The 57,671-nt window shown below is 34.6% G+C and carries 32 protein-coding genes (2 of these 32 cut by a window edge); 5 read left to right on the forward strand and 27 right to left on the reverse strand.

All coding sequences use genetic code 11. The features are described 5' to 3' along the window. Positions 1-779 carry the beginning of a zinc-dependent metalloprotease gene (locus PQ462_RS22925; RefSeq protein ID WP_274251728.1) on the reverse strand. 1,909 nt of this gene lie to the left of the window's left edge, so 779 of the gene's 2,688 nt are visible here — the first part of the coding sequence; the start codon lies at positions 777-779; its stop codon lies off the left edge, out of view. 200 nt (positions 780-979) lie between these two features. On the opposite strand from PQ462_RS22925, the gene PQ462_RS22930 reads away from it, so the two are divergent. From PQ462_RS22930 to PQ462_RS22945, 4 genes are all read left to right on the forward strand, one after another. Next, complete coding sequence (locus PQ462_RS22930) at positions 980-1,912, forward strand: bifunctional riboflavin kinase/FAD synthetase (protein WP_274251729.1); 933 nt, start codon at positions 980-982, stop codon at positions 1,910-1,912. Positions 1,913-2,026: 114 nt separating this feature from the next. Further along, positions 2,027-2,464, forward strand: a complete 438-nt coding sequence (locus PQ462_RS22935; RefSeq protein WP_012022888.1) for a hypothetical protein — start codon at positions 2,027-2,029, stop codon at positions 2,462-2,464. Positions 2,465-2,635: 171 nt separating this feature from the next. Then, the gene (bioB, locus tag PQ462_RS22940; RefSeq protein ID WP_274251730.1) at positions 2,636-3,727 is read left to right on the forward strand and encodes a biotin synthase BioB; all 1,092 of its coding nucleotides are present in this window, start codon (positions 2,636-2,638) and stop codon (positions 3,725-3,727) included. A gap of 80 nt (positions 3,728-3,807) precedes the next feature. Further along, complete coding sequence (locus PQ462_RS22945; RefSeq protein WP_274251731.1) at positions 3,808-4,674, forward strand: cupin-like domain-containing protein; 867 nt, start codon at positions 3,808-3,810, stop codon at positions 4,672-4,674. Between the two features lie 71 nt (positions 4,675-4,745). Here the strand turns inward: PQ462_RS22945 and PQ462_RS22950 are convergent, their stop codons facing one another. The 5 genes from PQ462_RS22950 to PQ462_RS22970 form a co-directional block, all read right to left on the reverse strand. Further along, a complete protein-coding gene (locus PQ462_RS22950) occupies positions 4,746-11,666 on the reverse strand; it encodes a T9SS sorting signal type C domain-containing protein (protein WP_274251732.1) in 6,921 nt (2,306 codons plus the stop codon). A gap of 480 nt (positions 11,667-12,146) precedes the next feature. Continuing rightward, positions 12,147-15,977 (reverse strand): T9SS sorting signal type C domain-containing protein, encoded by a 3,831-nt coding sequence (locus PQ462_RS22955; RefSeq protein WP_274251733.1) that lies wholly within the window; start codon positions 15,975-15,977, stop codon positions 12,147-12,149. A 176-nt stretch (positions 15,978-16,153) separates the two neighbouring features. Next, positions 16,154-19,210 carry a DUF7507 domain-containing protein gene (locus PQ462_RS22960; protein ID WP_274251734.1) on the reverse strand — a complete coding sequence of 1,019 codons (3,057 nt, stop codon included), beginning with the start codon at positions 19,208-19,210 and terminating at the stop codon, positions 16,154-16,156. Positions 19,211-19,351: 141 nt separating this feature from the next. Next, positions 19,352-23,899 carry a T9SS sorting signal type C domain-containing protein gene (locus PQ462_RS22965; protein ID WP_274251735.1) on the reverse strand — a complete coding sequence of 1,516 codons (4,548 nt, stop codon included), beginning with the start codon at positions 23,897-23,899 and terminating at the stop codon, positions 19,352-19,354. A gap of 391 nt (positions 23,900-24,290) precedes the next feature. Then, positions 24,291-24,776, reverse strand: coding sequence for a regulatory protein RecX (locus tag PQ462_RS22970; RefSeq protein WP_274251736.1), 486 nt, complete (start codon positions 24,774-24,776; stop codon positions 24,291-24,293). Positions 24,777-25,071: 295 nt separating this feature from the next. Here PQ462_RS22970 and PQ462_RS22975 point away from each other — a divergent pair, with 295 nt between their 5' ends. Next, a complete protein-coding gene (locus tag PQ462_RS22975; RefSeq protein ID WP_274251737.1) occupies positions 25,072-29,310 on the forward strand; it encodes a T9SS sorting signal type C domain-containing protein in 4,239 nt (1,412 codons plus the stop codon). 74 nt (positions 29,311-29,384) lie between these two features. Here the strand turns inward: PQ462_RS22975 and PQ462_RS22980 are convergent, their stop codons facing one another. The 21 genes from PQ462_RS22980 to glmS form a co-directional block, all read right to left on the reverse strand. Beyond that, positions 29,385-30,554, reverse strand: coding sequence for a beta-ketoacyl synthase N-terminal-like domain-containing protein (locus PQ462_RS22980; protein WP_274251738.1), 1,170 nt, complete (start codon positions 30,552-30,554; stop codon positions 29,385-29,387). Between the two features lie 117 nt (positions 30,555-30,671). Next, positions 30,672-31,943: an adenosylmethionine--8-amino-7-oxononanoate transaminase gene (gene bioA, locus PQ462_RS22985; RefSeq protein ID WP_274251739.1), complete on the reverse strand. Its 1,272-nt coding sequence runs from the start codon at positions 31,941-31,943 to the stop codon at positions 30,672-30,674. Between the two features lie 26 nt (positions 31,944-31,969). Further along, entirely contained in the window at positions 31,970-32,602 is a 633-nt protein-coding gene (gene bioD, locus PQ462_RS22990; RefSeq protein ID WP_274251740.1) for a dethiobiotin synthase, read from the reverse strand. A 191-nt stretch (positions 32,603-32,793) separates the two neighbouring features. Beyond that, positions 32,794-33,654: a TraB/GumN family protein gene (locus PQ462_RS22995; protein ID WP_274251741.1), complete on the reverse strand. Its 861-nt coding sequence runs from the start codon at positions 33,652-33,654 to the stop codon at positions 32,794-32,796. Positions 33,655-33,707: 53 nt separating this feature from the next. Next, the gene (locus PQ462_RS23000; RefSeq protein ID WP_274251742.1) at positions 33,708-34,118 is read right to left on the reverse strand and encodes a GxxExxY protein; all 411 of its coding nucleotides are present in this window, start codon (positions 34,116-34,118) and stop codon (positions 33,708-33,710) included. A gap of 43 nt (positions 34,119-34,161) precedes the next feature. Beyond that, a complete protein-coding gene (locus PQ462_RS23005) occupies positions 34,162-35,298 on the reverse strand; it encodes an aminotransferase class I/II-fold pyridoxal phosphate-dependent enzyme (protein WP_274251743.1) in 1,137 nt (378 codons plus the stop codon). A 76-nt stretch (positions 35,299-35,374) separates the two neighbouring features. After that, positions 35,375-36,013 carry an NAD(P)-dependent oxidoreductase gene (locus PQ462_RS23010; protein ID WP_274251744.1) on the reverse strand — a complete coding sequence of 213 codons (639 nt, stop codon included), beginning with the start codon at positions 36,011-36,013 and terminating at the stop codon, positions 35,375-35,377. A gap of 215 nt (positions 36,014-36,228) precedes the next feature. After that, the gene (locus PQ462_RS23015) at positions 36,229-36,510 is read right to left on the reverse strand and encodes a F0F1 ATP synthase subunit epsilon (protein WP_012022906.1); all 282 of its coding nucleotides are present in this window, start codon (positions 36,508-36,510) and stop codon (positions 36,229-36,231) included. 82 nt (positions 36,511-36,592) lie between these two features. Next, positions 36,593-38,104: a F0F1 ATP synthase subunit beta gene (gene atpD / locus PQ462_RS23020; RefSeq protein WP_012022907.1), complete on the reverse strand. Its 1,512-nt coding sequence runs from the start codon at positions 38,102-38,104 to the stop codon at positions 36,593-36,595. Between the two features lie 236 nt (positions 38,105-38,340). Then, entirely contained in the window at positions 38,341-39,915 is a 1,575-nt protein-coding gene (locus tag PQ462_RS23025; protein ID WP_274251745.1) for an SGNH/GDSL hydrolase family protein, read from the reverse strand. An 86-nt stretch (positions 39,916-40,001) separates the two neighbouring features. Next, complete coding sequence (locus PQ462_RS23030) at positions 40,002-42,791, reverse strand: TonB-dependent receptor domain-containing protein (protein ID WP_274251746.1); 2,790 nt, start codon at positions 42,789-42,791, stop codon at positions 40,002-40,004. A gap of 313 nt (positions 42,792-43,104) precedes the next feature. Continuing rightward, positions 43,105-44,202, reverse strand: coding sequence for a tail fiber protein (locus PQ462_RS23035; protein WP_274251747.1), 1,098 nt, complete (start codon positions 44,200-44,202; stop codon positions 43,105-43,107). Next, positions 44,199-45,164: a hypothetical protein gene (locus tag PQ462_RS23040; RefSeq protein ID WP_274251748.1), complete on the reverse strand. Its 966-nt coding sequence runs from the start codon at positions 45,162-45,164 to the stop codon at positions 44,199-44,201. Before PQ462_RS23040 ends, PQ462_RS23035 begins: the two co-directional genes overlap by 4 nt. A 6-nt stretch (positions 45,165-45,170) precedes the next feature. Then, positions 45,171-46,103 (reverse strand): tail fiber protein, encoded by a 933-nt coding sequence (locus tag PQ462_RS23045; protein WP_274251749.1) that lies wholly within the window; start codon positions 46,101-46,103, stop codon positions 45,171-45,173. Between the two features lie 1,658 nt (positions 46,104-47,761). Further along, positions 47,762-48,007 carry a LemA family protein gene (locus PQ462_RS24050; protein ID WP_443135213.1) on the reverse strand — a complete coding sequence of 82 codons (246 nt, stop codon included), beginning with the start codon at positions 48,005-48,007 and terminating at the stop codon, positions 47,762-47,764. Continuing rightward, a complete protein-coding gene (locus PQ462_RS23050; protein WP_274251750.1) occupies positions 48,004-48,360 on the reverse strand; it encodes a hypothetical protein in 357 nt (118 codons plus the stop codon). Before PQ462_RS23050 ends, PQ462_RS24050 begins: the two co-directional genes overlap by 4 nt. A gap of 36 nt (positions 48,361-48,396) precedes the next feature. After that, positions 48,397-48,900 (reverse strand): hypothetical protein, encoded by a 504-nt coding sequence (locus PQ462_RS23055; RefSeq protein ID WP_274251751.1) that lies wholly within the window; start codon positions 48,898-48,900, stop codon positions 48,397-48,399. Positions 48,901-48,914: 14 nt separating this feature from the next. Beyond that, positions 48,915-51,068: an RHS repeat domain-containing protein gene (locus PQ462_RS23060; RefSeq protein ID WP_274251752.1), complete on the reverse strand. Its 2,154-nt coding sequence runs from the start codon at positions 51,066-51,068 to the stop codon at positions 48,915-48,917. Further along, positions 51,065-55,249, reverse strand: a complete 4,185-nt coding sequence (locus PQ462_RS23065; RefSeq protein WP_274251753.1) for an FG-GAP-like repeat-containing protein — start codon at positions 55,247-55,249, stop codon at positions 51,065-51,067. The genes PQ462_RS23060 and PQ462_RS23065 overlap by 4 nt, the downstream gene beginning before the upstream one ends. Positions 55,250-55,254: 5 nt before the next feature. Continuing rightward, entirely contained in the window at positions 55,255-55,734 is a 480-nt protein-coding gene (locus PQ462_RS23070; RefSeq protein ID WP_274251754.1) for a T9SS type A sorting domain-containing protein, read from the reverse strand. A gap of 105 nt (positions 55,735-55,839) precedes the next feature. After that, a protein-coding gene (gene glmS, locus PQ462_RS23075) for a glutamine--fructose-6-phosphate transaminase (isomerizing) (RefSeq protein WP_073410147.1) crosses the window boundary here: on the reverse strand, positions 55,840-57,671 show its 3' portion. 19 nt of this gene lie beyond the right edge of the window; the window shows 1,832 of its 1,851 coding nt (coding positions 20-1,851); its start codon lies off the right edge, out of view — the gene reads right to left on this strand; the stop codon is at positions 55,840-55,842.

The following is a 57,671-nucleotide window of genomic DNA, read 5'->3' on the forward strand; positions in this document are numbered from 1 at the left end:
TATGGATCTGTAGATGCATCTGTATAAATCAAAGCATCGTTATTTGCAATTAAAATCAACTGCACTGCTAAATCTCTATTTAAAATTCCGTTTACCCTTGTTAATGTAGCATTCATTCCTGCTAATGCCCCGGCTTTTGTTCCTCCAAAAAATGCGGTGTATTCTCCTGTACAAGACAATGCTAAACGCATCGTTTTAAATACTTTATTGTTTGAAGTCGTTTTTGCTGTCTTTGATATATTAGCATTTTGCGAAACTAAATCTGCTGTTTTACAAGACAATTTGGCTTTTGAGGTTTCACTTTTAGAAGAAAACAAAACATATTCTGTTTTATTATCTGGATTTTCTTCTATAAATTCAGTTCCTTTATGTGTGCGAAAAACCATTGTTTGTAAACCATTCGGCGAAAAACTAAAATGTATTTTTGCCGATTTATCATCTAAACCGCTTCCTTCATACGATCTAATTTCCGGATATTTTGCCTGAAGTTCAGGATCAAAATTTGAAGATTCCCAAACTTGAAATCTTTCTAAAACACCTTCAGCATTAGGAATTGTAATTTCAGTACGATTACTTTTTGACTGTTTTGATGTGGTAGGTGAAAGTTTTGCTTTTAGAAAATCTGTATTTAATCGATAATACAATTTATCAGAATCTTTAGACCCTGTCTGTTTTTTTACGGCTGAAGCAGAACCTGATCTTTGCCATAAATCATCACTTTGAGCATGAAGTTCTACACAACAAAATATAAACATTAAAAAAAGTAGTTGTTTTTTCATACTTAAAAGAGGCTTTTATATATATCAAAATTAATAGATTTAAATCAAATTCTTACATGTAAACGATAATAAACGTTTTTTAGTCGACGAATCGATTCTTTTTTCGGCAAAAGAAAGCGAATCTTCTTAAAAAATCAATTCGATGAAGCACAAAATTTAAAATAGATAGTATAAATTTGCAGCATCTTAAATAATTTGTTTTGAAGCTCTTTCATTCTATAAACGATTTCCATACGACCAAGAAAACAATTTTAACTCTTGGAACTTTTGACGGCGTACATATTGGTCATAAAAAAATTCTGGAAAGAATTACTGAAAATACCGAAAATGGAAAGTATGAAAGTTTAGTGCTTACTTTTTTTCCGCATCCAAGAATGGTTCTACAGGAAAAATCAGAAATAAAACTTCTAAATACAATTTCTGAAAAAACAAAACTTTTAGAAGCAACCGGAATTGAAAATCTGGTTATACATCCGTTCAACGAAAGTTTTTCAAGACTTACTGCCGAAGAATTTGTGCACTCCATTTTAGTAGATCAATTCCATATTCAAAAAATAATTATTGGACACGATCATCGTTTTGGAAGAAACAGAACAGCAAATATTGACAATTTAATTGCTTTTGGGATTGAATACGGTTTTGAAGTCGAACAAATATCAGCCGAGGAAATTCAGGATGTTTCGGTAAGTTCTACTAAAATTAGAAAAGCTCTTACTGAAGGAAATATGATTTTGGCCAATGAATATCTGGGATATGACTATTTCTTAACCGGCGAAGTTGTTCAAGGAAAACAATTAGGAAGAACGATTGGTTTTCCTACTGCTAACATACAAATTGAAGAAGAATACAAATTGATTCCTAAAAACGGAGTTTATGTAGTTCGCGCTTTAATTGATGAAAAGGAAGTTTTTGGAATGATGAATATTGGTTTTAACCCAACTGTTCACGGACAAAAACAAACCATAGAAGTCAATCTTTTTGATTTCGATACTGATATTTATGGTAAAAAAATCGAAGTTTCGTTACTTCAATATCTTCGTGACGAACAAAAATTCGGTTCTATTGATTTATTAAAAGCCCAATTAAATCAAGACAAACAAAATGCTTTGTTCTTTGTGAGTAAACTTCAATAAAATTTCAAAAAACACTTTTAACTCTTTTTAGATCATCGTAGTTATTTTTTTAGTAAATTTGATATAGAACTGTTTTTCAAATATTTACTATTAACTTCTTTAAAAATAACCACTATGAAATTACCTAAAGAAATAACAAACGGTTTTTTAATATTCCTCGGAATTGGGATTTATTTTTTATTAATGAATCTATTAGGTTTGGCAGATTTATTCTACCTGCGTACTCTTAACGTATTCTTTATATTTTATGGCGTAAACAGGACAATGCAGATGAATCTTCATGAAGGGGAAACAAATTTTGTATCCAATGCGGTTTCTGCAATGGCAACTTCTGTTGTTGGTGTGGCTCTAAGCGTTTTTGGATTATTAGTTTATAGTTATGCACGAGGCGGCGACGCTTATGTCGAAACTTTGTCTAAAACTTTTATGTTTGGAGGAAATCCTTCTGTTCCAACCTATTGCATCTGCCTGCTTTTTGAAGGACTTGCTTCTTCGGTTATTGTTACTTTAATGATGATGCTGTATTGGAACAATAAATATGCTGCCGATTAATTAATCAAAATAAAAACCATTATTTAAGCACTTTAAAATCATAAAAATTAATAATTATATGATTTTAAAGTGCTTTTTTTATGAAATTATTTAACAAATATTGATTTACAACACGCAATGTTGTTGATTCAAAAATTTAATTACATTTGAAGCTTCAAAAACAATTTATCCATGAGCATGACTACAAAACACAATTGGACAAAAGACGAAATTATTGCAATCTACAACAAGCCATTAATGGATTTGCTGTATGAGGCAGCGACGATTCACAGACAACAACATGATCCAAACGTGGTTCAGGTATCTACTCTGCTTTCTATAAAAACCGGCGGATGCCCGGAAGATTGCGGATACTGCCCACAAGCAGCAAGATATAATACAGGAGTTGAAGGAAATGATTTAATGACTGTAAGTCAGGTAAAAGCACAGGCGTTAAGAGCAAAATCAAACGGATCATCCCGTGTATGTATGGGAGCTGCCTGGAGAAATGTTAAAGACGGTGAAGAATTTGATCAGGTTTTAGAAATGGTACGAACCATTAATAAACTTGATATGGAAGTCTGCTGCACTTTAGGAATGCTCACTGAAAATCAGGCACAGCGTTTAGCCGAAGCCGGTTTGTATGCTTACAACCATAATTTAGATACTTCTGAGGAATATTATAAAGATGTAATTTCAACACGCGGTTTTGAAGACCGTTTGCAAACTATAGAAAATGTTCGTAAAACGAATGTAACAGTTTGCAGCGGGGGTATTATTGGAATGGGAGAAAGTATTGAAGACAGAGCCGGAATGCTTGTTGCACTATCAACTTTAAATCCACAGCCGGAATCAGTTCCTATTAATGCCTTAGTTGCAGTTGAAGGAACTCCAATGGAAGAGGAAAAACCAGTTGAGATCTGGGAGATGATTCGTATGGTAGCCACTACCCGAATTGTAATGCCGGAAACTCAGGTTCGCTTGTCTGCAGGAAGAACCAATATGTCACGCGAAGGTCAGGCAATGTGCTTTTTTGCCGGAGCGAATTCAATTTTTGCCGGAGATAAACTACTTACTACACCAAATCCTGATGTTAACGAAGACATGAAGATGTTTGAGACTTTAGGCATGGTGTCTCAAAAACCATTTATTAAAATAATGCAGCCTAAAACAGTTGAAGCTGCTGATTCTCAATTTGCTCCATTGGGAGAGAAACCAAAATGGTCTAGACCCGGACATACAATTGAAAGAAACATTGAAGCATCGATCAAATCAAAAATTTAATTAAAAGAGCTCAAAAATCTCGATAAATATTTTTAAATTGCTTATGACACAGAGTTATAAGCAATTTTTTATTTGTACTAATGAAATTAAAACAAATCGAGAGGGTTAAAAAAATCTCTAAAGATGATTTTGTTTCCCAATATGTAAAAAAACAAATTCCCGTTGTTGTCGAAGAATTAACCGAAGATTGGCCAGCTTATGAAAGGTGGAGATTATCCTATATTAATAAAATCGCCGGTGATATTACTGTTCCTTTGTACGATGACAGACCTGTAAACCATGAAGAGGGTTTTAACGAAGCTCATACAAAAATGAAAATGAGCGATTATATTAGTTTATTAGAATCAAAACCTACCAACTATCGCATTTTTCTTTATAATTTGATGAAAGAAGTCCCAGTATTGAAAAACGACTTTTTATGGCCGGATATTGGCTTAAAATTAGTTAAACAATTACCAATGCTTTTTTTTGGCGGAGAAAATGCCCGAGTTTTTATGCATTATGATATTGACTATTCGAATATACTGCATTTTCATTTTCATGGTGAAAAACAGTGTATGCTTTTTGCACCGAATCAGTCAAAATATATGTATAAGGTGCCGCATGCTTTAATTTCGAGGGAAGATATTGATTTTGATAATCCGGATTATGATAAATTTCCTGCTCTTCAAAATGCAGAAGGTTATATCACAAATCTTAAACATGGGGAAATGTTGTATATGCCAGAAGGATATTGGCATTATATGAAATACCTCACTCCCGGATTTTCTATGAGTCTTCGTGCTTTTCCAAAAAATATTTCCAATTTATCAAAAGCCGCGTACAACATCTTTATCATGCGTTATTTTGACATCATGATGCGAAAAGTAAAAGGTCAGAAATGGATTGATTATAAAAACGAAAAAGCTATTCAGAATACCAATCAAAATATCCGAAAGAGTGCTTGAGCATAATTTTGAAAACAAAAAAACCAGCTGCAATTTTAACTGCAGCTGGTTTTTTTTATTTCTGTCATTTCTTAATTAAAAACAATTTTCTTAGTTATAATATTTCCATTTTCTAAAGTTACTTTCACAATTAAAACCTGATTTCCGGATTGGAAATTTGAAATTTGAAACTCTGTGTTTTCTACTTTTTTGTTATTATAAAGCAGCTTGCCTGAAATATCAAAAATCGAAACTTCCCGCATTACATCTCCAGTCGAATTTAATTTTATTGTTTTATCTTTTACAGAAGCATAAAAGGCGTTGTTCGGATCATCGAAATCATCAATCCCTAAAGAAGCATTTCTGTATTTTAAAATAAATCTTTCTGGAAAGGTCCCTATAGCAGTTGTAAAATTGTAATTACTGGTTTGAAGATTATGAATGGTATTGGTTACTTTATCTTCAAGATAAATAGACTGATTGCTTAAAACACCATCTGTATGATCAATAGATATTGTAAATTCTCCTTGTATAGCCGATCTATAACCCAGCGGAATTACATCTGATTCATTAAAAGGCAGTGCTCTTCCCTGAATTACCAATTTCTGCCCTTCATTTATACTATAAAAATCTACATAAGGATTACCATTGAAAGAAATTGCATCGTAATTCTGATCCCAGGAATTAGTTGCTCCTTCGATATAACCAATCAATAGCTGTTTAAATGCTCCTTCTGTATTAGTAAGATTAAGCCACACTCGATGTCTTTCTAAATTAGTCTTATTAATGTTATTGGTTTTATAAAACTGACTATTGCTTCCCGGAACCCTCATTGTATTAGTAAAAATAGCTGAAGAAGTTGTTTTAGATTTCACGAAGAAAGACTGGCCGGCAGCAATATAACCCAACGGAGCCGTTTGGTTCCCCGGACTTCCGGCACCTTGACCTGAAAGATTTCCTACTGAGGTACTTCCTGAAATATTATAAATGGCATAATCAGCAGAATTATATTTGTATTTACCAGAACCATCACCTGCAGGAGGCGAATTATGAGTCCAGAAGTACAAAGTTCCATATAAATTAGCCGCGTTATCAAAAATAAACTGATCTGCATATACCGCTGATGGATATGGATTTCCTATTAAATGAAATCGCTCTGCCGCGACCAAAGGAACTGAAATTGTACCATTATTAGGTACTCCTATAAATGACACTTCTTGAATTTCTGGTGTTACAATATCAAAATTTTGAGGACCTCTAATACTGTATCCCTGACCCGGAATCATTTCAAGAACACCTCCATAACTAATTACCCAGCTCGCATTAGGATTATAGCTTGTATATTTATCAGACAAAGTATTAGGAGATAAATCATGCAAAGTATAAGCTGGTGTTCGAACAATTGGTGATGACCAATAAGTATAATCATATCTACGCGTTGAAGTATTTCTCTTATAAATAATATTTCCTGTATTTATTGCATTAGCTGTCTGCAATAAACTTGAATTATTTTCGAAAGTTAATATTCCGCCATCATTTGTAACTGCATTTGTAATTGTTAATGTATGATTAGAGTTTACTGTAACATTTACTCCTGAATCTATCATACAAGAACATCCGCTTAAATTACCGGTTGTTGAATAATCACCTGAAAATCTAATAGCATCTGTTATTACAGGTTCGCTTCCCTTCGACCAAGATGTGCCATTCCAGACATTTGTAGAAGGGGCTGCAATTTCAATACCTGCTGTAGGTGATGAAGGACAAATAGGGTTTTCATATATCGTAAAGGTATAAATACCCGGAAGCAAATTAGTAACCGTAAAACTAGGTCCTGAACCTGTGTATGTCTGCGATAATGTTCCATTACTTTGAGTTATAGTCCAATTTCCCGATGTAAGCAAACCGTTTAATGTTATACTTCCCACAGAATTCACACAAGTTGGCTGTACAACCGTTCCTGGTACAGGAGCTGCTGGTTTTGGTTCAACATCAATTCTGGTTTCAATTGAACCCTCTTCAGGACATGTTCCATTTTGTATCACAGCTCTATAACTTGTACTTGTAGTTAAAATACCTGGCTGGTACGTATCTGCGGTATGACTTATTGGCTGCCAAACATAGGGTATAGCTTCTGCATATTCCCATCTAACAATTGTCCCAGCATAATCATTTAAAGTTAACAAAGGACTTGGACTCCCTGCACAAATATGAGTTCCTCCATGTACTACTCCTCTTTCAGTTTTTACAACCGTTGTTGTACTGCTTGCATTTATTGCAGATGTACATCCATTTGAAGAGTACCCAACAGTAACAGTTTTACTGCCAATTGTATGCCAATGTAGTGTTACCGTATTACTAGCCAGTGATAGGCTGCCTGAAATTATATCGTAATCTGTCCCTTGAGTTCCTGGAACTGTCCAAATATAATTTGTTTGTCCAGATTGCGTAGTATAGGTTACATTCGTCTCTACACATACAGAAGCCGCTGGTGAAACAGTAAAGGAAGGTGCAGGAATAGGGTTAACGGTAATAATAGCTGAGTTTGCAGTAAACCCAGAACTTCTTATACAAGAATTAGCATCGGTAACCGAAACTAATGCATAAGTTGTAGTTGCTGTAACCGGTGTAGTAAAAGGTGTAAAAGCAGTTCCGCTCACAACTCCCGTTGCGGTTCGGTTTGCTCCGCCGTTTTCTGTATAAACAATTGTAAAAGGGCCTGTTCCTGCAGTAGAGGTAAAGGTCAGCTGGCCGGCACCCGATCCGCACAGCGGACTGACCGCACTTAAAGTTCCCTGAGGTAAAGGGTTGACCGTAATTGCTGCCGATCCTCCCGTAAAGCCAGAACTTCTTATACAAGAATTAGCATCGGTAACCGAAACTAATGCATAAGTTGTAGTTGCTGTAACCGGTGTGGTAAAAGGCGTAAAAGCAGTTCCGCTCACAACTCCTGCTGCAGTTCGGTTTGCACCGCCGTTTTCTGTATAAACAATTGTAAAAGGACCTATGCCTGCAGTAGAGGTAAAGGTCAGCTGGCCGGCACCCGATCCGCACAGCGGACTAACTGCACTTAAACTCCCCTGTGGTAAAGGATTAACTGTAATTCCTGCCGATGCTCCCGTAAAGCCAGTATTTCTTATACAGGAGTTAGCATCGGTAACCGAAACTAATGCATAAGTTGTAGTTGCTGTAACCGGTGTGGTAAAAGGCGTAAAAGCAGTTCCGCTCACAACTCCCGTTGCGGTTCGGTTTGCGCCGCCGTTTTCTGTATAAACAACTGTAAAAGGACCTGTACCTGCAGTAGAGGTAAAGGTCAGCTGGCCGGCACCCGATCCGCACAGCGGACTGACCGCACTTAAAGTTCCCTGAGGTAAAGGGTTGACCGTAATTGCTGCCGATCCTCCCGTAAAGCCAGAACTTCTTACGCAACTATTCGATCCTGTAACTGAAACTAATGCATAAGTTGTAGTTGACGTAACTGGTGTGGTAAAAGGCGTAAAAGCAGTTCCGCTCACAACTCCTGCTGCTGTTCGGTTTCCGCCGCCGTTTTCTGTATAAACAACTGTAAAAGGGCCTGTTCCTGCAGTAGAGGTAAAGGTCAGCTGGCCGGCACCCGATCCGCACAGCGGACTAACTGCACTTAAAGTTCCCTGAGGTAAAGGGTTGACCGTAATTGCTGCCGATCCTGCCGTAAAGCCAGTATTTCTTATACAGGAGTTAGCATCGGTAACCGAAACTAATGCATAAGTTGTAGTTGCCGTAACCGGTGTGGTAAAAGGAGTAAAAGCAGTTCCGTTCACAACTCCCGTTGCGGTTCGGTTTGCGCCGCCGTTTTCTGTATAAACAACTGTAAAAGGACCTGTTCCTGCAGTAGAGGTAAAGGTCAGCTGGCCGGCACCCGATCCGCACAGCGGACTAACTGCACTTAAAGATCCCTGTGGTAAAGGATTGATTGTAATTCCTGCAGATGCTCCCGTAAAGCCAGAACTTCTTATACAAGAATTAGCATCGGTAACCGAAACTAATGCATAAGTTGTAGTTACTGTAACCGGTGTAGTAAAAGGTGTAAAAGCAGTTCCGCTCACAACTCCAGTTGCAGTTCGGTTTGTTCCGCCGTTTTCTGTATAAACAACTGTAAAAGGGCCTGTACCTGCAGTTGATGTAAAGGTCAGCTGGCCGGCGCCTGATCCGCACAGCGGACTGACCGCACTTAAAGTTCCCTGAGGTAAAGGGTTGACCGTAATTGCTGCCGATCCTCCCGTAAAGCCAGAACTTCTTACGCAACTATTCGATCCTGTAACTGAAACTAATGCATAAGTTGTAGTTGACGTAACTGGTGTGGTAAAAGGCGTAAAAGCAGTTCCGCTCACAACTCCTGCTGCAGTTCGGTTTGCACCGCCGTTTTCTGTATAAACAATTGTAAAAGGGCCTGTTCCTGCAGTAGAGGTAAAGGTCAGCTGGCCGGCACCCGATCCGCACAGCGGACTGACCGCACTTAAAGTTCCCTGAGGTAAAGGGTTGACCGTAATTGCTGCAGATGCTCCCGTAAAGCCAGTATTTCTTATACAGGAGTTAGCATCGGTAACCGAAACTAATGCATAAGTTGTAGTTGCCGTAACCGGTGTGGTAAAAGGCGTAAAAGCAGTTCCGCTCACAACTCCCGTTGCGGTTCGGTTTGCGCCGCCGTTTTCTGTATAAACAACTGTAAAAGGACCTGTACCTGCAGTAGAGGTAAAGGTCAGCTGGCCGGCACCCGATCCGCACAGCGGACTAACTGCACTTAAACTCCCCTGTGGTAAAGGATTAACTGTAATTCCTGCCGATGCTCCCGTAAAGCCAGTATTTCTTATACAGGAGTTAGCATCGGTAACCGAAACTAATGCATAAGTTGTAGTTGCTGTAACCGGTGTGGTAAAAGGCGTAAAAGCAGTTCCGCTCACAACTCCCGTTGCGGTTCGGTTTGCGCCGCCGTTTTCTGTATAAACAACTGTAAAAGGACCTGTACCTGCAGTTGATGTAAAGGTCAGCTGGCCGGCGCCTGATCCGCACAGCGGACTAACGGCGCTTAAACTTCCCTGTGGTAATGGGTTTACGATAATTGCTGCCGATGCTCCGGTGAAGCCCGTACTTCTTATACAACTATTTGCTCCTGTAACTGAAACTAAAGTATAAGTTGTAGTTGCTGCAACTGGTGTAGTAAAAGGTATAAAAGCAGTTCCGCTCACAACTCCAGTTGCTGTTCGGTTTGTTCCACCGTTTTCTGTATAAACAACTGTAAAAGGGCCTGTACCTGCAGTTGATGTAAAGGTCAGCTGACCCGCACCTGATCCGCACAGTGGACTAACGGCGCTTAAACTTCCCTGTGGTAATGGGTTTACGGTAATTACCGCTGATGATCCAGTGAAGCCCGTACTTCTTATACAGGAGTTAGCATCGGTAACTGAAACTAATGCATAAGTCGTAGTTGCTGTAACTGGTGTAGTAAAAGGTGTAAAAGCAGTTCCGCTCACAACTCCTGTTGCTGTTCGGTTTGTTCCGCCATTTTCTGTATATACAATTGTAAAAGGACCTGTTCCCGCAGTTGATGTAAAGGTCAGCTGGCCAGCACCTGTGGCACAAAATGGACCATTTGCTGTTAAACTTCCCTGCGGCAAAGGATTAACGGTAACCGTTGTTGCGCTTGAATTTACAGCTGAACATGTTCCACTTTGAATTACAGCTCTAAATTGAGTTGTTTGAGTAAGTGCCCCTGAAGTGTAAGATGTAGTTGTATTAGTAATAGGTGTCCAAGTTGAAAATGGAGATACTGAAGATTCCCAACGAAGAACAGAACCCACATTTCCTGTTAAAGATAATGCCGCACTTGTTGCTCCAGAACAAATTGTTGTTCCTCCACTTACTGCACCACCAACTGTTGCTGGTGAAACTGTTATAGCTGCACTATTGTTTGTTGATATATTAGAAGAACATACCGCTGATGTTAAATTAGTTACTGTTATAGTACTAGTTCCTGGCGTGGTTAAACCTGTAGCAGTAAAATTTAGTGTACCTGCCGTCCCTACTGTAATTGTGGCTGTCAGTCCCGTTTGAGTAGGATTTGTTGTATTGTAAGTTACTATATAAGGCCCAACAGGCAGCCCAGCTGCAGTTGAAGAAAGAGTGACAGAAGATGTCCCTGTTGTTACACAAGCATTCAGTGCTGTAGTAGGATTCGCAAGACTGTAGGTAGGACACGTAAAAACAACATTAACCTGACCACGGGCACCTGCTCCTCCATTTTGAGAATTTGAAGCACTAACAGCGCCACCTCCGCCTCCGCCCAATTCACCTCCAGCATTCCCAGCCAAAGTTGTTAGTAATACTGTAGGATGACCCGCACCTCCTGCACCTCCTGCAGCTCCAGGATTAGGTGTACCTCCATTTCCACCAGTTCCAGAACCAAGCAAAAGCCCTAAAAGCACACTTCCTCCATTTGTTCCATTACCTCCTGCTGTAATAGTACTTCCTTTTGAAGCCGCTACTGTACCACCAGCACCACCAGCGCCACCATTTCCAACACCTCCGGCACCACCTGCTGCAAAAATAAATCCGCTTAATTCTGTGATTGTAGAATTCCCCCCAGGATTTCCATTTCCTGTTGATGCAGCACCTCCAGCACCCACCACGACATTTAAGGTATTTCCTGGGGTAACCACAATGTTAGATTGAGTTGCATATGCGCCGCCGCCGCCACCGCCGCCGCTTCTTCCATTTGTTGCTGTTGGAGAAGCTCCTCCTCCTGAACCGCCGCCGCCCCATGCCGAAACATTAACTTGAGTGATCCCGGCAGGAACAACCATAGACCCACTTGTAGTAAATGGAGGCTGTTGTGCCCATAACGATATGCAAAAAAGGAAAAATAAGAAAGAAAGTTTTGTCTTAGAACAAGAAACTTTAGAATGTAAATTCGTTAAAGAAAAACGAAAGAATGAAAATTGGGTCAAAATCAACGAGGCAGGTAGTTTTTTTTTCATCGCACTATTTTTAAATTATATAGAAAAGATTCAAATCAATAAAATCTGACAGCTTCGGGATTCTAAATACCTTAAAAATAAATTTTGACTTTAGAAATTATTTCAAAATCAAAACAAAAAATAATGAAATGCTGTTTTTTATGGTATCTAAAAAAGCAATCTTATTTTGGCTGATAAATAGTATACACAAATTGTTTTTAAGGGGATTAACAAAGTGCGTTTCAACAGGCTTTTAAGTATGTTTGTCGAGTGATTATTACAACAAGGTACGATTTTATTTACAATATATTTTAATTAGCAAGACAAAAGTCAAAAATTTAACATTCTCATTATCAATCATGTAGTTTTTAAAAAAAGTTGTTAAATGCTAAAATCTCTAGTAAACACAAGGGTTAATGAAGGAAAATACAGCAAATTTTATTGCTTATAAATAGAAAAATTATAATTAAGATTTGTTTTTTTTTCTGGCTTTAACAGCACTTAAAAAATGATTGTTTTTGTTATAACATGATTGTTTTCTAAAACAATTTTCACTAATAGAACTTGATTATAGGACTTCAAATTCCAAATTTGTAATTCTTTTTTTTCATGAAGATTTTTACTCCTGTAAAGTAACTTTCCATTAATGTCAAAAACAGAAACCGTTTTAAGATTTTCTTTTTTGACTGTTATATCAATTGTTTTGTTTTTTACAGATACCAATACAGTGCTTTTTAAGTCATCAAAGGCTGGAATACTTAATTTTTCATTTTTAAAATGAATCTCAAATCTGTCCAGAAAAGTTCCTTTTTCACTATTAAAATTATAATTAGCTTGACGTAAATCGAAAATTTGGTCATTCAGCTTATCATACAAATAAATCTCTTTCTCATTCATTTCACCATCTGCATGGTCAATCGAGATAGCAAGATTATCGGCTTCGGCTATTCTATATCCTAAAAAGATTTTATCTGAATCTTTAAAAGGTAGAGTTTGACCTTGAATTACTAATTTTTTGTTTTCAATTATACTGTAAAAATCTGCATACTGATTTCCATTGATTGATTCAGCATCATAACGCAAATCTGGCTTTGAATTTTTGCTGATGTAGCCAATTAAAATTTGCTTAAAAACTCCTTTTTTATTTATAAGATTCAGCCATAATCTATGTTTACTAAATTGTGTCGTATTTTTAAGGCTCTGACTTTTCATCGGTTTATAAAAAACATTATTCTGACCTGCAATTCGCATAGTATTATTAAATTCAATAGTTCCAGAAACATTACTTCTTATAAAAAAAGCCTGTCCTGATGCGATTTTTCCATTCGGAGCAGCATCTTCTTCACCTGCTGAGTTTGCTTTAGTACTAATTCCACCAATTAAATTATAAACAGCATAATCATCTGAGCTGTATTTAAAATCAGCAATAGGCGTATTATGAGTCCAGAAATACAATGCTCCTGCAGTTTTTGTTTTGTTCACATTTAGAAAGATATCTGCATCAATCGCTGACGGATATGGATTTCCTATTAAACTAAATAAACCTGATGCAATTAAATCATACTCTATTTTTCCGTTATTTGGCAATCCTTTAAAAACTCCTTCAAAAATTGATCGCTCTGTTATTGAATAATCTTGTGGTCCCCTTATAGAATATCCTTTACCAACAATCATTGCATTTGAAGGTGAATCGATATCCCATTTTTTTAATTCTGTATTATAAGAAGTATATTTATCAAATAAAGTATTAGGAGAAAAATCAATTAGTTTTTGATCCTTAACCGGAGATGACCAGTATGTATAATCATAACGAACAATTGGTTGTGTTTTTCTTTTTAAATGTATAATTCCAGTGTTTACCATATCATCATCTGATTGATATAAACTGGCACCATCTTCTAAAACAAGAGTCCCAGAACCTAAATACGAGAATTCTATTTCTAGTGTATTTTTGTTAATAAGCGTTACTGTTTTTCCTGCCTCAATATTACAACTGCAAACATTTGAAGATACTAAATTTGGGAAATCTTCTTTAAAGAAAATCTCTTTCCCACCAGAAGGATAACCATTAGACCATGAGTTTCCATTCCAGATTGTTGATTCCAGACAAAGTTTTAGACGTGCAATTCTATGCTTGGAGATTCCAGAAATTGAGTTAAAATCTCCTCCAATCAGTAATTTATAATCAGATGTAAAACTTAATGTGTAAAGATTCTTATTTAAACGAGCATTAAAAGATGGGTCAAAACCACCCGTTTTTAAAAGTCTGATAAATCTTGATGCTGGATTACCTTTAAAAGTTGTAGAAAAAGTACCGCCTGCTAAAATACGATCATCCGGCTGAACCAAAACTGTACGGACATCGCCATTACTAAATCCTGTTCCAGATTCAAAACTTGTATCTAAACTTCCATTTTGATTTAATCGAAGAATTCGTTTTTGAGCAGTATTATTGAAATTTAGAAAAGTCCCTCCAACAATTATTTTTTGATCAGATTGTAATCCGAGTGAATACACTATTTTATCAAAACCTTCTCCAATATTAAAACCTGAATCAAAACTTCCATCAATATTTAATCTTACTAAACGAGAAAAAGACTGACCATTAAATGTTCCAAATTTTCCTCCAACTAAGATCTTTCCATCGGGCTGGATTAACACATCCTGAATAGCCGTATCAGTTGCAAGATTAACATTAAAAGAAAAGTCTCTTGATCCATCAGGTAAAAGCCTGACTATTCTGGCGGGAGCTGCAACATTGTTATAGCGATCAAAACTTCCTGCCACAATTATTTTTTGATCTGACTGAATAGCTATTATATTAACCTGCGCATTAAATCCGATACCAATATTAAAGGTGTTATCAATAGAACCATTTGGTAAAATTCGCACTATACGATTGTTTTGTACATCGTTATATTTTGTAAAACTGCCTGCAAAAACAATCTTATCATCTGCCTGTTTTATTGCTGTTGTTATTGAGTTGTTTGCTCCGGCTTGTCCCGTATTAAAAGTATTATCAAGTGTTCCATCATCTAATAACCTCGCGATTCTGTAAATTGAACTATTGTTATATTTGGAAAATTTTCCAAACACCATTGCTTTTTTATTCTCCAATGATATAATTTTTAAAACTGAATTATCAAATCCAATTCCAGCTGTGAGAAAACTAATGTCTAACTCTCCTATTTCATTTACTTTGGCAAGCCTGCCTTGATTTTGTGCATCAAAAACAGAAAATGATCCGCCTATGTACCATGATCCTTCTAAGTCATGAGCCAGTGCAAGAACAGAATTGTTCCCTGGCCCAGAATCTGGTTCAAAATCACTTTTTACAGTTCCATCAGAATTTAACAAAACTACCCTATTTACATTTATACCATTGTAAGAACCTGTGAAAGATCCGCCAATCATAAGATTTCCCAAATTATCTCTTTTTATAACCTGAACTGCACCTTGTGTAAAACCAGATCCGGTAAAACTTAAATCTCGCGTGCCATCTTCATTTAAACGAAGTATTTTGTTTGCAGTACCTTCATTGAAAAATGTAAAATTTCCTCCTAAAATAATTTTATTATCTGACAAAACTTCAATTGCATTCACATTATCATTAAAACCGCTTCCAATATTAAAGGTACTATCCGTGCTCCCATCAGAATTTAATCGTATTATTCTATTGCTCAAAAAACCATTAAATGATGTAAAATTCCCAGCTGCCAAAATTTTTCCATCAGTCAAGATTTTTGCTTTTGTAATATTTAAAGAAGATCCAGAACCCGTTAAAAATGATGTATCTAAAGCTCCATTAGGTAATATTCGTGCAATACGATTTACTGTTATATTATTATATTTTGTAAAACTTCCTACAATTATTATTTTCCCATCTGGCTGTAAGGCAATATCATAAATAATTCCTGTTGTGGCTCCAATTGAAGTATTAAATGATGCATCATATGTTCCATCATTATTTAAACGGATTAATCTCCCGGAACTATTTCCGTTAAAACCAGTAAAGTTGCCTGCAACAATAATTTTACCATCGGGCTGCATATTACAAGCATATATATTTCCATTAAAACCCGTTCCTACATTAAAAGTTTCATCAATAGTTCCATCAGAAAGTAATCGGATTAAATGTGAGGAAATATTTCCGTTGACACTTGTATATTCTCCGCCAACTAATAACTTGTCATCTGATTGCAGAAAAAGGGCATGAACTGTTCCATCAAATCCATCACCTTTAAGTCCATCATCAATTGAATTGAATGTTATGTCAACTTTGCCTTGCTGAGAAAAAACATAATTAGAAAAGACTGAGCTAAGAAATGACAATAAGTAAATAAAATTTTTAATCAAAATAGTGAATTGTTTAATTTGTAAGAATTAACCGAAATTAATTTTCTTTCGATAAAACTGCAATACCCACTTTTGGTGATTTTTTTGCATAAAAAAATCCATTTGTCTTAATTTGACAAATGGATTTTTTATTTGGGTTTAGAAGTGTAATTCTATTTAAAGATCACTTTTCTGGTTACCTGGGCATTGTTTTCAAGGTTAACTTTTACAAGCAGCACCTGATCGGCTGACTGAAGGTTTGAGATTGATAATTCAGTATTTCCGACTTTCTTTTTATTGTAAATCAGTTTTCCTGTAATATCGAAAATGTTTACTTCTTTAATGTTTTCTTTTGCAGAAGTAACTTTGATAGTTTTGTCTTTTACAGAAATTAAAAGTCCGTCTTTTACATTCTCAAAATCACCAGTTCCTAATGTTTTATTAGTGTAACGAAGTGCAAAACGATCTGTAAAAGTTCCTGCTTGGGTTTTAAAAGTATAGTCCTGAGCTTTTAAATCTGAAACAGCCCCAGTTGTTTTGTCTTCCAGATATACATTCTGGTTATCAAAGAACCCGTCAACGTGATCAATTGAAATCGTAAAATCTCCGGCAATTGTTGTTTTGTATCCTAACGGAATTACATCGCTGTTTTCAAATGGAAGCGCACGACCCTGAATTGAAAATTTTGCCGTTTCGTTAATACTGTAAAAATCTACATAAGTGTTTCCGTTGAAGCTCGCCGCATCGTAATTCAAGTCTAATCCGTTTGTTGCTCCTTCTATATAACCTACTAAAGTTTGTTTGAAGGCTCCTTCAGCATTGGATAAGTTCAGCCATACACGGTTTCTTTCCAAGTTTTCAGTTTTTGCCGTTTTGTAGAAGCTGCCATTATTACCTCCCACCCTCATATCGTTTGTAAAGGTGATGCTGTTTGTAACAGGTTTGGCAAAGAATCCCTGCCCGGCAGCAATGTATCCTGTCGGGCCAGTCGCATCTCCGCCGTTTCTAACACTTCCCGATAAGTTAAAGGCCGCATAATCTGCAGAAGCATATTTGTATTTATTTGAACCGTCATTTGCCGGAGGCGTATTATGAGTCCATAAATAAATGGTTCCAATATTAGTATCGCCGATAAGTTTGATGCCGTTTATAGCAGAAGGATATGGGTTTCCAAGTAAATTAAACTTATTTGGCACAGTAGTTTTAGGAACATCTCCATTATTAGGAACTCCTGTAAATGAAGCTGTCTGAATGCTCGGCGTAACAATATCAAAATTCTGCGGACCTCTCACGCTGTATCCTTCTCCCGGAGTCATAGGCAGTCCTCCGCCATAACTGATTACCCAGCTTGCATTTGGATTGTAGCTCGTATATTTATCCGATAATGTAAGGGGTGACATCATGTAAAGTGTGAAACCCGAAGCCGCAGTCAAAGGTGATGACCAGTATGTGTAATCGTAACGGCGTACGCTGGTCTGTCTGATATAAGTAATATTTCCAGAGTTTGCCGCATTTTTGTTGGTTTGTACTAAACTTGAATTGTTATTGAAGGTTAGTGATCCTCCTGTGTTTACCGTTACTGCATTGGTGATGTTTAATGTAATTCCAGACGGAACAATTAAATTTACAGGTGAATTAACAGTACAAGAACAGGCATAAAAATCTGTTGCAAAGGTATATACTCCTGTAAAAACGGCACTTTTTGTGCTGTTTGGATCTCCATTGGACCAAGAGGTTCCATTCCAGGTGGTTGATGATTGATTGGTTACCGATACAGTGGTACTTGAAGGAGATTTACAACCGGCAGCATTAGTTACTTTAAAACTATATACTGTTCCGGCAACAAGACCAGTGATAGTTGTACTCGAACCCGATCCTCTTGTTATTTGTCCATCAGGACTACGTTCAATTTCCCAATTGCCAGATGTTGGTAAATTATTTAAGACTACAGTTCCTAAATCAGTACAAGTTGTATTAATAGTTGTGCCAATTGACGGAGGTGTTAATAAATCTATTGAAGTTGGTGTATCATTTGCAAAAGATGTTCCTGAAATGTCCTCAACAATATTAAAAGAAGGATCCGTTCCTGCAACTTTTGCAGAATTAATAACTCTTCCCAGTGTTACATCTGCAGCTGTAACAGTATATGTACCTCTTAATGTAACTGAAGCTCCGGGAGCTAAACTTGAAATAGTATTTCCTGTGGTATAATTAATAGGTTTTGGATCAGTGATATGGATATCCGTAATCGGAACCTCTCCAGGATTTCTTACCTCAAATGTATAATCAATTTTACTTCCCACAGTTCCACAAGAAGACATCGAAGCAGTTTTAAGCAAATTTAATTCGGCAATCTTTAGGGAATTAGTATTAAAAGCGATAAAAGCACAATCTGAGCTGCCCGAAAAAGTAACTACAAAACGATCTACCAATGATGCATTTGATGCATTAATTTCAAATTCACTCGTTTCAATTGCTATCATTCTCAGCTCTCTTGTTGCTGCCGGAGTAAAAGCATAAGTACCATTCATGTTAAACAAATCCAGACTATAGGTTCCCATTGAAGGGGTGATACTGCTAAAAGTTATTGATAGTTCCTTTCCAACAGTATTACCTGCCGCATCAATAAACTTAAATTTATCTGGAGTCCCGCCATACTCTGCTACCTGAGTAACAATCAAATCAGGTGTTCCATCATTAATACCAATTGTATTTAAATTATTTGTTCCAATTTTAAACTCTGCCGTTCCTGCTTTTATGTTTGCAACTCCAGTTCCAAGTGATAATCCATTAGCACCATCAGTTAATCTGGACGCAAGCTCTGCACCTGTAGCTGTAGCACCTGTTAGGGGTGGATCTAATCTTGTAACAGTGTTTGATCCATCAATCATAGAACCTTGTAAAAAATAAGTACTGGTCGTAGAACCTAATGTTTGGATTTTTAGAGCTCTGAATTTTTGTTTATTGTAAGTTACAGAATTTGCATCAAGAGCCGCATCATTAACGCCTGTAGAATACGTTTTACCACTCCAGCTAAAACCAATTAAATTATTTTCAAGGTCAGGACGGTTGCCCACAGCTGTCGAAGAATTAGATGTCCAATAGCCTCTCCAATCTGTATAAATTCTGGATACAGTAGATTGACTTAAAACATTTGTCGATATAAAAAAAAGGATGAAAAAAAAATTTAAAAATAAAGAACGGGTAAACAAAAGTGATTTTGGGCACATATCAGTTTATATTTTTTTGGTTGATTTTGGGTTATGGAGTGTATTTTGTTAATGCAATATTTTATTTAATTATGGAATTGTATTTACATGGAAAAATCCGGCAGTTTTCACTGTCGGATTTTTACTATTTTATTTCTGCGATTATTTAAAGATCACTTTCTTAGTTGTTGTGTAATCATTTTCAAGAACAATTTTTACTAATAGAACTTGATCACTTGATTGTAAATTCGATATTGAATATTCTGTTGTTCCAACTTTTCCTTTTTGATAAATACTCTTTCCAGTTATATCAAATATGTGAATTTCTTTAATGTTTTCTTTTGCAGAAGCTACTTTGATTACTTTATCTTTTATAGAAACGAAAAGACCTTCATTAACATTTTCAAAGTCATCAGTTCCTAATGTTTTATTGGTATAACGAAGTGCAAAACGATCTGTAAAAGTTCCTGCTTCAGTTTTAAAAGTATAATCCTGTGTTTTTAAATCTGAAATTACTCCTGTTGTTTTGTCTTCCAGATATACCTTTTGGTTATCAAAGAATCCGTCAACATGATCGATTGAGATTGTGAAATCTCCTGCAACTGTTGTTTTGTATCCTAATGGAATTACATCGCTGTTTTCGAATGGAAGCGCACGTGCTTGTATAGAAAATTTAGCTGTTTCATTGATACTGTAAAAATCTACATAAGTGTTTCCATTGAAACTGGCCGCATCGTAATTCAAGTCTAATCCATTTGTTGCTCCTTCGATATAACCAACCAAAGTTTGTTTAAAAGCTCCTTCAGCATTTGATAAATTCAGCCAAACACGGTTTTTTTCAAGATTTTCTGTCTTTGCTGTTTTATAGAAATTTCCATTATTTGCGCTTACTCTCATACTGTTAGTATATGTAATACTAGTTGTAATTGGTTTAGCAAAGAATCCCTGACCGGCAGCAATATATCCTGTTGGGCCTGCTGCATCTCCGCCGTTTCTAACACTTCCTGATAAGTTAAACGCCGCATAATCTGCTGAAGCATATTTGTATTTATTACTTGATCCATCATTAGCTGGAGGTGTGTTATGAGTCCATAAATAAATCGTTCCTATATTGGTATCTCTAATAAGCTTATCACCGTCTATAGCTGAAGGATATGGGTTTCCAAGTAAATTAAACTTGTTTTGAACAGTTGTTTTAACAACATCACCATTATTAGGAATTCCTATAAATGAAGCTGTTTGTGTACTTGGAGTAACAATATCGAAATTCTGCGGACCTCTCACGCTGTATCCTTCTCCCGGAGTCATAGGCAGTCCTCCGCCATAACTGATTACCCAGCTTGCATTTGGGTTATAGCTTGTGTACTTGTCAGAAAGAGTATTTGGAGACATTTTGTAAAGTGTAAAACCAGAAGCCAGTGTTAATGGTGATGACCAGTATGTATAATCGTAACGACGTACTACAGTTTTTCTTTGCATCTCAAAATTAGTGCTGCCTCCTTGAAATGCGTTTGCTGTTGTATTATTTTGCAATAATGATCCTCCGTCATTTATAAGAAGTTTTCCAGTTCCTTCAAAAATTAAAGCATCATCTACAGTAAGAGTTTTATTATTTGGAATCGTAAAGGTTACTCCTGTTTTAACAGTACAAGAGCAAACATTAAGATCTGATGCCAAAGTTGTATTCGAGGCAATTGTTATTGCTGTTCCAGGTGCTGGAGTTGATGTTCCATCATAGTTATTAGGAACTGTTACAAAACTAACAGCAATATTAGCATCTCCTCCATCTTCTCTAAGACGGACTTCAATTTTTGAAGCTGAATTTAATGCATAAGTACCCACGTTTGTTAACGCTGTTGTATATCCATTTTGAAGAAAAATTCTAGTACCGTTAAGATATATTTCACCTACATCATCACAATTTACTAATTGAATTTGATAGCTTCCACAAGGAAAACCTTCACGTCTATACGTTACAGTAAACTGATCAATTCCTATCGGTGCTCCCTGCCATCCTGAAAAACTAGAAGGTGAGTTGTTTTTATTCCAAGAAGTTTGTGTGTTAACATTTAGGTTATTATCTACATATGTTCCTGCATAGGCATAGGCAGGTAAATTAATATCTGCAGCAGAAAAACCATAAACATTCCATTTGTTAATTCCATATGGAAGCGATACATCACCTTTGATTTCTCCGTATGAAAATGAAACTCGTGAATCTTGAGCATTTTCAAAATATTCTAAAACAAAACTATGAGTACCTGCTGCTAAAACAACTTGTGCGGCATAAGTAGTATAACTATGAATTGCATAAGAATTTGCTGGAGCTACATTTATTAAATTTCCATCAACATATAATCTTACACCGTCATCTCCTCCAATTGTAAAATTGTAAGTTCCTGCTGTAGTTGTTGTCTGCATTTTATAGCGTACAAAGAAGTTATCTGCCGGTGCAGATCCGCATATATTAGTAATAACCCCTCTAACAGTACCACTTCCAATATTTCTGTCAAAAATTGCCGGTTCTGTTACGTTCCCTATAAACACATTAGTTGCTGTAGCAGGACTTGCATTTACTGCTGGATTTGGTACACTTCCTGACCATTTATACACATAACCTATCCAGCTATTATTACCAAAAGAAGTCTGATCACCTTGTTCACAGACAATAATCTCATCAGCTCCCATATCAGGCGTTGTTGAACTTCTAGTTTCATTATCAATATCTGTAGTAATAGTAGAAATTGGCGTTCCCTTAGCATGCAATCCAGAATTTGTTGTGTTTTGTGCTAAGTGAAAATCTGTTGTTGAAATAAATTGTGGCTCAACATTTATGGAATTTTGTTCTTTAGCAGAAGACACTCCTTTCCATGTTGTAAGGGTTGTATATGTTCCTGTTGATAATCTATTTGATAAAGTACCTGAACTTTTAAGGAAATAATTATTGTTGTCAAATTCTGTTATTGCAGTATGATCCGTATTTGAAGAAATTAGATACTGTGTTCCATTTGTTTGAGAATTATAAAATATATTGTTTTTAATTCCAATATTACTTCCTCCTGCTATGAATAAACAAGACGATCTTCCTCCTGCAGAGGTGTTATCCATTGAAATAGTATTATGATAAATTTTATTTTGAGCACCACTGTTAATAAAAATACCATGTCCTTTGTATTGATAATTACTGGTATTATCATTATTAGTGCTAGTACTAATATTATTAATGAAATTATTGTAAATACTATTATTACCACTATCAACATAGATTCCTGCACAATATGTTGGACTTCCTGCTGAATCGTAAACATCACTTATTTTATTACCAAAAATAACTCCATTACTTGTTCCATAAACTGAAATACCTGCAAGATGAGTAGTAGTATTGTTCGAATTTGATCTTAAAACCCCAGAAATAGTATTTTGTGAAACTTCATAATCTTTAGCATTATTTAAACGAATACCGACGTGAGGTTTAGTTGTATTTGTTGTTCCTCCTATTACGTTGTTTTGAATCTTCCATCCTGATGACAATGAAGAAGAACTGCCTTCTAAATAAACCGCTTGACCAACAGTTGTAAAAGTTACATTATTTATGACATTAAAAGAGTTAGCGGTCTGTGCACTACTTGTAATATCGCTATTTCCTCCACCAAATACACCAACAGAAAAATCATAAGTTCCTCGAGCATATTGTCTTAAAATTAAATTTTTAATTTCATTATTATTTGCACCGTTACTATTATTTTCACTTGCAATCCAAATAACAGCTCTGTCGCTGTTTAATTGATTATTATTGTATATAGTTAAGTTTTTTGTAATACCATTTGTTACATTACTACCATCAAAAACTACATTGTCGACACCATTAAGTTTAAAAACAGCTGGTGTTGAAGTACTAGATGGAAAATTTGTAGATTCAATATTAACAGTTCTATTAGTGTTTGGTTTAAAGGTTACTTTATAGTTTGTGTTTCCTAGGTAAGGATTTATCACTAATGGAAAAGTTTCCCCTGTTGACCTGTTGTATGTAGTATTATCCAGTAATAAATTTACAGCGCCAGATACTCCAACAGCATTTAATGCCCTCACTGTGCTTGTAAGAGTTGGAAAACTTGCTGTTGTAGCACTTCCTACTATATATGTTCCATTCATAGGAGATGGATTCTGTACAATAGTTCCTCTTAGCTTTAGAAGATTATTATTCATTAATTTCCAAGTTCCTCCACCATTATAGGCATAAAAACGAATGTATATTTTTTCTCCTGCATTAATTGCAATATTTAATCCAGAGAGATTCCCCGATGTAGGAGTGTTATAAGGTACAGCGTTTGTAATAGTAGTTAAAATAGTAGAAGTTGAAAAGTCAGCCTGTTTAGAATAACGAACTTGATATCCTGATGAATTTCCTTTGTAAGTAAACTGAATTTCATTTAATATAATTCTTCCATCTAAAATTGGGTTTAAAGTAATTTGAATGTACTTATTCAAATCAATTGCATTAGCAGTAGGCCAATTTGTTCCTTCAATTCCATCATTAGTTGGAGTTGGGTTGCCATTTGAAAAACCTGCTCCTGTAACATTGCTTGCATCAACAAAATTGTGCAGGATAGTTGGTGCTAAATCTGTTGATCCATTCCATTGTACAAAATCAACATTTTGTGCAAATCCTAAGAAAGGCAAAAACAAGAATAAAAGTAGAGTTTTTTTCATATAGATGTTTTTCTATCAGTTTGTTATGCTGGCATAGTTTTCCTAACCGAGCAAATATAGATACATCTACGTGTTTGATTTTATTAAGGTTTTCACAACCGCTATATAATCGATAAAATGATAAAATAATCGATGAAATACATAGTTAAAATTAACATTTTATGGAATTTCTTATAAAATAGCTATGTTAAAAATAAGAAAAATCCGTAATATAGTTAGCTTTTCAGTTCGATTTTTAAAAAAATAATCGAAAAAACGTCTGATAAGATAAAAAATGCGCAGAAAAGCGATATTTAACAACTATGGGTTATTTTTTATTACGTAAGGAATTTAGGATGTTTTGCTAAAGAAATTATGACGAGAAAACTAAAATATGAAATACGATTTTTTATTATATTTTTCTAATCTGATTTTGCTCCAATTCTTTAAGTTTTTCATATACTAAATCACTTTCATAACCGCGGCGAAGTATATAATCGCAGAATTTTTTTCTTTTTTTGAGTATGTTTTTTTCCTGAATAGAATTCCAGCATCTTTCAGAAAGAATTTCAAATGTCTCGAAGTATTCTTCAGCAGAAATTTCTTTTAAGGCTAGCGCAATATTTGTTGAAGAAATATGACGAGATTTTAATTCATTTGTAATTCTAATTTTTCCCCAATATTTTATTCGATGTTTGCCTCTTACAAAACTGCATGCAAAACGAGTTTCATTTAAAAAATTTCCTTCAATCAACTGAACAACAATTATATTAACCTCTTCTGTAGTCATTTTTAAACTATATAATTTAGAAACAACTTCATCGTGGCAACGTTCCTGATAAGCACAAAAATGCTCTAATTTCTGTAAAGCTTCTTTTGCAGTGTAAATTTTACTCATGTGTATTTTCTTTCTTTTTTAACTCAAATTGCTAAAAATAAACAATCAACTGTTAAATTTTATGATAATTTATTCGATTTTCTCAAAAACAGTATTTAGCATAGTTGTTTTTTATTCCAAATTGTAATATTTTTGAGGCAAATTCTGTTTGTTAAACCGTTTGATATATTAAACAAATATTAATAATATTTTTAACATTTAGCATATAAAAAATCTGAGTTCAATAAATAACGAAATTCAATATTTTTTATTTGAATTTAAGCCTCAAAACAAAAAAAATAATACCACGCCTACTATGATTAGAAAACTACTTTTTTCATCTTTTTTATTTATTCTTACTTTTTACTCATTTGCACAAACATCAGTTTCAGATAATGCTTCTGGTACTAGATCGTGGGTAGTTCCAGCAGGTATCAATAGTGTTACAGTTGAAGTTTGGGGTGCAGGTGGTGCAGGAGGAGGCTCAACTAGCAACAATAATGGAGGAAGCGGCGGCGGCGGCGGCGGATATTCTTACAGAACATTTGCAGTTACTTCAGGTCAAACAATAACATATACTGTAGGGCGAGGAGGCGCTGGATCAACAGGTAACGGACCAGCAGGAGGTGATTCCACACTAACTTATGGCGGAATTTCTGTTACTGCTAATGGAGGTACTGGAGGCAACCGAAATGCAGGTACACGTGGGACTGGAGGAAATGGAACAACATCATCAGGCTCTAATGGAGTGACAGGAAATGCAAGTGGAGGCAATGGTGGTGATGCAGGAAATGCTCCTGGGACAGGTGGTTCAGGGCAAAGAGATGATAATGGAAATCCTGGCACCTCACCCGGCGGTGGCGGTGGCGGTGGAGAGTATCATTGGTGGTGGGGAAATATGTCTGGTGGGAATGGAGCAAACGGACGAGTTAACATAGTAGGAACATGTACTCCTACACCTACTTCCCAAGCAGGATCAGATTATTCGTTTTGTATTGATTATAGCAATACCCAAACAGGTACTATAAGTTCGGGACAATATGCGGTAGTAAATGTTATTTCAGGATATAATTATACTTTTTCTGTAGGAAATATTTTTTCTGGCAACGAAAATTTGACCTTATTAGATAGTTCAAATAACAATTTAACTCCAAATGTTAGCTCTTCAGGAGCCACTGGAACATCAATTACCTGGACAGCAAATTTTTCAGGGCAAATACGTGTTTTTCTAGCGGGCAGTTGTACAGACACAAACAGCGGTACAATGACCCTAACATTAAATTCTTCCCGCAATAATCTTGACAGTCAAACTACTGCAGGAGCAAATAATACCTGGATAGGTCATATTTATAATTCAACAGGTGCTGCACCTTCACCATTTACTACTACGAATTATGCAGGGTATTATACCATTGGAACAGAAAATTTTGACACAAACTTTGGCGGAGACTACACATGTTTTCCTGTATTCTCAAATGGAGTCCAAAGAGCTTCGATGTATACAGAAGGTTTTGCTGTTAGATATCGAATGCAGTCAACAAGACCTGCAGGATGTTATTTAATCCGAATAATAGGAGATGATGGAGTAAGATTATCTATAAATAATGGCGGATATATTTTAGACAGATGGGTAGAACAAGGTGCAACTACATACAGCAACATTTTGGTAAACGTTCCTGCAAATCCAATTTTTACATTAGAATACTATGAAAACGCAGGTGCCAATAGAGTTGGTTTTAACATAACACCATTTGATGCTGCTTTAAATACAATTACAGCCCCAGCCACAGTAAATTTTTGTAATGGAGGAGATCCAGGGGTTATCGAAGGATCTCTTGAATATAACAGCGCTGATCTTAATGCACCAAATCCCTATATCAATTTTCAATGGCAGATACAAACCAACGGTGGCGGATTTTCTAATATTTCTGGAGCGACTGGAAGAACATATGATCCTCCTGCAATGGTTGCTAACAGCACAGCAAGTGATATAGTATATCAATATCGTCGTCTTGCTACCAGTAATGTTGCTGGAACTGGAACGGCTTGTAACTTTACAGAGAGTGCACCGATTACAATTACAAACAGTCCAACAAGTGCTGGCGGAACAGCTTCTGACAATCAATCGATTTGTTACGGAACACAGCCTGCAAATATTTCTTTAAGCGGTTATAGAGGTAACATACAATGGCAGGTATCTACAGATAATACAAATTTCAACAATATTGACGGAGCTACAGCCGCAGTCTTAACTGGTTCTCAAATGGGTTCCTTAACAAAAACTGCTTATTATAGAGCAATAACAAGTGGGGCATGCAATACAGCAACTTCTACAGTAGTTACAATCACTGTTAGAGCAGGTAATAATATTATTAGTTATAGCAACGGAACTTCTGGTACTGTTTGCATGCAGCCTGTAGAAAATGCAACAGGAAGCCTGACTGCTTCAGCGGGAACCTATTTTAACAATGTAAGTTTTGCCAGTTATGGAACCCCAACCGGAACAACTTGCGCAGCATATGCTATAAATCCTTTCTGCCACGCGGCAACTAGTCAATCAGTAGTTGAAAGTGCGCTTTTAGGTAGTGGCAATACAATTTCAATTGCAGCTACAAATGCAAACTTTACAGACCCTTGTGTAGGAACAACTAAAAGATTATACGTTACTGCATCTTATTCTCAATCTATATGTGCAGGAAATTTACCTGGCACAATTACCGGATCTATCCCTACAGGCAGTGGTACTTATAGTTATTTATGGGAAAGCAGTACGACCAGCAATACAACTGGTTTCTCTGCTGCATCAGGAACAAATAATGGGCAAAATTATACTCCTGGAACTTTAACACAAGACACTTGGTTTAGAAGAACTGCTTATGACGGCGCTTGTTCTTCCTTGTCTGCAGTTGTTTTAGTAAAAGTAATTGCAAAAGTATGGAATGGAAATACTAATACTGACTGGAATATTGCATCAAACTGGACACCAAGCGGCGTACCAACTGCATCTGACTGTGTTGTAATACCAAATACCACTAATAAACCAATTATTAACGGAACTAATACCAATTCATACGCCAATACTCTATCAGTGACAAATTTAGGTTCATTAACTGTAAACAGCACTAATACTCTAAACATCACCAATGCAGTAACGGTAAACACAGGAGGATCACTAACCTTCAACAACAATTCAAGTTTAGTACAAACCAACAAAAATGCGGCAAACTCTGGAAATATCACTTATATCAGACAGACCAGCGTACGCCGTTACGATTACACATACTGGTCATCACCTTTGACTGCGGCTTCGGGTTTCACACTTTACATGATGTCACCCCTTACATTATCGGATAAATATACGAGCTACAATCCAAATGCAAGCTGGGTAATCAGTTATGGCGGAGGACTGCCTATGACTCCGGGAGAAGGATACAGCGTGAGAGGTCCGCAGAATTTTGATATTGTTACGCCGAGCATTCAGACAGCTTCATTTACAGGAGTTCCTAATAATGGAGATGTTCCTAAAACTACTGTGCCAAATAAGTTTAATTTACTTGGAAACCCATATCCTTCTGCTATAAACGGCATCAAACTTATCGGCGATACTAATATTGGAACCATTTATTTATGGACTCATAATACGCCTCCGGCAAATGACGGTTCAAATAAATACAAATATGCTTCTGCAGATTATGCGGCCTTTAACTTATCGGGAAGTGTTAGAAACGGCGGAGATGCGACTGGCCCGACAGGATACATTGCTGCCGGGCAGGGATTCTTTGCCAAACCTGTTACAAACAGCATCACCTTTACAAACGATATGAGGGTGGGAGGTAATAATGGCAGCTTCTACAAAACGGCAAAAACTGAAAACTTGGAAAGAAACCGTGTATGGCTGAACTTATCCAATGCTGAAGGAGCCTTCAAACAAACTTTAGTAGGTTATATAGAAGGAGCAACAAACGGATTAGACTTGAATTACGATGCGGCGAGCTTCAACGGAAACACTTATGTAGATTTTTACAGTATTAACGAAACGGCAAAATTTTCAATTCAGGGTCGTGCGCTTCCATTTGAAAACAGCGATGTAATTCCGTTAGGATACAAAACAACAATTGCGGGAGATTTTACGATTTCAATTGATCACGTTGACGGGTTCTTTGATAACCACAATGTATATCTGGAAGACAAAACAACTGGGGCTGTTTCAGATTTAAAAGCTCAGGACTATACTTTTAAAACCCAAGCAGGAACTTTTACAGATCGTTTTGCACTTCGTTACACTAATAAAACATTAGGAACTGGTGATTTTGAGAATGTAAAAGACGGACTTTTAATTTCTGTAAAAGACAAAACTATCAAAGTTACTTCTGCAAAAGAAAACATTAAAGAAGTAAACATTTTCGATATTACAGGAAAACTGATTTACAATAAAAAGAAAGTCGGAAATACTGAATTATCAATCTCAAACCTTCAGTCAGCCGATCAGGTGCTGCTTGTAAAAGTTAACCTTGAAAACAATGCCCAGGTAACCAGAAAAGTGATCTTTAAATAGAATTACACTTCTAAACCCAAATAAAAAATCCATTTGTCAAATTAAGACAAATGGATTTTTTATTTAAGATATCTCTATGCTTTTTCAATTAAAATACTGACTGCATTTCCTCCAAAACCAACTGCATTTACTAGCACTTTTTTAATTGTTTTGTTCTGATTTTTTGTTTCTGAAAACGGGGTTTCAATAAAAGTATCATGTTTCATCATTAACAATGCTAACTCCAGACTTAACATTCCTGATGTGCCAAAAGTATGGCCAATTTTCCATTTATTTGTCGTTAACAAAGGCAGCGATGAACCAAAAACTTTTTCAATAGCTCTCAGTTCTGTCAAATCACCCTTTATTGTTCCGGGTGCATGCATGACAATAACATCTACACTTTCTAAATCAACATCTTTTAAAGCCATTTTCATAGATTTCTGGAAACAGTCTGCTTCTGCAGAAATTGAAATATTATGCTCCAAAATTTCAGTTGCAAAACCCACGCCTGTTACATAAGCAATCGCATTTTCTTTTTCTCCTGCTTCTAAACAACAAACTGCCGCTCCTTCCCCCAAAATCATAGTGTTTTGGGTTTTCTCAAAATAGCAGGCTAAATTGGGCCAAGAATCAATATCCTGATTAAGTCGGGAATATATTTTCAAAGCTCTCATTTGTCCAATTGTAAAATCTGTTAAAGGAGCTTCGCTCCCTCCAACTAAAAACTTATCTGCCATTCCTGATTTCAACCATGCCACACCATTCAAAAGTGCATGAAGAGCAGTTGAACAAGTAATAGAATGCGAAATTTCAGGACCTGAGTTTTGCAGATCATGTGCAATCCAAGACGAAATATTCCCTAAGGTAGTTGTTGGCGAGGCTAAAGTCTGTGCTTTTCCGGTTTCAAGATATTCTTTATAATGTTTTTCAAATAAATCTGTAGCGCCTCTTGAAGAACCAATATTAATTCCAAAGATATCATCGGTTTTCCATCCTGCATTTTGAACCGCTTCTCTCGAAGCTGCCAAAGCAAACAAAACAGAATTATCTAAAAATTTATACCTAATATCCTCCTCTCGTATTTTATCTATAATTTGTTTCGATTCAGCACTTAAAACAGCGACAGAAGTTTCTTGCTGATCCAAAAACCGCTTCGTAAAACAATGGTTTTTATCAAGATATTTTTTCCAGATTTCATTACTATTATTTCCTAATGGAGAAATAGAAGAAAAAGCAGTTATGGCAATTTTTGGTGTATTCACAATAGTTAGTTTTGTAAAAAGATCTTTAAAAAATGGCACACTGATTATACAGCTTTAACAGATTTACACTGAAATTAATCTGTGTAAATTCTTTAATTTGTTAAAACTGTATACAAATTACACCATTTCTATAGCTTCTTCAATTATATTATATATTTTTTGAAGCTGATCATTAGACATTATATATGGAGGTAAAATGTAAACGATATTTCCCACCGGTCTTAAAACAACTCCATTACCAATAAAGAAATTATATAATTTTGTACGCATCGATCCGTAATAACTTTCCTCTGAATCAGATTTTATTTCTACTGCGAAAATAACTCCTAATGTTCGTACCGTTATTACTTTTGGATGGTTTTCGATTTTCTTTTGAAATTCTAAATGCTTTTGGTTTATTCTTTCAATATTCTTTTGCATTTCAGCCGTTTGAAGCAAATCGATACTTGCTAACGCAGCTGCACAACCAGTAGGATTTGCTGTAAATGTATGTCCGTGAAATAAGGCTTTATTAATATCGTCATCATAAAACGCATCAAAAATATCCTGGGTAAAAGTTGTAATTGCCATTGGAATTGTCCCTCCGGTTAATGCTTTTGAAAGGCATATCATATCTGGTTCTTCAGACACATAATCCATTGCAAAGGTTTTTCCTGTTTTCCCAAAACCCGTCATCACTTCATCAGCAATTGTCAGAACTTTATTTTGTTTGCAAATCCGAATAAGCTTTGCTAAAGATTCAGGCTCATACATTACCATTCCTGCCGCTCCTTGTACTAAAGGTTCAAAAATAAAACTGGCACAATTGTTATTTTTAATTGCACTTTCTAAAGCATCAAAACTTATCTGCTCCTTCCCTTTTACCGGAACCGGGATTCGAACCACATCTATAAACATTCCCTGAAAAGCCTGAGTATAAAATGAAATGCCGCTTGCCGCCATTGCAGCAAAAGTATCTCCGTGAAATGCATTTTCAAAAGCAATAATAGTGGTTCGGTTTTCATTTTTATTGAAAAAATACTGCAAAGCCACTTTTATAGCCACTTCGACAGCTGTTGATCCATTATCAGAAAAGAAAATTTTCTGCTGATTTTCAGGGAGAATCTCCATTAGTCTTTCAGCTATTTTTACTGCCGGTTCATGCGTAAAACCTCCAAACAAAACATGTTCTAAAGTAGTCAGCTGTTTATAAATCGCATCAGCAATAAATTTATTACTGTGTCCAAACGGATTTACCCACCATGAAGCAATAGCATCAATATATTCTTTGCCAGTTTCATCCCAAAGCAATGCACCTTCGGCTTTTGTAATTGCGATTGGCGTTTGCGATGTTTTATGCTGTGTATAAGGATGCCATAAATATTGATTGTCTTTTTCTGTTAATGTCATCTATATAATATTGTAGATTTCTGATTTTAGATTTTAGATTTTTCTAATGATAGTAAATCATTTCGGAACAAATCTGCATATTCAAGAATTACATTTTGATCAAAATACGGTTCTTCGTCAATTCTTCCAATGTATTTTATTTTGGTTTTATTTAGAATTAAACTTTCTGTTGATTTGTTTTCGCTTCCGCTGAAGATAATTCCAGCCACTTCAAATCCTCTATTTTGAATTGCTTCAATTGTTAGCAAAGTATGATTTATGCTCCCAAGATAATGTCTTGAAACTACTATAATTTTATAATCGGGTTTTATTAAATCAATGATGGTTTCATTTTCGTTTAATGGAACAAAAATACCACCCGCACCTTCGATAACTAAATGATTTTTTGTTTTGGGTTCCAGAATCTGATTCGATTCGATTGTAATTCCATCAATCTCTGCCGCCAAATGTGGACTTGCCGGTGTTTTTAATTGATAACTGTTCTCAAAAAATTGAGTCTTTTTATTTGAAACTCTAGATTGAACTTTATGAGTATCAGAATTATCTAAATCGCCAGCCTGAATAGGTTTCCAGTAATCGGCCTCTAAAGCCTCAACAATTATAGATGATGCTATTGTTTTTCCAACATCTGTCGAAATTCCTGTTACAAATATTTTCATAAGTATTAGACCGCAATGTTAATGATTGAACAGATAAACACGGATTTTTTACATTTCACATCAAGTCTCAAAGCAATAATCAGCAAAAAACTACCGCATCTGTTTTATTTGTGGACTGTCAACAAAAGTACCAATAAAAAAGTAAACCCATCATTACGATGGGTTCTGTTTATCATTCTTCTTTTAAAACCTTAATTCAGAATTGGTTTTACTTTATATCCTGCTTTTCTCAGTAAATTAATAACTCCAAATTCTCCTCCCAAATGAGCTGATCCAACGGCAAAAAAGACACTTTGTTTTTTTACTAATTCGGCCATACTTTTTACCCAATTTAGATTTCTTTCATCCAAAATAATCTTTTTTGTTTTCTTACTTGTAAACCTTTCGTCAGTAGTAATATTGTATAATGATTCGATATTTTCATCTTTATAAGTCGAAACTAATTTTGCTGTTTCTTCCGGTACAGATTCGTCGAGCATAGCAATAATTTCATCATTTGTATAAGCATTTTCAAGTATTACAAACTGATCTTTTACAGATTCGAGTCCGCCAATTTCAATATTTTTTTTCTTAGCCTGTTCTATAAATTCCATTTCGTAAAATTTTAAATCAGTACAGCCAAAAGTTTTCATTGAAATCAAACTCATAACGGTCAACAGACTAAAACTGTCAACTTGTTTTACTGTCATTCCGGTTGTTTTTTTCAAAATGTCATCTAATTTGGCTAACTGTTCCGGAGTTAATTTTTTACTTAACGGTTCTTTTCCCATTGCCAGCTGCTGCATTTGAGACATTTCTTTTGGATCTGAAAAGTTGATTTCTAACATTAATTTTTCTGAAGATTCAAAAGCTCTTTTCGTTTTATCTGTTAAAAAATAATCCGATGAACAAATCATGTGTATTGTTCCGTATAAATAAGAAGGTTTTGAAAGTCCGTTTCCCGAAACTTCCCATAAAAGAGAGTTTTCTAGTTTTGGCGATTGGGGTTGAGCTTGTGTTTTTACTCCAAAAAAGATGAGTGCTGCTATAAATAACTTGAATAAACTTTTCATTTGAGATGAGTTAGGTGATAAATGAAATTTATTTGGCCCACAGATCAAACTGATTAAACTGATTGACGAGGCATTAAATTTGGTTTTCTATTATTTGTGTAAATTAAGCGTTTAAAATCAGGGCTTTCACCAAAATTAAGAAGTAAACCGACTTCAATTTTTGTCGATTTTAGATAATTCATCAATTGAGCAATATGTGAACTTAACAAATATTCACAAGCTTTTAATTCTATTATAATTACATCATCAATAACTAAATCAGCATAATACTCTCCCACTAATTGATTCTTAAAATATACTTTTATCTGTTTCTGAGCTTCTACTTTATAACCTTGTGTTTTTAGTTCCAAATACATTGCGTTTTGGTAGACTTTTTCCAGAAATCCGTAACCTAATTGATTATAAACATCATAGAATACCTTTAAAATAGTTTTTGATTTTTCTTTATGTAATAAGTCAGGCATTAATGTGCAGTGTAAACCCGTTTAATTTGTTTAATCGGCGGGTCTAATATACGTAATTTCTTAATAATTCAAGTATTGAAGCAATTTCCTCTTCTGAATTATAGCTGTGAATACAGAATCGTAAACGTTCCTGGCGTTCGGGGACTGTTGGAGAAAGTATCGGCTTTACATCAAAACCTTTATCTTGCAATTCCTGAGCGAGCTTTTTGACATTTTCATTTCCCTGAACAATTGCTGATTGAATAGCTGATTTACTTCGGACAAATATTGGTTTTAAACCCAGTAAATTTTTCTGCTGATTGAAGAAAACAATGTTTTGACGTAATTTTTGAATTGCTGCTTTTTCAACTTCCAATTGCTGATATGCCGTTAAAATTGTGGCAACAGAATGTGGAGATAATCCTGTGGTATAAATAAAACTTCGGGCAAAATTTATTAGATATTCTTTAAGTTCTGGACTTCCAAGTATAACTGCGCCGTGACATCCCAGCCCTTTTCCGAAAGTCATAATTCGGGCAAAAATTCTATTATGCAGATTTAAATATTGAGTCAATCCTTCACCTTTTTCTCCAAAAACGCCTAAAGTGTGTGCCTCATCCACTACAAGATAACAATTGTATTTTTCAGAAAGCTGCACTAATTCTTCTAAATTTGGAGTATCTCCATCCATAGAAAAAACCGTTTCGGTTACGATATAAATATTTGTGTCTGGAAATTTTAGAATTAAATGTTCTAAATCTTCAAAATCATTATGGTTGAATTTATATGATTTTGCATTTGACATTATAATTCCATCTCGAATTGAAGCATGACTTAACTCATCATACAAAATAACATCATTTCTTTGCGGTACAGCACCAAAAAAACCAAGATTGGCATCGTAACCCGAATTAAAAATTAAAGCCGATTCTGAGTCGTGAAATTGCGAAATAAAACTTTCTGCAATTTGATACAAAGAATGATTTCCTGAAATTAATCTAGAACCCGTTGCACCGTTTTGAAAAATTTCATTTTCATGCAGATAAGCATGAGTAAGTTTAAAAATTGTTTCAGATCTTGAAAAACCAATATAATCATTGGAAGAAAAATCAATGAGATTATTAAACGCAGGAAGTTTACGAAGCGAATTATTCTGCATTCGCTTTTCAAGCTTTTGATTAAGATTTTCAGGTAATTTCATAAAACAAAGTTATGAAATTGAAATTTGGTAAAAACAAACAGCGGGTTCTCAAATTCCCGCTGTTTTTTGATGTATTCTAAACGGCACTTATAAAAGGCGATTGTCTGCTATAATTTGATTCAACCATTTCTTCAGTCATAAAAACAGCAATATCAAATGCGCTGATTTTATCTCCCAAACAATCTTCAACATTAACTGCAATTTCAGAACTATCATTTGAAAATTCAATAAACGGAACACGAACCTGTGTCCAGTTTACATCACTTTCTTCTAAAAGAACATAGGCTTTCTGGCGATCTTCCTGTATTATTGGAAAATTAGCTTTCATCCAATCTGTAGCCATAATTGTTTTGGGACTTTTTTTATCAAAACGAGTATCAATATTTAGTCCGGCAAGCAAAACATAGCGATTTATATTATATTCCTTCATTGCCTTCAAAACATTTTTTGTTACTGTACTTGCAACCAAAGGCTCGTCTTTCCTCTGACCAATAGTACTTAAAACTGCTTCAGATTCTTTTAGCAATACTTTTATAGATTCAAAATCGAGAGCATCGCCCTTAATAATTTCAATTTTAGAATTTTGAATTTCGAACTTTTCAGGATCTCTAAGCAGAAGTTTTACACTAAATCCTTTTTTTAATAACTGGTTCACAAGATAATTTCCAGTTCTTCCGCCACCGCCCAAAACGGCAACTTTTGATATATTTTTCATAGATATTCTTTATAAAATTTGACATAAATAATTTGCGCTTTATGAAGTTAATAAAGCGTAAAACATAAAAGCTTACTGAGCTTTTATAACAGAATCAATATTTTACAAAGAGATTTTAATACTTCAAAAGTAGAAAATTAATTTGTCTAATTACCTATATCAAATAAAAAAGCCAAACAATATTGTTTGGCTTTTCTTTATTTTAAAAAACTGTTTTAGTCTACTAAAACAATAATCTTATTATCTTTCATTTCGATTGTACCTGACGTAATCTCTAATGTGTAAGTTTGGTCATTAACTCTCGTAAATTTATCCGCTACCTCTTTAGAAAAGTTAAAACTTGGTGCTGTAATTTTTACAGTTCCTTTTTCTAGAATAGACACAATAGGAGCGTGATTATTCAAAATTTGAAAGCTTCCATCAACTCCAGGCAATGTAACAGATGTAACTGTTCCTGAGAATAATTTTGCTTCTGGTGATACTATATCTAAAATCATCTTTTTTTAGTTATGAGTTATAAGTTATGAGTTATAAGTGAGTAAAAAACTCATAATTTATAACTCATAATTCATAATTATATTAAGCTTCAGCTAACATTTTTTCTCCAGCTTCAATTGCATCTTGAATAGAACCTTTCAAGTTGAAAGCTGCTTCTGGAAGGTGATCTAACTCACCATCGATAATCATGTTGAAACCTTTGATAGTATCTTTAATATCAACTAATACACCTGGAATACCTGTAAATTGCTCTGCTACGTGGAACGGCTGAGACAAGAAACGTTGTACACGACGTGCTCTTGATACAGAAAGTTTATCTTCTTCAGATAACTCTTCCATACCTAAGATCGCGATAATATCTTGTAATTGTTTGTATTTTTGAAGAATTTCTTTAACTCTTTGTGCACAATTGTAGTGCTCATCACCTAAGATATGTGGAGTCAAAATTCTTGAAGTAGAATCTAACGGGTCAACCGCAGGATAGATACCTAACTCAGCAATTTTACGAGACAATACAGTTGTTGCATCTAAGTGCGCGAAAGTTGTAGCCGGCGCCGGGTCAGTTAAGTCATCCGCAGGAACGTAAACCGCTTGTACAGATGTAATAGATCCTTTATTTGTAGATGTAATACGCTCTTGCATTGCACCCATTTCAGTCGCCAATGTTGGTTGGTAACCTACCGCAGATGGCATACGACCTAAAAGTGCTGATACCTCAGAACCTGCTTGTGTAAAACGGAAGATATTATCAACGAAGAATAATACATCTTTACCTTGGTCAGATCCAGCTCCATCACGGAAATACTCAGCGATAGATAATCCTGAAAGTGCCACACGTGCACGAGCTCCAGGTGGCTCATTCATTTGTCCGAAAACGAAAGTAGCTTTAGACTCTCTCATTCCTGGCATATCTACTTTAGATAAATCCCATCCTCCATTTTCCATAGAGTGCATGAAATCATCACCGTATTTAATAATTCCTGACTCTAACATCTCACGAAGTAAGTCATTTCCTTCACGTGTTCTTTCACCTACTCCAGCGAATACTGAAAGACCACCATGACCTTTTGCAATATTGTTGATCAACTCCTGAATCAATACTGTTTTACCAACACCAGCACCACCAAATAATCCAATTTTACCTCCTTTTGCGTAAGGCTCGATCAAATCGATTACTTTAATACCTGTAAATAAAACTTCAGATGAAGTTGATAAATCTTCAAATTTAGGAGCTTGTCTGTGAATAGGCAAACCGTTTTCTCCTGTTTTAGGTAAATTACCTAAACCGTCAATGGCATCTCCAACAACATTAAATAAACGTCCATATACGTCTGGACCGATTGGCATTTGGATTGGATTACCAGTTCCAACTACTTCATATCCTCTTGACAAACCGTCTGTAGAGTCCATAGAGATTGTACGAACAGTGTTTTCTCCAATGTGAGATTGTACTTCTAGAACTAATAAAGTTCCATCTTTTTTAGTGACTTCTAGTGAATCATAAATTTTTGGAAGTTCAACATCTTTACCGTTGAAAACTACGTCTACTACTGGTCCAATGATTTGAGCAACTTTTCCTATTACTTTTGACATTACTTATGTATTTATTAAATAGCTATTTAGGTTTATCGAAAATACCTCTTTTTTCAGAGCGCAAAGATAATTTTTTAAAATATAAAATCAATTTTTTTTTCATAAAAAATAGCATGATTTTGTTTGATTCATAAAACTCGTCCAAAAAATAACTAAAACAGCATTTTTTTAATAAAAGAAAAAAACCGCTTCACTATATAAATGAGCGGTTTTTTTTAGACTTTTTTTTACAGCATTTACTGAATTGTTTCCGGATACTGAATTGGATATACTCCCAAATCAACATGTCGTAACGTCGAACCATATTTAGCATTTATTGCATCAACAAAGATATTAGCAATTAATCCGTAACCTCTTGCGCTTGGATGCACACCATCTAAAGAGAAGGCTCCCCCGGTTGCAAAAGAAGAACTCATTGTAAAATTCCCAAATCTGATCCCTCCGCTTGCTAATTGTGTCAAAGTCGCTCTTGTATCAACAAATGCCAGTCCTTTTTCTTTAGCCACAGCTTCGATTGTTGCATTATAAGCATCAGTTGCCTTTTTAATCTCTGCGATTTCAGTTGGAATTAATACATGTTTATCCTGTAAAGGATATGATATACCAAATGCATTTAACGGAGGCGGAGGTGCAATTCCAATTCCAGAATTCGCAGCTGTTGGAGGAAGTCCGATATCCTGCTTAGTAGGCAGTAAAATTAAATCAGTAGCTTTAGCTTGTCTTGCCTGTCCAAAAACAGCTCCATAAAAAGCCGCATTCTGAGCTCCTAACGTAGGAGTAAATGCTGCTGTTAACTGAGCAGCTAAATTGGTCAGACTTTCATCTTTTATCAACAAAGGACTTGTACCAGTCTCAGAAAGCAAATTGATTCGGTCACCAGCATTTAAAGCAGTCAGCACTTGTTTTAGCGGTCCATATAACTGCGCATTAAGTGCTTTAATATTAGCCAGACCAACAACCGCATCATCTTTTCCAATTGTTTTAGCAGTAAGCGGATTGTACGGAATAGTTGTAAAATGAGGCAAAGCTGTAATATATGGTAAATTTGCCACAACACCCTTCGCTCCTTTCGCTGTTAAGGCCGTAACTAAATTACTATAAACACTTGCAAAAACTGCTGGATCTGTGATATCACTTGTTCCGTAAGTCGCCGGATTAGGGTTTCCAGTCTGATCTTTTCCTGTTCCTCCAGAAGTCGCATACAACAAAACATCATTTCCTCCTATAAACAAGGAGAAAAAAGTAGGATCCTGTGCCAAAGCATCAGCCAAAACTGTTGTTGAAGGACTACTGGCAAATCTAACAAAATAAGGATTTGCAGTACCAGCCATTATACCGGCTGCACTTCCATAGTTTGGAGCTAATAAGTGATAACTTTTTGCCCCCGGAACACCTAAATTATTAAATGTTCCTGTAAGATGTGCTGTAACTTCGGTAGTTGGTTTTCCCACAACATTTGTTGGAGTCTGGGTTTTTCCAATAAAATACAAACGCGTACCTGCAATTACATTTCCTCCTAACAACAAACCTCCAATATTATCATTCATAAGCGGCTGCGTAAAAGCTCCTCCACCAGCCGCAACAAATTGCTGGGCCAAAATATTGGGATACGAATTCTCTTGTCCTTTTTTAAATAAGGCATTATCACTGTAACCTGCCGCGAAAGAATCTCCAAGAGCAATATATTTTGTAAAAACTGCCGAACCGGGAACTACTGGAACTTCTTCTGGAGTATTATTATTATCATCATTATTACAAGCCGCCATAAAGGTCAAAGAAACCAATAACAGCAATTTTATATTTTTTTTCATGTTAGTACTTTTTAAATTATTACCTCTTCATTTTTCACAAATAACTTCAGGGAAGCTATGTCAATTTCACACAAATAATTACATTTTTATGGATTGATAGTCCAAGAAGCAAACCACATTTGACCAATCATACCTGCTCCAATAACCTGAAGATAATCTTTTCCGAAAAGATTTGTTGCTCCAACTTTAATAACCGATTTTAATTTTGGAACTGCATAATTTATCTGAGCATCAAGAACTGTATTTTCAGGTATCATACCATCTCCAAAAGAAGATTCCCATAAGTACTCTGAATTCCATCTTACATTTATATTAAAACCTAAATTTTTAATAACTTTTGCATTTCCTAAAGAAGCTTTAATTCTGTGTTTTGGAGTATTAAAACCAGCCACGAAATCTGGATCATCTTCCTGATTAAAATTAAATTGAGAATAGTTGTAGTTTGCACCTACTTCAAAATCTTTATATACTTTTTTAGACAATCCTACACCAAAACCAAAAGATGAAATTTGAGCAGTAGTATTTGTATAAACCTGATACACTCTTCTATCACCAAATGCAAGAGCCTGATAAGTCTGCTGTACAGCTGGATTCGATGGATCTGTTCCAACGGTTCCATAATAAGGAGAAATAACTCTCGCAGTATTCATGAAATCATTATAAATATTATAGTAAGCATTTAAATCTACTGATAAATCATTTTGCACCACTGTACGATATCCAGCCTCGAAAGCCTGAACCTGCTCTGGTTTTACCAATCCAATATCAGCAACTTGAAGATTTGCCGAATTAGACGAAGCTGCGAAAGCCTGAACTGAAGCTACCGTGTAAGCATTATGATAAGCATTTTGCCCAGACATACCAATTGTTGCCGGCTGTCCTGCTGCTTGTCCTGCCGCACTTACATTTACTGTTTCTTGAAAACGGTCTAAGTTTTCCGGAGCCGATCCAATTAATGCAAACGGTCCTAAATCTAAACCAATATATTGATCCTGTGTAGTAGGATTACGAAATCCTGTTTGATAAGATAATCTGAAGTTATGATTTTTGTTTGCTCCTGCAGAATACACAAACGAAATTCTTGGCGATACATTTCCGTCAAAATTCTGGCTTTTATCATAACGTAATGATCCCGTAAATTTCAATCTGTCATCTAAGAACTTTTTCTGTAATTGAGCATAAGCTCCATATTCTTTATATTCAATTGGCCCATCATAATCTGTAAAGATTGTTCCTTGCGAATCCATTACATATTTTCTCCAAGAACCTCCAACCTGAATTTCTGCCCAATCAATGATATCTTTAAAATTATAATTCACATCTGAGTGATATAATTTTGAATGATCGATAAATTTAGCACCTTGTGTTAAATCAGGATTTGCCACAACAGTCTTCAAAGCACTATTAAACTGTGGAGAACCTGGTTCAAATCTAGGAGATCCTGTTGGCTTTGGAATAAATGAAATTTGAGTTGGAAGCACATTATAATCTGCAAAATTTCTTGCAATTGCAGCAGATTCGTTTGCATTTGTACCCATTACAGCTCCAGCATATTGATAAGCCGTTGCATAATTCGTAAACCATTCCGTATCTGATTTTGCCGTTCTGTTAACATTCCATGCTGCAAATCTCATATCATAAGAATTTCCGGCATCTTCACTAGTAAAATAAATACGTCCGAAAAAGTTTTTACCCTTTACTTCAAATTTACCCTGCTGCATTAAGAAATCTTTCAAAGCATATCTGTTTGCTCCCTGATAAATTGTACTTCCCGTTCCAATTTTATATTGTAATATAAACTCTGTATCGTCTGCCCAAGGCTTAATGTGAGCACTAAAATCCGCTTTCATGCTTTGAACCTTGTTATCTGTTAAGTCCTGCTCACGATAACCCGTTCTGCTAACTTGACCAACATTAGGAATAAAAGTAGTAACCTCGTCACCATAAATATTCAAACCATCATAATTCTGATTCATAGCATGTCCTACAGATCCGCCAGTCATACTTCTTGTATCGTTTGCAATCCACTCACTTGCTTCCATGTAAGTAAAATTAGCTTTCATTGCAAAATGTTTTGTAAAGGCTTTTGCCGCTCTAATTCCAAAATCATTATAATCATTTGTACCAGCCGCATCCTGAGACGTCTGTCCATATTTATAGTAAACACTTATTCCTTCATTTGTAAAAGGACTTTTACTGGTCATAAACATAATCCCGTTAAAAGCATTTGCTCCATATAATGCAGAGGAAGCTCCTGGAAGCAACTCCACACTTGCGACATCAATATCTGAAACCCCAATAAGATTCCCTAAAACAAAATTCAATGCCGGAGATGAGTTATCCATTCCGTCTACCAGCTGCATAAAGCGAGTATTAGCCACTGTAGCAAAACCACGAGTATTTACAGATTTGAAAGAAATACTGCTTGTATTAAAATTTACTTCTTTCAAATTTTCTAAACCATCGTAGAAAGTTGCAGCTGTTGTGTTTTTGATTTCCTGAAGTCCCATTCGCTCGATAGTAACAGGCGACTCGATTACACGTTCAGGTGTTCTCGAAGCCGAAACTACAATTTCATCCAGCTTAGTTTCTTCATCTTTTAAAATCACATTTACTTTTTGATTTGCCGATGTTATACTGATTGTTTTAGATTCAAATCCTACAGCAGAAACTTTTAAAGTAAAAGGCAGTTTCTCGTTTGTAGTTAATTTAAACGATCCGTCAAAATCAGTAGATACACCACTAGTACTTCCAAGCACAACAACATTGGCGCCAGGAATAGATTGTTTGTTACCATCTGTAACAGAACCTGTAATTGTATTCTGCGCAAAGGAAATTCCGCTGAAAAACAACATAATTAGCAAGTAGACTCTCATTAGGGTTAGTTTTTGGTTAGTTTTATTACTAGTTTATCTAGCCAAAATACAAATATTTTTAGTATTAATAAAAAATTGTTAAAAAAAACCAATAATAATCGTAATTTTTATAACAATATTAACTATTTCGTAATTAGTTTTATTAAATTAAAATCAATGTTTATTTACAAAATCAACAACAATACTATGCATACATATAAAATTTGATAATATTTTTGAAGAATCAATAAAAATACATGTTCTAGAAAAAAATTTGACAATAAAAAAAAGCGAGACCTAAATCTCGCTTTTTTAACATTCTTAAGCTTTTAACTTACTTGGACTTTACTTCTACTTTATCTAATCTTTCTCTTAAATCGATAATTTGTTTGTGTTGTTCAATCATATATAAAGTCATTTCTTCAATTTTTTTAAGCAGATTCATGTTCATTTCTGCCAGCATCAAACCATCATTTTCAATTTCCTGAGCTGATGGTATTTCAGGTAAATGATTATTTTTCTTGATATACTCTTCCACTTCATTTAGTGATTTCAATTCATAATCATTAGCAAAAACATAATCAGGAACGACTCCAGCATTAATAGTAACTTTTACTTCCTGAGCATGAATATTTCCTGCTACTGTAAGTTTAGAATCTGGTTTTGTTGTCCCAATACCTACATTACCGGTTAACCCTGCAATCGAAAAATAAGGTTTTAAGATATCATTTGCTGTATTTTTTGCAGAAATAGTAAACAATCCAGGATAAGAAGATGCTTCAGGAAAAACTAAATTCAAATTATTAGATGTAAAATTATCCATATAAAAGCCACATTTAGTTCCTGATAATTCAGAAGTTGAATCATCATTATATATAAGCAGCTTTGCTCCTTTGGTTCCATATCCAGATCCTAAATCTAGTTTTGAATTAGGACTAGACGTCCCAATACCTACATTACCACTTTGTGTCATCCGCATGTATGCATCATTAACGCCGTGGCCAGGAACTTTGATTTCAGTAAAATCTCCTACTTGATTTGTATAACCAGTTTCAATTATTGATAAATTTGCCCATGAAGGATTTCCTATTGATAATTTTACACCATGAGTAATACCAACGGATAAAATTGAAGTTGGCTGAGAAGTTCCTATACCAAAATTTCCTGATGATATGTATGAATTGCCGGCATCTTTAAAAAACACATCTTTACCAATTCTCGTTCCCCCGTTAAAATCTTCTTCATAATTTATTGCGAAGACATTTCCTGTAGCATGAACAAAAGCCCTACCTCCATTCCCTCTCTCTAAAAACCGAAATGTAACATCCGCCAATCCATTGTAGTAAAACAAATTATCTCCATTAGGAGAAACAATTTGCGAAAATGCTGTAACAGAGAACAGCATAACAATTATATAATTAAACATTTTCATTTGTATTGCTTTTTTAAGTTATTGACTTCTATTTTTAAATCCTCAATTGATTTATCCTGCTTTAAGAGATAAAGTGTCAACTCCTCTATTTTCTGTAACAATTTAGCATTCATGTCTCCCAAATTTATCCCTTTTTTCAAGACTTCCTCTTCACTTGGAATGTTTTCTAAATGCCCTTTTTCAGTAATATGTTTTTCTACTTCTGTAAGTGTTGGTAAATTGTATTCTTTTTTGAAAACAAAATCCGACCAGCCATTCATGTCGACTTTTACTTCTTTTGAATGAATTGTGCCATTTACATCTAATTCGTTCTTTGGATTTGTGATACCTATTCCAACATTTCCATCAGACTGAAAAGTCATTTTTACTGGATTATTCGCTCCATTGTCAGAACCTCCAAAACTTAACAATAATTTCCCTTGATCCAAGGAATTATTAGGCACCCAAACAAATCCCGCGTTTTGAATTCCGAATCCACCAAAACAAAGCCTTGAAGATGGTTGTCCTGATACCGCCAGACCATCTCCAAAATAAATATGAGAATCTTTTTCACCAGCTGTTTTTCTAATAGTTAAGCTACTCGTAGAATAAGTACTGCCAATTCCTATATTTCCATTTTCATCTGTCATTAAAATTTGTTTCCATCCTCCCCATTGAGCATCCAGGGGATTAGCATTTCTATAAAAGACACCTCCATTATTGAAGCTTAGCTGATGATTTTTATCACCGCTATTCCCAACATTTTCCCATGGTGAAATAGTTAAATTTGTTGAATAGCTTCCATCCCCTGGAACCCCTATAGTTGTTCTTAATTTAAAATCTGCTCTAATATTATATGCAGAAAAATTTGGCAAATCATTGTTATAACGAGTATCAATTATACTCAAAGATGATGAAACTTGACCAGAAACTTTAGTTAGCAATAGCGCTGTAAAAGCGAATAAAAATGTAATTTTTCTCATCTTATTTTATTTTTTCTCCAATTCCAGAAGCTTGCTTTTAATAACTTCTAATTCTGTTTTTTGATTATCTAATTCTTTACTTTGTGTAATCATATACAAAGTCATTTCTTCGATTTTCTTAAGGAGATTCATATTCATTTCCGCCAGCATTAACCCATTCTTTTCAATTTCCTGAGCTGATGGTATCTCAGGTAAATGGCTATTTTGTTTTATATAATGCTCTACTTCATTTAATGGTTTTAATTTATAGTCATTAGCAAAAACGTAATCAGGAACTACTCCCGCATTAACAGTAACTTTTACTTCCTGAGCATGAATATTTCCTGCTACGGTAAGTTTTGAATCTGGGTTATTTGCACCAATACCTACATTACCATTTTCAATTAATCTTATAGAAGCATTATTTGCATATTTACCTACAACATTTATTTCAGTAAAATCTCCAATTCCCGAAATCCAACTTGTGTAAAGAATTTTGTTACTTGCCCATGTTGTACCACCCACTGATAATTTTACCCCATGAAATTCCCCCACTGTCAATGGGGAAGTTAATACCGATGTCGATATACCTAAAGATCCTGCTATATTCTGATTTCCACTAAAGCTATTATCTCCCAATGTTGTTGCTAATTCATTCCATGGATTCCAAGAATTACTATAATCTCCATTTCTGGTTCTAAAGGAAATGCGGTTTTTTTGATAATCACTACTTATTTGACAATCATAATTGTTTCCTGCTCCTCCAAAGCTTATTAATGCTCCATTCCATGGAGTTCCTGCTGCTATATACGAAAATGTATATCCACCTAAAAAAGTATCGGCTGCACCAGGAGTATCTAAAACATAGCTTGGATTTAGAGTTTGTGACTTTACATTTGTAATTATTAAAGACATAATAAATGCCAATAAAGCAATCTTTCTATTCATTTTCTTATTCATTTAATGTTTTCTTAATTTCTAATATTTTTTAAGCCCTAATTATCATTCAATTTATTCTGAAATTAGTCTTACGAGCTATATTAAATAATATTCCAATTAAAACAAAATCTGCGAGTAATATTGTTTTGATTATAATTTTTTCCTTTTTTGGAAGCTACTGCTCCATAACTACTCAAATTAGGTGGAAATCATGCTGTTTATGGCGCCCAAATATATTATTTAGACTTATCTTGTCTATTCCATAATCTTTTCCAAATTGTTCAATATCCGAAGAAGTTCCTGTTTAGTCTCCAGGTCCAATACCTATTGCACAGCCTTTACAACCTCCACCGCCACTTTGAGATGCATTACAACTTGGATCTATATATAACAAAAGATTGTTTAAACATAACCATACTGGTTGAAGTTTTGAGTATTGGTTATATCTTGTATATAATTGTCTGTCTACAAGGATCCATGCAACATTGGATCATAAATTAGAACGTTTATCTTTACTTATTATCAGGAATTATTAAGTTGTCTTCAATATTTACAATTATCGTGTCATTTGATTTATATACAACAAAGTCAAAATTTCCTTTTTTCTTTACTATAGAATCGCCAATTTCAACTTTCTGATAAAATTATCCCAAACACTGATTATCTCACTAGATTTAAGCACAATCTTACAAATAGAATGATCAGAAGAGTCTATATATTTATTAACTACAAAACCTTCATAAGCAGCATTTAATTCATCTTCATAATTTATCTTATCCCCCGATTTTGAAAAAAAAAAAAAAAGACTAACAAAAAAACAATTAAAATCAAGATAATTACGTTTATTATCATTTTGCTTTTATTGTCTCTCAAATAATTTAGCTTATTCATAATAATATTTTAAAAATTAATAGTCCATGTTTTAGATTCAGAAAACATGAGCCCTAAACCACCTCTTAACATAGGGACCAAATAACTTCGTGAGCCTGTATCTATTGTATATCCATTTTTACCAGATCCCAAATTATTAGGATAAAGCTTTTCCTTTCCTGATTTGCTCATTGTTCCTCCTCGTTCATACCCCCAAGCACCTACAGACCCGCTATAACTATTTGCATCTCCAAAAAAATCATTGACCGAAAAATCTCTTTTACTTCTAGGAGTTATTTTCGTTACTGTAATGCCAAAATCTGAACCCCAACCAACATTTCCCTTAAAGGTAAAATATAACGCTCTTCCCCCATTTTCATCCGTAACAAATCCTATTTCATAACCAATTCCACCATCTACAGCAGTATTTGCACCCAGCCAATTGCTTGCCCGCCTTTACCTCTTTGCTCTACAGTTTTTTCATTTAGATTTTCATTATACTGTTGAATTAGTGGTCTTGTGTCTCCAATATTATTTGCTGACTTAAAACTAAATTGTTATTAGAATAATTATTCAAATTCAAATAACTACTCCTATTAGGCAGAGGGCCAGAATTTTTATGGCGTCCAAATATGTTGTTAAAACTAATTTTACTTTTCCACCATTCGCTAAAGTTATCTCCGTTAAAGTTCTTTTTAGCCCAATTTTTAATACCCCAGTTATCCCAATTGCCTGCAATGTTCTTAATACCATTTCCTATCCAGTTTTGCTGGCTATCTGTTAGACCGCAGTCTATATAATTATTAAATTCAAAATCTACTCATTAACCCATTTTCGAATTCAATTTTTCTTTGCCATTCTCTTCTCTCTTTCTTCAAAACTTTTGGATCTTTATTTTCTATTCCAAACTTTATGTCGAAATATTTTTTTCTCTTACAACCAACATCTTTTCCTACAATAAAATTGGGAAAAATGGAATAATATTTATTATAGTCTCTTACACTAAAATTGTACCTTTCAATAGCTATGTTTATAGAATCTGTATTAATTATTATTTCTTATCAGATTCATTTTTATTTGCTACATAAAATCTCACAAGCGGCAAGGAATATTGATTATAAACAATATTAGAATCACATTCTCTAATTTTATAATTATTAGATTTAGATAAAATCATAATCAAGCTATCCAAATGATAAATATTGTCAGGGCTTTTAGTAATTAAATTATGAAACATTGCTTCTCTCTTTTCTTTTAACTTTAAAACTTCACTCCAATATGCATTGAAATGAGCTAATTTGGCTTCTAAAACATTATTTGAATGATGTTTATAAAATAACCATGCTCCAATTATAACGACAGCCAGGACGACCACTATCCTAAACAAAAAAGAAAACACTTTTTTCATACTATTTTTTATTATTTATTAATCCCGAAAGTGCATTTACAGTCCATCTTTTATAATCATTGGATAAAACACTTTTTCAGTTTTTATCTCCACATCTTCAAAATTCTCCTTTAATATTTTATCAAGTTTATTAGAACATAAAGAAGTAATTACAAAACTAGACCTATTTAAAAGTTCAATTTTTGCATAATAATAATTGCTAAAAGCCAATGTCCCATTAACAGTACCTCTCGAACCATTCATAAAAAATATAATTCTCTTAATATCTTCAGAGGAATAATTCAAAGTTTCAAAGTTGCCTTTCGTAACAATTGTATTACTTTTTAAAATAAAAACACTACCTTTATTTTCCTTTAAATAATTAATATGAAGTAATAAAACGGGCAAAAAAAAGATTAATAAATAAAAAATTAATAAAAACCAACCCCATTTTAAATCTGCCATGTTTATAAAAAACAGTAATATTAAAAACAGTATTGTCATAACAATCAAATCAATAAACATCTTTAATTGATTGAAAAAAGTCACTTTTATTTCCATAACACTATTTTAATTTATCTAACAAAGCTACCACTATTCAAGGCGTTAAAGAAATGATTATAACTTCTTTGTATTTGTGGAGCAATTATATCATATGAATATTCTATCGCTTGAAAACCTGCACCAACAACAATTCCTCCCAAAACGCCATAAGGTCCAGCAAAAGAACCTCCAACTCCCCATGATGAAATTGCAGTTCCTACACCCCATGATGCAAATGTACCCGTCATCCTATAGCTATATCTTCCGCCAGAAATTCCTCCATCTTTTTCATCTTTACTAAATTTATAAGAATGATCAACAACTTGCGCAATAGTTGACACATTACCTGCGTATTTCCCTATTCCATTCATATAGGGAGCTGCTCTTCCGGCTGCTTCAAGACCCGCTGTAATTATTGCAGTTGATGTTGCTATTTCATTAGTTTTTACAGTGACTTTCTCAAAATCAATAGGTCTTAGATAGATAGAGTAGTCACTTGTAATATTATATTTTGTATTTGAATAGTTAGTTCCTGGATAAACCCCAGTCAAACTAGCGTTGTTCAAACTCACATAACTACTCATATTCGGCGGAGGTCCCGAACTTCTGCCTCCTCCAAACCATTTACTTATACTCTTGTCCCAGTTTTTAATATTGAGATTCTTTTTAGCCCAATCCTTAATACCCCAATTATCCCAATTGTCTGCAATGGTCTTAATGCCATTTCCTATCCAGGTTTGCTGGCTATCTGTTAGACCACAATCTATACAATCTTTTCCTCCACCTTGAGACACATTACCACTCGGATCTATATACAACAATGGATTATTATACACATAACCATACTGATTGAAGTTTTGGGTATTGGTTATATCTTGTATATAATTGTCTGTCTGTAAGAATCTGTGCAGCATTGGGTCGTACAAACGAGCATTCATATTAATCAATCCTACACTTTGCAGATGTTCATGACCTGTATAACCGCGATCTAAAATTGTTAATCCCGAAAGCGCAGTTCCTGCTCCATTTTCCACTTTAATAATAGCGCCCCAAGCATCAAACAAACGTTTTTCTACAACGTTGGCATTAGCATCTGTAACAACCAAAATAGTCCCCTGATAATCGCGATGTAAATATAAATAATCTGCAGTACTAACTCCATTACTTTTTAGCGCTACTGGCGCGGTATAGCCATCGCCGCCTATGTAGGTAACAAAATCAGCAACACCTGTTTTTACATTTTCTTTAATCTCCATGGTGCCATCTGCGGCATAATGTTTACGCAAAGGTCTTAGCGCTTCCTCTTCCATGCTTCCGTAGTACATGGTACTGCGCTGGTTATTCTCATTATAAGTAAAACTTATTTTATCTATAGTGCTTTCTGTAATTTGCAGCGGGCTTTTAAAAGCGTTATAGGTAACATCTAATTTCCTTTCTGAGCTTTGTGCGCCATCTTTAAAACTGCCTTCTCTATTGGCATAATAGTTATACGCTTCTGGTGTAAGAGCGATAGACGTATTTTGATACGGTTTTGTTGAAGTTCCGTATTCATAAGTTCCTAAAGAATTACTTTTTATTTTACCAGAAGACTCATAATTTTGTGTTTCTTGAGTACCCAATTTATTGGTAAATTCCACAAGTCGGTCCAATTCATCATATTTAAATTTTTCGGTATAATTATTAAATATACTATTGGTACGATTCTCTAAATTGTCTGTCTTAAAATCGAATTTAGTATTCAATGTCAAGACATTTCCTTGATTGTTTGCCTTATCGTATTTAATTTTTTCTATATAACCATTAGTATCATACTCGTTGGTATTTATTATACCATTGCCTAATACACTTTCTTTAATTTGTCCTTTTGCGGTTAATGTGATGGTTTGCCAAAGCACTTTTTTGGTATTATTATCTACAATTTGGTACAATGTCCCATTTTTATATTCACTCTTTATGGCTACTGTACTTCTTTTAGAACCTAATTGTGCCTCTTTGGTTTCGGTGCTTATTCTTCCTAATTCGTCATAAGAAAATGCGGTTGTAAACTTCGTAACTCCTGTTTTGTCCTCTTCTATTTTTAGAAGCCTTTTAAAAACATCGTCGTAAGTAAAGGTTGTGATAATCTTATTGGTTCCTGCAGGCTGTTTTTTATCTGTAAAAGTAGTTTTAGAAAGCAGTTTAGTCAACGAATTATATTCGTAAACTGTTTGGGTATCTGTTCCAGAACCCGTAACCGTTTTTTTGATTGGCTTACCATTTCGTCACGAGTTATCGTGGTCACGACTTCTCCATTTTTACTAGTTTCTACTTCCAGCTCCCCAAAATCATTGTTTTTATACGTATATACGCCTGCCGATGGATCTGTCATACTTGTTTTGCGTCCCCAGCCGTCTTGTTCAATAGTAATTTTTACTCCGTTATAATCGGTCTGTTTTAGATTTCCGTTTGCATAATAATCATACTTAATTGTTCCGCCAGTTGTTTCTGCAGTCGAAATCAGGTTTCCAATAGCATTTTTGGTAAAGCTTTTTGTTTTCTGTCCATCAACAATTGTTGATGTCAATCCACTGTACAAAGCTGTAATTGTTCTTGAAGTAAATGACTTGCTTAGTTCTGGTCTGCTGTAAATATCAAATTTAGTTTCGTTCCATTGAGACGCATTCGATCCAAAATAAGGCTCGCTTGTTTTATAATTTCTATCGAAAATATCATACATAAAAGATACAGACGAAAAATTGCCATTTAAGTCTTTTTGCGATGTTTTAATTTTTCTGCCTAGATCATCAAATGTTTCCTCTGTTGCACTTCCGTCCAATGCATCTGTAGTGACAGAAACAATTGTGTTTTCTGCATTTCTAGTATACTTATAGCTCATTGTTTTATTTAGTTTTTCATTCTTTACTGTTAATCTTTTAAACCATGAATCGTAGGTATAAGATGTAGTAAGATTGTACGGGTTGGTTTCAGATTTTAATGTTCCATTAGTATTGTATTCAAATTGCGTTGCAAACTTTTCTGAATCCGTAATTTTTGTCAAAAATCTACCTGAAACATCATAACTATAAGTTGTTTCTCTTGGTGTAAGGCCAACAGCCGATATTTTTTTATTTATAATATTTCCAAAACTATCATAATTGTTATTCTCAGTAATATAATTGGTATTGGTCCCTTTTCTTTTAACCTGGTTAAGAAGTCCATTAGTATTATAATCATATATTTCTTCTGAGCTCATTGTGCTTCCTGCAATTGAAATTGTTTCTGATTTATTTGATGGTCGTCCAATTATATAAGGCGATGATGCAGCATTATTGTAATAGGCAACATTTGAGACGGTTGTCTGCACTGTTGAAGCACCTTCCTTTATAACAGCAGTAGATTTTATTGGATTATTGTATGCATCATATTCTGTGTTTTCCTCGCTATTGGCATTCGTTAGAGTATTAAATTGTTTTGTGCTTGTATTAGTCAATTTAAAAACCTTATTAGCCAAAAGATTGTTTTGATAAGTCAAAACGGATTTTGTTATATAATCTGTAGGTGTATTTGGAGAATCATTGGCTCCTTGATTTATTTTTGCAGAAAATGTACTTCCTGCTTTTATATGTGTATTTGGTTTTAAGACAATACTTTCTGTTGCTACTAAATTATCTGATTGTGTGACTGTGTAATCTGCACTTTGACCTTTAACAATAGTTTTTGGCGTCTGGACGACAGGAATAGTTATTAAAGGCTCTCTAAATCCCTGAACATAATAATTCTCAACATTTGCTCCTCTTAAATCAATATCGTTTTTCACAATATTTGAGAACATTGGTGTATTGTCATTAAACCAATCTGTTTGTGTGACTGAACGAAATCCCATAAATCCAAGTCCTTCCACATTAGATACAGCCCCATAATAAGCAAACATTTTTTTCTTATATTGATCTTTATTTTGTTTCTCTAATTTAGAAACCACATATAAATTTGGATCAATAGTAACATCTATATTAGGATAATTTGCAATTGCTTTACTAGACTTATATATTGTAGTATTTTGATAAGTATTATTAAATTGAGAATCTAGTGGAATATAAGTAATAATATCTCTAACACCATTGGCATTTGTTATGCTGGTTATTAAACTTTGCTTTTTGTAATCGTAACCCGAATTAAAAAAGTGAATCTTATTGAGATTAAAAAAAGCAATCTCTAATGTTGAATTGATTTTGTTTCCTAATTTGTTTGCGTTATTTAAGGATTGAGGCAGGTATACCGGAAGCGCATAAATATTAATATCTGATCTCGCGCTGGTTGATGCGTATTTTTCAGTAGTAAAATCACCATTAATGTTTGCATATGATAAAACTGTAATATATCCACTATTATTTTGAACATAGTTTAATGTTTTTATTAGATCTGATTTCCCATCATTATTATGGTCTACTGCAAAATAATTGTAAGTAGTGCTGGAATCATTTTTATTAAAAACTGGCAGATAAGATTTCTCTTCTTTTATCATGGAATTACCCGTAGATGTATATTTGTACCATTGTGATGAACCATACGATTTTGGAATCATGACATCAGATTTACCGTCTCCATTGTAGTCTCCAATCAAAATAGGAAAATTAGTTGTGTTGCTTGGAGTATTTGAAATAACATTATCGTAAGAAGAACTTCTATATAAAACTATAATTTTATTTTCTATGTCTAATGAATATATGGTTAAATAGCCTCTATCAAAAACAAATAAATCAGATTTACCATCTCCATTGAAATCTCCAACTTCTACTCTACAGGTTTCTGATAAGCCAACTACCAGCTCACCAGAAAGAGAAAAGTAATTAGTTGTATTATCTCTTTTTAAATCAACAAAATAAATCTTTCTAGACGATATAATATCATTTACAGGCTCACATCTAACAAAATCTATCTTTTTACATTCTTTAGCAGTTTCAATAGGCATATCAATAGCTAAAACATCCGTTAATCCATCACCATTAAAATCTCCCGAAATAATTTTTTTCGGAAAAATTCTAGGCGGATTATAAGAAATACTACATAAACGACAATCATTAGTAATTGCATTTTTAGGAAAAGTTACAACCCTTTCATATTGTTGCTGTATATTAACATTGCCAAGCATATTTATCATTCCATACACTGTAAAAGTATAATCCGCATTTGTATTTTTTGCAACAACCCATCCTTGTGGCAAAATCTTATTATCTGAACTTAAAAATGTAGCAGAAAAAATATCATCAAAGGCACCTACATTATGTTCTAATTTAAAATTAATTCCGGATTCAATACCTGCATATAACCAATACTTTGTTTTAGCTTCACTGCCTAATGTTGGATAAACTAAACAATCCATTTTTCCGTCAGCGTCAAAATCTCCAGAAACTGCACTTACATTTAGAGATTTTATATTTCCAATATCAAGTTCAGTACTCATATCAAGATATTTTATTTCTTCAGAAGTCATTTCATAATCAAAAACTGTTGGATTATAAGTCTTTGTTCCATCCCCACTAATTTCAGTAATTTTATCAATACGATCTACTACTTTATAAGAAAAACTATAATTTCTAAAACCAATGCCATTAGTAAATACTTTTATTTCTTTCAGTCTCTTACTTCTTATAACATTTTGTCCGCCAACATAAAAATTCTCAAAAACACCTCTATCTTCATAAATAAATTTTACTTCGTTAGGTTGAGTATTGGCACCGGAAGCACCAAACTTGATTGAATCAACGTATAATGTATTATTCAGTAGTATATAATTATAGCTGATTCGAACTCCTTGAGCATTCTCAAAATAAAGAATTGACCATTCCATAATTGATCTAGAGTCAGATGAATTCCCATAATAAGCTTTAGATCCATCTGGATATTCTACCAAAAAATAGGCCGGACCAAAATTTGCACCAAAAGGAGAAACTCCGTAAGAAGTAATTTTAATATTTGAAAAATATTCAGTTTCGTAAATCGTTCTATCTGCTCCATAGATTCCTGTTGTACCATTTTTTACGATTAATCTTTGCCCATCTAAGGCAAACCTATCTAAAGCATTAAAATCTACTGGGTCTATAATTTCATCGTGAAATTTCGTAGCGGGAATTCTACTAATAGAAGAAACTCCTGAAATATCCCAACCTCTTGCGGCATTTCCGCTTAGTCCATTTTGACTGTTGTATATTAAATTTATTTGCGGTTCAACGTTATTAATACCTTTGGGAACTAAGATTGGGATTGTATAATTAGCATTTCCATTTAGTGAAACTGATAATTCCCCCTCTGTTACCCCCACTTCTGTTGATTGTCCAAAACCAAATAAACCAACTAATAAAAACAATAGGCTAATATAAAACTTCTTCATACGAACTACTTTTTAATAATTTTAATAGACTTTTCGCCACCGTCTTTATAAGAAAGCAAAACCAGATAAACCCCGGTAGGATATTGTTGAAAAGGAATGTTCAAATTATTTGCACTATCACCAATCTGGAAAGTTCGCAACACTTGGCCTGTCATAGAATAAACATGTACTGAAGTCACATAATTATCATTTCCCAACTCCCACTGTAAATACAATTCTTCTCTTACTGGATTTGGATAGTAGGAAATAATATCTTCTGAAGAGAATTTTTCTAAATCATTTTCGGTTAAAGCTTCTGGTTCTACAATTTCTTTTACAGATTTGCCCAAACAATTAATACATAATGTTCTCGTAATCTGATTTCCTGCTTGATCGTAGCCAAAGTTGAGTTTAGTTTGAGCGATTGAAAAAAAAGAATAATGAAGAAAAACAAGGAGTAAAAATCTTTGCATAACATAAAAACTTAATATATTTCCTACAAACATATAAAATAATTATATTCTTACAAATTTTATGTGAATTTTAACAAAAGGACAAAAAAAAAGCGAGACCTAAATCTCGCTTTTTTAACACTAATGATATTTTAAAATCTATTCTACCGTAACTGATTTTGCTAAGTTACGAGGCTGATCTACATTACAACCTCTCATAACTGCAATATAGTAAGACAGCAATTGTAACGGAATTGTAGTAATAAGCGGAGACAATGCATCTGAAGTTTCTGGAATTTCAATTACATAATCTGCCAATTCACGAACCTGAATATCTCCTTTAGTAACAACAGCGATAATTTTACCGCTTCGTGATTTAATTTCCTGAATGTTACTTACAATTTTATCATAATGACCTTGTTTTGGTGCAATTACAATAACCGGCATTTGCTCATCAATTAAAGCAATTGGTCCGTGTTTCATTTCTGCAGCCGGATAACCTTCTGCATGAATATAAGAGATCTCTTTAAGTTTTAATGCTCCTTCTAATGCTACCGGGAAGTTATACCCTCTACCTAAATAAAGACAGTTAGGCGCATCTTTAAATTTAGCTGCAATTTCTTTTGCTCTGTCGTTAGTTTCTAAAGCCTCTAATACTTTTTCAGGAATTAATTCTAATTCTTGTAAATAAGCATGGAAATCAGGGCTTGACAAAGTTCCTTTTGCTTTTCCTAATCTCAAAGCAATCATGGTTAAAACGGTGATTTGAGTAGTAAACGCTTTTGTAGAAGCTACCCCAATTTCAGGGCCAGCGTGTGTATAAGCACCTGCATGACTTTCTCTTGAAATAGACGAACCTACAACATTACAAACTCCAAATACAAAAGCACCGTTTTCTTTAGCTAATTTAATAGCCGCCATAGTATCTGCCGTTTCTCCAGATTGAGAAATTGCAATTACCACATCATCTTTATTAATGATAGGATTTCTGTATCTAAACTCAGACGCATATTCTACTTCAACAGGAATACGTGTAAACTCTTCAAAGATATACTCAGCAACTAAACCAGCATGCCACGAAGTTCCACAAGCAACAATCAAAATACGTTTTGCGTTTAAGAATTTTTCAAGATTATCTTCTACACCTGCCATTTGAACAATTCCTTCATTTGGATGAAGTCTTCCTCTGTATGTATCTTTAATAACGCTAGGCTGCTCGTAAATTTCTTTTAGCATGAAATGATCATAACCTCCTTTTTCAATCTGCTCCAAATTCAATTGAAGTTCCTGAATATAAGGATCAACTAAAGAGTCATCTTTAATTTTTCTAATTTTAAGAGGTTTGTGCAATCTAATGTTTGCCATTTCACCATCTTCTAAATATACTGCATTCGAAGTATATTCAATAAACGGAGATGCATCAGAAGCAATGAAGTACTCACCTTCACCTACTCCAATTGCCAACGGACTTCCTAATCGTGCCGCAACAATTTCATTTGGATTTTTTTTGTCAAAAACAGCAATTGCATACGCTCCTACAACCTGATTTAAAGCGATCTGAACAGCTTTACCAAGTTTTATGTTTTCTTTTTTCTGAACTTCTTCAATCAGGTTTACCAAAACCTCAGTATCTGTATCAGATTTAAAAGTGTAACCGCGTTTAATTAACTCTTCTTTCAGCGGTGCATAATTTTCTATAATTCCGTTGTGAATAATTACCAAATCTCCAGAATTTGAAAGATGCGGATGGGAGTTCACATCATTTGGTACTCCGTGGGTTGCCCAGCGGGTATGTCCAATTCCAATATTTCCGTTTATGGTAAATCCTTCTTGTGCCTTAGCTTCAAGATCTAAAACTTTTCCTTTTGTTTTACAAACTTTTATGCCCGATTCGTCATCGTACAACATAACGCCGGCACTATCATACCCTCTGTACTCAAGACGCTTTAATCCTTTTATTACAATAGGATAAGCCTCTCGGTGACCGATAT

This window comes from Flavobacterium sp. KACC 22758, assembly GCF_028736135.1.
In the GTDB taxonomy this organism is placed as follows: domain Bacteria; phylum Bacteroidota; class Bacteroidia; order Flavobacteriales; family Flavobacteriaceae; genus Flavobacterium; species Flavobacterium johnsoniae.

Coding starts and splice junctions, on each gene's coding strand:
- PQ462_RS22935 (WP_012022888.1), top strand. CDS start 2,027: ATGAAATTACCTAAAGAAATAACAAACGGTTTTTTAATATTCCTCGGA.
- bioB (WP_274251730.1), top strand. CDS start 2,636: ATGAGCATGACTACAAAACACAATTGGACAAAAGACGAAATTATTGCA.
- PQ462_RS22945 (WP_274251731.1), top strand. CDS start 3,808: ATGAAATTAAAACAAATCGAGAGGGTTAAAAAAATCTCTAAAGATGAT.
- PQ462_RS22950 (WP_274251732.1), bottom strand. CDS start 11,666: ATGAAAAAAAAACTACCTGCCTCGTTGATTTTGACCCAATTTTCATTC.
- PQ462_RS22960 (WP_274251734.1), bottom strand. CDS start 19,210: ATGTGCCCAAAATCACTTTTGTTTACCCGTTCTTTATTTTTAAATTTT.
- PQ462_RS22965 (WP_274251735.1), bottom strand. CDS start 23,899: ATGAAAAAAACTCTACTTTTATTCTTGTTTTTGCCTTTCTTAGGATTT.
- PQ462_RS22970 (WP_274251736.1), bottom strand. CDS start 24,776: ATGAGTAAAATTTACACTGCAAAAGAAGCTTTACAGAAATTAGAGCAT.
- PQ462_RS22975 (WP_274251737.1), top strand. CDS start 25,072: ATGATTAGAAAACTACTTTTTTCATCTTTTTTATTTATTCTTACTTTT.
- bioA (WP_274251739.1), bottom strand. CDS start 31,943: ATGACATTAACAGAAAAAGACAATCAATATTTATGGCATCCTTATACA.
- bioD (WP_274251740.1), bottom strand. CDS start 32,602: ATGAAAATATTTGTAACAGGAATTTCGACAGATGTTGGAAAAACAATA.
- PQ462_RS22995 (WP_274251741.1), bottom strand. CDS start 33,654: ATGAAAAGTTTATTCAAGTTATTTATAGCAGCACTCATCTTTTTTGGA.
- PQ462_RS23000 (WP_274251742.1), bottom strand. CDS start 34,118: ATGCCTGACTTATTACATAAAGAAAAATCAAAAACTATTTTAAAGGTA.
- PQ462_RS23005 (WP_274251743.1), bottom strand. CDS start 35,298: ATGAAATTACCTGAAAATCTTAATCAAAAGCTTGAAAAGCGAATGCAG.
- PQ462_RS23010 (WP_274251744.1), bottom strand. CDS start 36,013: ATGAAAAATATATCAAAAGTTGCCGTTTTGGGCGGTGGCGGAAGAACT.
- PQ462_RS23015 (WP_012022906.1), bottom strand. CDS start 36,510: ATGATTTTAGATATAGTATCACCAGAAGCAAAATTATTCTCAGGAACA.
- atpD (WP_012022907.1), bottom strand. CDS start 38,104: ATGTCAAAAGTAATAGGAAAAGTTGCTCAAATCATTGGACCAGTAGTA.
- PQ462_RS23025 (WP_274251745.1), bottom strand. CDS start 39,915: ATGAAAAAAAATATAAAATTGCTGTTATTGGTTTCTTTGACCTTTATG.
- PQ462_RS23030 (WP_274251746.1), bottom strand. CDS start 42,791: ATGAGAGTCTACTTGCTAATTATGTTGTTTTTCAGCGGAATTTCCTTT.
- PQ462_RS23035 (WP_274251747.1), bottom strand. CDS start 44,202: ATGAAAATGTTTAATTATATAATTGTTATGCTGTTCTCTGTTACAGCA.
- PQ462_RS23040 (WP_274251748.1), bottom strand. CDS start 45,164: ATGAGAAAAATTACATTTTTATTCGCTTTTACAGCGCTATTGCTAACT.
- PQ462_RS23045 (WP_274251749.1), bottom strand. CDS start 46,103: ATGAATAAGAAAATGAATAGAAAGATTGCTTTATTGGCATTTATTATG.
- PQ462_RS23050 (WP_274251750.1), bottom strand. CDS start 48,360: ATGAAAAAAGTGTTTTCTTTTTTGTTTAGGATAGTGGTCGTCCTGGCT.
- PQ462_RS23055 (WP_274251751.1), bottom strand. CDS start 48,900: ATGGAAATAAAAGTGACTTTTTTCAATCAATTAAAGATGTTTATTGAT.
- PQ462_RS23065 (WP_274251753.1), bottom strand. CDS start 55,249: ATGAAGAAGTTTTATATTAGCCTATTGTTTTTATTAGTTGGTTTATTT.
- PQ462_RS23070 (WP_274251754.1), bottom strand. CDS start 55,734: ATGTTTGTAGGAAATATATTAAGTTTTTATGTTATGCAAAGATTTTTA.